Raw genomic sequence first — 57,671 nt, 5'->3', positions numbered from 1 at the left:
CGTCCGGGGTGCTGTTTGCCATTGAACGGCTGCGCTATGCCCAACCCGGTTTCTGGCTGGCCAAGGTGGCGGGGCGCGAAGCGCTGCGTCACGGGCGCTTGCTCAACGACTGACTGACTGTTTTTGTGAGAACCGACCGCATGTACAAACTTGAAGTCCAAGACCTGCATAAACGCTATGGCAGTCACGAAGTGCTCAAGGGCGTGTCCCTGAAAGCGGCAGCCGGCGATGTGATCAGCATCATCGGCTCCAGTGGCTCCGGCAAAAGTACTTTCCTGCGCTGCATCAACCTGCTCGAGCAGCCGCACGCGGGCAAGATCCTCCTCAACAACGAAGAGCTGAAGCTCGTCGCGAACAAGGACGGTGCGCTGAAAGCCGCTGATCCGAAACAGCTGCAACGCATGCGTTCGCGTCTGTCGATGGTGTTCCAGCATTTCAACCTGTGGTCGCACATGACCGCGCTGGAAAACATCATGGAAGCGCCGGTTCACGTCCTCGGTGTGTCCAAGGCTGAAGCCCGCGAGAAAGCCGAGCACTACCTGAACAAGGTTGGTGTGGCCCATCGTAAAGACGCATTCCCCGGGCACATGTCCGGCGGCGAGCAGCAGCGTGTAGCGATTGCTCGTGCGCTGGCGATGGAACCCGAGGTGATGCTGTTCGACGAACCGACATCGGCGCTCGACCCGGAACTGGTGGGCGACGTGCTGAAGGTGATGCAGGCGCTGGCCCAGGAAGGTCGTACCATGGTGGTGGTGACTCACGAAATGGGCTTTGCCCGTGAAGTGTCGAACCAGTTGGTGTTCCTGCACAAAGGCGTTGTTGAAGAAAGCGGTAACCCGCGCGAAGTGCTGGTCAATCCGCAATCTGAACGTTTGCAACAATTCCTCTCGGGCAGCCTCAAGTAATCGCTGCCGTTATGCACCAAATTAGGTCATGCTTCGCGACCCGGAGACTGGTCCGATCCCCCTGTGGGAGCGGGCTTGCTCGCGAATACGGTCGATCAGTCAACATCATTGCTGTCTGAACCACCGTATTCGCGAGCAAGCCCGCTCCCACAATGGATCTGCGACAGCTTCGATTACGGGCTAGCATTGGCCCATGCCTTCATCACTGTTCATCGCTTCGGATCACCCGCCCATGACTGCCCATCGAATTGGTTTCCTGATTTGGCCCAGCACTAAAGCTCTGACTTTGGCGCTGGCGGAGGAGGCCTTGCGTGTGGCGCAGCGCGTGCACCCGGACGTGGTCTACGAATTGTCGTTTCTGCAGGCCGAACCGCCGCTCGAAGGCGCCTGGCAATTGCCCGGCGAAGCCTGGGCCGGCAAGCTCGAAAACTTCCAGAAACTGTTCCTGCTCGCCGACGAGCCGCCGACCACGCTGGCGCCGGCACTCAGCAGCGCGCTCAAGCAACTGGTACGTGCCGGTTGCGTGATCGGCGGTTTGTCCGCTGGTGTCTACCCGCTCGCGCAACTTGGTTTGCTCGACGGTTATCGCGCGGCCGTGCACTGGCGCTGGCAGGATGATTTCGCCGAACGCTTCCCGAAAGTCATCGCCACCAGTCATCTGTTCGACTGGGATCGCGATCGCCTGACCGCGTGCGGTGGCATGTCGGTACTCGACTTGCTGTTGGCGGTACTGGCTCGCGATCACGGTGCCGAACTGGCCGGCGCCGTTTCGGAAGAACTGGTGGTCGAGCGCATCCGTGAAGGCGGCGAGCGTCAGCGTATTCCGTTGCAGAACCGCCTTGGCTCCAGTCATCCGAAGCTGACGCAAGCCGTGTTGCTGATGGAAGCCAACATCGAAGAGCCGCTGACCACCGACGAAATCGCCCAGCACGTGTGCGTGTCCCGTCGGCAGCTGGAGCGGATTTTCAAGCAATACCTCAACCGTGTGCCGAGCCAGTACTACCTGGAACTGCGCCTGAACAAGGCCCGGCAGATGTTGATGCAAACCAGCAAGTCGATCATCCAGATCGGCCTGTCCTGCGGTTTCTCTTCGGGGCCGCATTTCTCCAGTGCCTACCGCAACTTCTTCGGCGCCACGCCGCGGGAAGATCGCAACCAGCGGCGCAGCAGCAGTCCGTTCGAGTTGTCGTCGGTGCCGCCCGAGCGCGGTTAAGCGCCACGCTCGGTTTGTCATGTCACTCTTCCGGTTCCGAGCCTTCGATATCTGACATCTCCATTTCCTCACTTTCAGTGACGGCGTCGACCCCAAAGTCCACCCCGGTCTTATTGAAGTAATCCGTCAGGATCTTCAGGCTTTGCGCGTTGAACGGGTTGGCCCTGAAATTGATGCTCTGGGCAATGTCCACCGGTGCTTCAAGTACATCCATCGGCATCTCGATGATCGCGTTGTCGTTCAGGTCTGCCACATCGAGGCCATGTAACTGGAACAGGCCTTTGGGGAGTTGCGTGATGCCAGTGTGGTTGAGCATCAGCGTCGACAGCTCAGTCATCTGGCTGACGTCAGGCGTTGATCCCAAAGGGTTGTAGCCCAGATCGAGAATATCTAGTCTGACCAATTCGCTCAGTCCGGCGATGCTCTCAGGTGTCAGGCTGATATCGCATTCGGTCAGCACCAGTGATCGCAGATCACCCATTTTGAATATCGCTTCGGGAAGACTGCCGAGCGAACATTCACGGACAGTCAGCGCCTGCAAATCGGGAAAGTTTTCCAGGAAGCGACTGACGCCCGATGTCACGCCATCTTCACTGACTATCGAAAGCAGGGACACGTGACGGAAGTCTGCGCTCAGGGCAGGGAGTTCACCGACGATGGGCGTTGCGAGGTTGAGTTCATAGGTTGGTGCAAGCGCCGAATTAAAGCCGTCCAGTTCACTTTCCCTGCGCCAGCATTGCTCGATCAGTGCTTTGAATTCGTCGCGAACAGCGTGCTCCTCCGCCAGCTCAAAGTCGGTGAAGGGCGCGCCGGTCAGCAGGTTCACGGCCGGAATGTTACCGGTCCATGCCGCCAGATCCGTGCGCAGCGTGTCGTACTCGGTTTGCAGTCGAACCAGTTCAACCCGACCGGCAGCGAGATCCCCTGACAGGCTGTAGACAAAGTCACTGGCCAGCTCAATGTTCTGCAGCATCACGGGGTAAAGCGCTTGTGCCCGTTGCAGGTCGGCGGCCGGGGCGAGCACCCCCAGATCCTGGCTGGTTTGCTGAAAGTGCAGTTTGACTCGTTCGCGCGTTGCGGCATTCAGCGGATTGCTGGCGAAGTCGAAACCTTCCGTAGTACTGATCGGCAATTTGAAGAAATCCAGAGGGATTTCACTGATTTGATTGTTGTTGAAAATCGCGGTGCGCAAGGCCGGATGCTTCAGCACGCTCGGTGGCAGTTCGGTGATGCCTGTATCGGCGAGGTCGAGGTAGATCAGCTCTGGCAAGGCTGCAAAGTCGGGAGTATGTCCGAGCGGGTTAGAGAACAGATCCAGAGTCAACAGCTTGCTGTTCTGTGCCAGCGCGCGCGCGTTCTGTTCGGTCAGGCGAACCCCGCACTCGCTGAGAATCAGTTCGTTCAGGCGCGGCATGGCGCTGATCGCGTCCGGGAAATGTCCCAAGCGTACTTTGCGTAATTCCAGGCGTTCCAGTTGTGGGAAGTGTTCAAGAAACCGGCCCATGCCCGAGACGGCGTCGCTGCCCTCGATGGACAGGTGGCTGATGTGGCGGAAACTGGCCGTGATCTCTGGCAGGTCGCCAATCAACGGACGAGTGAAGCGCAGGACGCTTTCGCCGTCCGGCATCTGTTCGAGCGGCAGGGTCTGATCGCGCCAGCAAAGCTGCAATTGCACTTTGAATTGCAGGCGATTGTTTTTGGCTTCTCTCAGGGACGCCGGCGTAAGGCGGGCACCCGTTTGTGGATGGTATTGCGGGGTCTGGTCAATCCAGTCCCTGAGTGTTTTGTCCAGTCGCAGGAATTCTGCTTGGAGACGCGTCAGTTCATGGCGCGGGCCGTCGGGATGGTTTTGCAGGCGGCGTACAAAGCTTGCCAGTTCCTCATCGTTGAGTGACGGATTGAGTGCCCGTGCCCGCTGTTCGAGCGTCGGGGTGTCGGAGGGCATGAGGCGATAGCCGTCGCTGCCACCGGGCAGTCTCATCAAGCGCGGATCGTAGGCCGGTTTGAGCAGCGGATGCTCGGCCAGTATCTTGCGCAGTTCGTCACGCGGCAAGGCGTGTCGGCGTACGGTGTTTTTGAGTGTCGTTCCCTGGCCGATATGGATGTTCAGCCATTCCCGCGCGTCATCCGGCAGTGCTTGCAGGATCGATTGATAAAAGTCTTGCGCACCGGCCAAGGCTTGCTCCCGATCATCAAAGGCTTCGAATTGGCCGTCCTCTCTGAGCACCAGTATTTTGCGTGTGCCTGCCTCGGGTGAGCCGATGCTGTCGCGAAGCGTTCCATTGCTGGAATAGTCGCGAATTTCGATACGCAGATCCTTCGGCCAGCCCTTGATGTGTTCGAGCGAGTGCAGGGCCAGTCGCGTGGTGTCGGGGTTGCTGATCGAGTCCAGATGAAGGCCTTCGTACGCTCGATTGACGCGCACTGCCTGCAGGGCCCAACGGGCAAGGTTTTTCAGGCGTTGCGGTACGACTCCGGACTCAAGCTGTTGCAGCTCCGATCCACTGGCCGCGCGCAGCACTTCCTCTGCAGCACTGGTTGGCAGTCCGGGCGCAGTGTCGATGATTTTCTGCGTGTTGGCGTCGGGGCTTTTTTCCAGTGCCCGGTAGCGCTCGTCGAACAGTGTGGAGCGTAGTTGCCCGGCGATGCCGGCGAGTTTTTTTCTCAGGATTCGCGTGCGCACATCCAGTGCGGTGGGCGGTGCGCCGGTGTCTTCCTCCAGCAGGCGTTTACGCTCGCTTTCGTCGAGTTTTCCGAGAACGGTTTTGAGCAGGTCATTGTCCTCCAGTCGTTCCTGATCAAGGTTGATGGTCGGTGCTTCGCGACGCGGGGTCTGCCAGATGATGTTGCCCTGTTTATCGAGCAGACGCAGGGCCTTTTCCGGCCACAGACAGCGCTCGGTCAGCAGCCGCAGTTGTGTCGGATGATCAGCTTTCAGCCAGGCCTGCGGTTCAGTGCCGCTCATTTGTTCGATGAACGTTTTCAGTTGTTTGTCCACGGTGTAGCGCTTGAGTGTGTCGGCCAGCAACGGCGGCAGCGGCTCACGTTCGACGTGCATTTTGCGCAGGGCGTCTTCGTGGTAGCCGCTGATCTCCAGTGCTTGTTCAAGCTCCGTGGCGGACAGGTTTTCGACGCTATGCCCGATGCGTCGCAGCATCCGGTACTTGTCCCATCGCAAGGGCTGGTCAATGGCGGTCTGCCAGGTGCCGTCGTTGAAGTGTTGAGCCTCGGGCAAGTAGGCGTCGCCGCGAGTCGGGTGTTCGATGCTGTAGTGGCCGGGTTCTTCTTTTGGCTTGACGGCGTAGAGCTTGTCTTCAAGGGGCAGCAAGGTTTTGCCGTTCTGCTGGATCAAGCCTTCAAGGCTGCGCGGCGGATCTTTCGGCAGTGATGCTTTTTGCTCGTAAGGCGCGAGATCGAGCTTCCAGTAGAGGGTTTTGCCCGACGCGGTTTTCACCGGTTTGAAACGGTCGATGAAGGCCACCACGTGGTTGGGCAATACGTTGCGAAATTCACCGGCGACAATCGCGCCGCCGGCCGCAAAGGTGCCGAGTTGAACCACCGATTCGACGACTTCCATGAAGTGCAGAAACGCCTGTGTGGCGTGTCCCTCGGCCCAGTCGATGACGCCCTCGAACGTTTCGTTGAGCGTTTGATACGCCATGTACCCGAGCATCACCTCGCCCAGCAGCGGGACGAAAGGCGCGGCAATGAAAGCCGCAACGGTCAGCAGCGTGGTGGCGATTTGCGCGAACGTATCCCATAGCGCCCAGCGCGCTTGCTGATCGGCGACGGCAGTGGGGACGGCAAGGGTGCTGGCGTCATTGAGAATCTTGTTCATCGCCGTCAGAAACTGCTGCGCCCACAATTCTTCCTGAATGGTCGAGGTGGAAATATCGAGTTTCGGTTTTTCGATTGGCGTCGGGCGCCATACCGCTTGTGCATCGCCACGCTCGTGCGGATGGCGGCGCATTTCGACAAGGCGTGAATTAAGCGTGGCGAAGAAGCGACCGCGCTCCTTGTGCACGATGAAGCGGCTGAAGAATTGCTGATAGTCGGGCTGACGCAATTGCCGGGTCAGTTCCTGAACGAAGGCCAGGCTGGAGGCGTACTCCTTGACGGGGTGCAGTGGGTCATTCGGCACGTAGGCGACCAGTCGGGCAGGGCGCTCGCTGTTTTCCAGGTCGGTGGTGAACAGCAGAATGCCGCACAGTTTCGACGCCAGCATCGCCAGCTCGTAACAGCGCAATGCCTGACCATCGAGGCGCATGCCTTGCAGGCCGTCGACCAGTCCGGAGATCAAAATGAACAGATCTTCCCTGAGTTCGTTTTTCATCCGTGCGTATTGCAGCGCCGCCACCAGCGCGGCTTTTTGGCTGGCGTTTACCCTGTCTTTCAATGCGGCTGCCCGTTCGGGTGAGTGAACGCCGAGCTCGCTTTCCAGGTGAGCCTTGTATTGCTCACCCAGATCCAGCGTTCTGCACAACTTCACAAACGCGCTGATCGGCAGTTTGGGCTTGAGGGTATGGAACACTTCGAACTGCCCCTGCACAGACGGCTGCGTGATAAAGCACGAGTCGGCTTCGAATGCGTCTTCGAGGGTTTCGTCCTGGTCGAAGTTGTGCAGGGCGGCATCCAGCAGCGACACATCCCAGACACGCTTGCCACCAAATTTGACGCCGAACCATGGGTTCTCCGCCGGAATGTACAGGCGCAGGAAGGTGGCGGTGACGTTGAGCTCCAGGCCGAATCGTTCCTTGATGGCGGCGACGAGCAAGGGTTCGCAGAAGGTCTTGGCATCCTTGAGGTTGGCCAGCAGGTTTTCTACATGGTTTTGCGCTTTCCAGTGCCCGGCGTTGAGGGTTTGCAGTTGCTCGTGGTGCGCGCGCGAAGCGCTTTTGTACCAGTCGCGGATTTGCACGGGCGTGCGTTTGAGCGCTTCGCGCCGATGAGGCTTGGCCTGCGCCAGCCAGTCGGGCGTGTTGTGGTGCAGATGCAGGTAATGCGCGTCGTCGTGCAACGCGAGGGAAAGGTCAGTGCGCGCTGCCGTGCGTTCAGGGTTCTGCGGGTTCATGGCTCATCCATAAGCGTTTTCAGAGCGCACAGCAGAGCAGGAAAACTCAAGCGATGTGCACTACATAGTTACCGCACGGCACAAACCCGGATCAATTACGCTGATGCCCACCGCAGACCACGTCGGGCAGTTTAAACTGCGCCTTTGCGACCCTATATGTCGCATTGCCGTAAACCCGGGAAAATCCGGGGTTTGCGCTATAAGAAGTTGTCGCTTGGCGACAAGGCCGGGCTGAAAACTGTCCTTACAATCCCCCCATCGCTCGCCAGTTTCAGGCGGGTGTTTCTCATCAGGAGACTCCGATGTCCGTTGAGCACGCTGCGGTACAACGCGCCGATTTCGACCAGGTTATGGTTCCCAACTACGCGCCTGCCGCTTTCATTCCGGTGCGTGGCGCCGGTTCCCGCGTCTGGGATCAGGCCGGCCGCGAGCTGATCGACTTCGCCGGCGGGATTGCCGTTAACGTATTGGGCCACGCGCACCCGGCGCTGGTCGGTGCCTTGACCGAACAGGCGAACAAACTGTGGCACGTGTCCAACGTGTTCACCAACGAGCCGGCCCTGCGCCTGGCGCACAAGCTGATCGATGCCACATTCGCTGAGCGCGTGTTCTTCTGCAACTCCGGCGCCGAAGCCAACGAGGCCGCTTTCAAGCTGGCCCGTCGCGTTGCGTTTGACCGTTTCGGCAGCGAGAAATACGAAATCATTGCCGCGCTGAACAGCTTCCACGGCCGCACCCTGTTCACCGTCAACGTCGGTGGCCAGTCGAAGTACTCCGACGGTTTCGGCCCGAAAATCACCGGCATCACTCACGTGCCGTACAACGATCTGGCGGCACTGAAAGCTGCTGTTTCGGACAAGACCTGCGCGGTCGTTCTGGAACCGATCCAGGGCGAGGGCGGCGTACTGCCGGCCGAACTGGCCTACCTGCAAGGTGCCCGTGAACTGTGCGACGCGAACAACGCGCTGCTGGTTTTCGACGAAGTGCAGACCGGCATGGGCCGCAGCGGCAAGCTGTTCGCCTACCAGCATTACGGCGTGACCCCGGACATCCTCACCAGCGCGAAGAGCCTGGGCGGCGGTTTCCCGATCGCGGCGATGCTGACCACCGAAGCGCTGGCCAAACATCTGGTCGTCGGCACCCACGGCACCACTTACGGCGGCAACCCGCTGGCGTGTGCCGTCGCTGAAGCGGTGATCGACGTGATCAACACCCCTGAAGTGCTGAACGGCGTCAACGCCAAGCACGACCAGTTCAAGACCCGTCTTGAGCAGATCGGCGAGAAGTACGGCCTGTTCACTCAGGTGCGTGGCCTCGGCCTGTTGATCGGTTGCGTGCTGAGCGATGCCTGGAAAGGCAAGGCCAAAGACATCTTCAACGCCGCCGAGAAAGAAGGCTTGATGATTCTGCAGGCCGGTCCGGACGTGATCCGTTTCGCCCCGAGCCTGGTGGTTGAAGACGCGGACATTGAAGCCGGCCTGGACCGCTTCGAACGCGCTGCAGCGAAACTGACGCAAGCTTGATAGACCCTTCGGCGCCTGAGTCTCTCGGGCGTCGAACCCAATTTTTTTGTTTCGGGCCAGATTCATCTGAGAGTGGATTCTGTGGCGAGGGGATTTATCCCCGTTGGGTGGCGAAGCCGCCCCAGGCCCAGTCATTGCGCACTCGATTGCGCGGTGAAGGGCTTCAGGGGCGCTTCGCACCCCAACGGGGATAAATCCTCTCGCCACACAATGCGTTTCTCCAGTTTCCTCAGGGAAGCGGCCCGGGATTTTTTTCTGTGAATTTATAAGAGAAAGGAGTGACACCATGCTGGTGATGCGCCCTGCGCAAATGGCTGATCTGGGCGAGGTACAGCGTCTGGCTGCGGACAGCCCGATTGGTGTCACTTCCTTGCCGGATGACGTGGAACGTCTGAGCGACAAGATCGCCGCGAGCGAAGCTTCGTTCGCCGCCGAAGTGAGCTTCAACGGTGAAGAGAGTTACTTCTTCGTCCTTGAAGACAGCGCCACCGGCAAACTGGTCGGTTGCTCGGCCATCGTTGCTTCGGCCGGTTACTCCGAGCCGTTCTACAGCTTTCGCAACGAGACCTTCGTGCACGCTTCGCGCGAGCTGAAGATCCACAACAAGATCCACGTGCTCTCGCAGTGCCACGACCTGACCGGCAACAGCTTGCTGACCAGTTTCTACGTGCAGCGCGAGCTGGTGGGTTCGCCGTGGTCTGAACTCAACTCCCGTGGCCGTCTGCTGTTCGTCGCCAGCCACCCGGAACGGTTCGCCGATTCGGTGGTGACCGAGATCGTCGGTTACAGCGACGAAAACGGCGACTCGCCATTCTGGGACGCCATCGGTCGCAACTTCTTCGACCTGAACTACGCCGAGGCCGAGCGTCTGTGTGGCCTGAAAAGTCGTACTTTCCTCGCCGAGCTGATGCCGCATTACCCGATCTACGTGCCGCTGCTACCGGACTCCGCTCAGGAAGCGATGGGCCAGGTGCACCCGCGTGCGCAGATCACCTTCGACATCCTGATGCGCGAAGGCTTCGAGACCGATCACTACATCGACATCTTCGACGGTGGCCCGACCCTGCATGCGCGTGTTTCGGGGATCCGTTCGATCGCCCAGAGCCGTGTGGTGCCGGTGAAGATCGGCGAGCCGGTCAAAGGTGCCGGTCGCCAGTATCTGGTGGCCAATGCCCAGTTGCAGGATTACCGCGCGGTGTTGCTGGAGCTGGATTACGCACCGGGCAAACCGGTGACTCTGGATCTGGAAGCGGCCGAAGCCCTGGGCGTCGGTGAAGGTGCCAGCGTGCGCCTGGTGGCGGTTTAACGCCTTAGCGAGTTTCACGGGTGGCCACGGCGGCCCGTTTGAGGAGATAGCATGATTGTTCGTCCCGTACGCAGCAGCGATTTATCCGCTCTGATCGATCTGGCCCGCAGCACCGGCACCGGCCTGACCACATTGCCGGCCAACGAAGAGCGCCTGACTCACCGGGTGGGCTGGGCCGAGAAGACCTTTCGCGGTGAAGCCGGCCGTGGCGATGCGGACTACCTGTTCGTGCTCGAAGACGACAACGGTCGCGTGGTGGGGATTTCCGCCATCGCTGGCGCGGTCGGCATGCGTGAGCCCTGGTACAACTTCCGCGTCGGCCTGACCGTCAGTGCCTCGCAGGAACTGAACATCTATCGCGAGATTCCGACGCTGTTCCTCGCCAACGACCTGACCGGCAACTCCGAGCTGTGCTCGCTGTTCCTGCACGCCGATTACCGCAGCGGCCTGAACGGCCGCATGCTGTCGAAGGCGCGGATGCTGTTCATCGCTGAATTCCCCGAGCTGTTCGGCAACAAGATCATCGCCGAGATGCGCGGTGTGTCCGATGACGCCGGTCGTTCGCCGTTCTGGGAAAGCTTGGGCCGACACTTCTTCAAAATGGAATTCAGCCAGGCCGATTACCTGACCGGTGTCGGCAACAAGGCGTTCATCGCTGAACTGATGCCGAAATTCCCGTTGTACACCTGCTTCCTGTCGCCGGATGCGCGCAACGTCATCGGTCAGGTTCACCCGGACACCGAGCCGGCGCTGGCGATGCTCAAGGGCGAAGGTTTCAGCTATCAGGGTTACGTCGACATCTTCGACGCAGGACCTGCCATCGAATGCGAAACCAGCAAGATCCGCGCCGTGCGTGACAGCGAAGCGCTGGTGCTGGCCGTCGGCACGCCGGGCGACGATGCGACCCCGTTCATCATCCATAACCGCAAGCGCGAAGACTGCCGCATCACCGCTGCGCCGGCACGTCTGGCCGCAGGCACTCTGGTGGTCGATCCGCAGACCGCCAAACGTCTTCAACTCAACGCCGGCGATCAAGTGCGCGCCGTGGCGTTGTCTGCTGCCCGGGAGTCGAAATAATGAATTCGCTATACATCGCAGGTGAGTGGCTGGCCGGTCAGGGCGAGGCCTTTCAATCGCTGAACCCGGTGACCCAGCAAGTGCTGTGGTCGGGGGAGGGCGCTACCGCCGCTCAGGTCGAATCGGCCGTGCAGGCTGCGCGTCAGGCGTTCCCAGGCTGGGCTCGCCGTACTCTCGAAGATCGTATCAGCGTGCTTGAGGCGTTCGCCGCGGCGCTGAAAAACCATGCCGACGAACTGGCCCGCACCATCGGTGAGGAAACCGGCAAACCGCTGTGGGAAGCCGCGACCGAAGTCACCAGCATGGTCAACAAAATCGCGATTTCGGTGCAGAGCTACCGCGAGCGTACCGGCGAGAAGAGCGGCCCGCTGGGCGACGCCACCGCTGTGTTGCGCCACAAGCCCCACGGTGTGGTGGCGGTGTTCGGCCCTTACAACTTCCCCGGCCATTTGCCCAACGGCCACATCGTGCCGGCGCTGCTGGCCGGTAACAGCGTGTTGTTCAAGCCGAGCGAACTGACACCGAAAGTCGCCGAGCTGACGGTCAAGTGCTGGATCGAAGCCGGTCTGCCGGCCGGTGTCCTGAACCTGCTGCAAGGCGCGCGCGAAACCGGCATCGCGCTGGCGGCGAACCCGGGCATCGACGGTTTGTTCTTCACCGGTTCCAGCCGCACCGGCAATCATCTGCACCAGCAATTCGCCGGGCGCCCGGACAAGATCCTTGCGCTGGAAATGGGCGGCAACAACCCGCTGGTGGTCGATCAGGTCGCGGATCTGGATGCAGCGGTTTACACCATCATTCAGTCGGCATTCATTTCCGCTGGTCAGCGCTGCACCTGCGCCCGTCGTCTGTTGGTACCGCAAGGCGCGTGGGGCGACAACCTGCTCAAGCGTCTGGTTGAAGTCAGCTCGACCATTGAAGTCGGTGCGTTCGATCAGCAACCGGCACCGTTCATGGGTTCGGTGATCTCCCTTGGCGCGGCGAAAGCGCTGATGGATGCCCAGGCACATCTGCTGGCCAATGGCGCCGTGTCGTTGCTGGCGATGACTCAGCCGCAGGCGCAAGCCGCGCTGCTGACACCGGGCATTGTTGATGTGACGGCGGTGGCCGAGCGCTCCGACGAAGAACTGTTCGGCCCATTGCTACAAGTGATTCGTTACAGCGATTTTGAAGCGGCGATTGCCGAAGCCAACGATACCGCGTTTGGTCTGGCTGCTGGTTTGTTGTCGGATTCCGAAGCGCGTTACCAGCAGTTCTGGCTGGAAAGCCGCGCCGGTATCGTCAACTGGAATAAACAACTGACCGGCGCCGCAAGCAGCGCACCGTTCGGCGGCGTCGGCGCCTCGGGCAACCATCGCGCCAGTGCCTACTACGCAGCGGATTACTGCGCGTACCCGGTGGCGTCGCTGGAAACACCGAGCCTGGTGTTGCCTGCCGCTCTGACGCCTGGCGTGAAAATGGCGTGATGCCCCTTCGCGAGCAAGCTCGCTCCCACAAGGGCGATGAGATCCCTGTGGGAGCGAGCTTGCTCGCGAAGGCCGCGACTCGGTCTTATTGAATTGTTACCCGATGCCTATAACAACAGATTCTCGTGGAGCCTCGCTGATGAAATCCTATGAAGTCAATTTTGACGGTCTAGTGGGGCCGACCCATAACTACGGTGGTCTGTCCTACGGCAACGTTGCGTCCCAGAGCAACAGCCAGCAATCCTCGAATCCGAAGGAAGCGGCGCTGCAAGGTCTGGCGAAAATGAAAGCGCTGATGGACATGGGCTTTCAGCAAGGCGTGCTGGCGCCGCAGGAGCGTCCGGACGTGGCTGCCTTGCGCCGTCTGGGTTTCAGTGGCACCGACGCGCAAGTGATCGAGCGCGCCGCCAAAGAAGCCATGCCGCTGCTGGTCGCCAGTTGCTCGGCGTCGAGCATGTGGGTGGCCAACGCCGCCACGGTCAGCCCGAGCGCCGACACCGCCGACGGTCGCGTGCATTTCACCGCCGCCAACCTCAACTGCAAATACCATCGCAGCATCGAGCACCCGACCACCAGTCGCGTGCTGGGTGCGATGTTCGCCAATCAGCAGCACTTCGCACACCACGCCGCATTGCCGGCAGTGGCGCAGTTCGGCGACGAAGGCGCAGCGAACCACACGCGTTTCTGCCGTGAGTACGGCGAGGCGGGCGTCGAGTTCTTCGTGTTCGGTCGCAGTGCGTTCGACACCCGTTATCCGGCGCCGCAGAAATACCCGGCGCGTCAGACCCTTGAAGCCTCGCAAGCCGTCGCGCGTCTGCACGGTCTGCGTGACGAAGGCGTGGTTTACGCTCAGCAGAACCCGAACGTGATCGATCAGGGCGTGTTCCACAACGATGTGATCGCGGTCGGCAACGGCGAAGTGCTGTTCTATCACGAGGACGCGTTCCTCGAGACCGAGCAGATGCTCGCCGAGCTGCAAGGCAAGCTGGCCAAGGTCGGCGGCAAGTTCCAGTCGATCTGCGTGCCTCGTTCGTCGGTCACGGTTGACGACGCCGTGCGTTCGTACCTGTTCAACAGCCAGTTGCTGTCGCGCCCTGATGGCTCGATGCTGTTGATCGTGCCGCAAGAGTGCCAGGCCAACGAGCGCGTGTGGGCTTACCTGCAAAGCCTGACCAGTTCCGGCGGCCTGATTCGTGAGGTGAAGGTTTTCGATCTCAAGCAAAGCATGCAGAACGGTGGTGGCCCGGCGTGCCTGCGACTGCGCGTCGCGCTGAATGAAACCGAGCTGGCGGCGGTCAACCCAGGGGTTATCATGACGGCCCCGTTGTACGGTTCGTTGACCGCATGGGTTGAAAAGCACTACCGCGACCGCCTGAGCGAAAATGATCTGGCGGACCCGCAATTGTTGCTTGAATGCCGGACGGCACTGGATGAACTGACGCAAATCCTTAAACTGGGCGCGGTTTATCCATTCCAGATCAATTGATGGCCGGCGCGCTGCCTGATAGCGGCGCGCGGTTTGTCTCCCCCAAGAGAGTAAAAACATGAGCGATTCCCTGCAGCTGATCCTTGAAGACACCGACGGCACGCAACTGCAAACCTCGTGCACCCGCGTTGCGGTCATGTGGCAAGGCAAAGAGCTGTGGATCCAGCAGGACGGCCGCGGCCAACTGCTGATCGGCGTGGACGTTGAAGAAGGTGATGCGGAATACGCCAACCTGCTGCTGCGCCCATTGGCGACTAATCTGGTAAGTCTGCAACTGGAGATGGAACCGGCAGACATCGGCGACGATGAAGACCACGTGCACGGCCCGGATTGCAACCACGATCACTAAGGAAAACGCTCTATGCTCGCCCTCGGCAAACTGCTTGAACTGACCCTCGCCGGCCGTGAACCAGCGGAGAAGACTCAACTGACTGTCGAAGGCGTGCGCATGCGCTGGTTGAGCGAAGGTGCGCTGGAAGTGCGGCCACCCGAAGCGCGTGATAATGGCCTGGACCTGCTGTTGTCAGCGGGGATTCACGGCAACGAAACAGCGCCGATCGAGTTGCTCGACCGGTTGCTGCACGACATCGCACGCGGCGATCTGAAGCCGCGTGCACGCATTCTCTTTCTGTTCGGTAATCCCGAGGCGATTCGCAAAGGCGAGCGCTTCATCGAGCAGGACGTCAATCGACTGTTCAACGGTCGTCACGAACAAAGCAGTGGCAGCGAAGCGCTGCGCGCCTGTGAGCTGGAGCGTCTGGCAGCGAGTTTCTTCAGCCTGCCGGATCGCCAGCGTCTGCACTATGACTTGCACACGGCGATTCGCGGTTCGAAGATCGAGCAGTTCGCCCTTTATCCGTGGAAGGAAGGGCGTCAGCACTCGCGACTTGAACTGGCGCGACTGCGTGCGGCGGGCATGGAAGCGGTGTTGCTGCAGAACAAGCCGTCGATCGTGTTCAGCTCGTACACCTACGACAAGCTCGATGCGGAGTCCTTCACGCTGGAATTGGGCAAGGCGCGGCCATTCGGACAGAACGACGGGGTCAATGTGTCGCTGCTGGAAACCCGTCTGAAGCAGATCATTGAAGGCACTGAGCCGGAGATGGTCGAGCCGGAGCTTGACGGTCTGCAACTGTTCAGCGTCGCCCGGGAAATCATCAAGCACAGCGATGCGTTCCGCCTGAACCTGCCGCAGGACATTGAAAACTTTTCCGAGCTGGAACCGGGTTACGTGCTGGCCGAAGATCTGGCCAATACCCGCTGGATCATCGAAGAGCAGGGTGCGCGGATCATCTTCCCCAATCCCAAGGTCAAGAACGGCCTGCGCGCGGGCATTTTGATCGTACCGGCCACCGACGAAAACCTCGCCTGATTTCGCCTGAAGATCGTTCCCACGCAGAGCGTGGGAACGATCATCGCTGAAAAATTACACCGCTACCGCACGCGGCTCGGTGCGGCGCAATGCACGCACCTTCTGCAGCGTATCGGCGCAGGTCTTCGCCGCTTCCTGACCCTTGTGCACGAAGTGTTCGAAGAAGAACTTGTAGTGTTCTTCGCCGGCATGGAAGTGATGCGGCGTCAGCGACACCGAGAACACCGGCACTTCGGTTTCCAGTTGTACCTGCATCAGGCCACTGACCACCGACTGGGCAACGAACTCGTGACGGTAGATGCCGCCGTCCACCACCAGGGCTGCAGCAACGATGCCGGCATAACGACCGGTCTTGGCCAGCAGTTTGGCGTGCAGGGGCATTTCAAAGGCGCCGCCGACTTCGAAGAAATCGATGTCCGATTCCTGATAACCCTGTGCAAGCATTTCGGCGAGGAAGCCTTTACGGCTCTGGTCGACGATTTCCTTGTGCCAGCAGGCCTGGATGAACGCGACGCGCTCACCGTGAGTGTGTTTGGTTTTGCTGTCGATAGCGGTGGGTTGCATGTTCTGACTCCTGTTTGTGTGAAAAACAGGGCGTTATGAATCGAAGGGGATTCAAGGGTACGCACGCTCGCACGAATGCACTCGGACGGCCCTTTGGCGTCAATCCCGTTCTCTCTTCATCCGGACTATGACCGTCGGCCCCGGAATCACACCGGGTCTGCTGACCTTGCCGCCTACACTGCCTGAGCCGTGTTGGTCGCCAAGCGCTCGCGGGCTATGCGCATTGCGCGCAATTACCGCCGGTGGGGAATTGCACCCCGCCCTGAGAACGTTTTCGCCGCCCTTTCTCGGGCGGCGCAGCGTTTTTATCACAGATTGTGTGTCTGTGCATTGCGCCTTTCTGATGATTGCCATCGATTTTTTTGAACCCTTGAACGCAGTTTTCTTGCGCCAAGGCTTGATTAATCCGCCTCATGACCGCAGTAATTCACCTTCGTAAAGGGATTTCCCCTGCTGACTTTGAGGCCAGGCTCATGAGCGTTATCGATCTTCGCAGCGACACCGTCACCCAACCGACTCCTGCCATGCTCGAGGCGATGACCGCCGCCGACACTGGTGACGACGTGTACGGCGAAGATCCGACGGTCAATCGTCTGGAAGCCGAATTGGCAAAACGGCTGGGTTTCACCGCTGCGTTGTTCGTCCCGACCGGCACCATGAGCAACCTGCTCGGTTTGATGGCGCACTGCGAGCGCGGAGACGAGTACATCGTCGGCCAGCAGGCGCACACCTATAAGTACGAGGGCGGTGGCGCGGCAGTGCTCGGTTCGATCCAGCCGCAGCCGCTGGAAGTGCAGGCCGACGGTTCGCTGGATCTGGATCAGGTCGCGGCGGCGATCAAGCCTGACGACTTCCATTTCGCCCGCACTCGCTTGCTGGCGCTGGAAAACACTATGCAAGGCAAAGTCCTGCCGCTGGAGTATCTGGCCCGGGCGCGCCAATTCACTCAGGACAACGGCCTGCAACTGCATCTGGACGGCGCGCGTCTGTACAACGCGGCGGTCAAGCTCGGAGTTGATGCTCGCGAGATCACCCGGCATTTCGATTCCGTGTCGGTGTGCCTGTCCAAAGGTCTCGGCGCGCCGGTCGGTTCGGTGTTGTGTGGTTCTGAGCAACTGATCGGCAAGGCCCGGCGCCTGCGCAAAATGGTCGGCGGCGGCATGCGCCAGGCCGGTTTGCTGGCGGCGGCGGGGTTGTATGCGCTGGATCACAATGTGCAACGATTGGCCGATGACCACGCCAACGCGCAGTTTCTCGCCGAAGGCCTGCGCGGTGCCGGCTTCAGCGTTGAGCCGGTGCAGACCAACATGGTTTACGTGCAAATGGGCGAAAAGGCCGAGGCGCTCAAGGCGTTTGCCGCCGAGCGCGGGATCAAATTGAGCGCTGCCGCCCGTCTGCGCATGGTCACGCACATGGACGTCAATCGCTCGCAAATCGAGCAAGTGATCGCGACATTCGTCGAGTTTTCGCGCAAGTGACAGCGTTAGCCGTCCAATTGACCGTTTCTATCGTATAAACACGCTGTACCCCGCGCGCAGGGCCGATATAATGCGGCCCTTTGCCGTCGCTTCGTCTGTTGACGTTTCGAACAGGCCTTTGGCCGCAGCCTCCGTGGAAGAACCTAATGAAAAGCGCAGAAATCCGTGAAGCCTTCCTTCGCTTCTTCGAAGAGCAAGGCCACACCCGTGTAGCCTCCAGCTCTTTGATTCCGGGCAACGACCCAACCCTGCTGTTCACTAACGCGGGGATGAACCAGTTCAAGGACTGCTTCCTGGGCCAGGAAAAACGTGCGTACACCCGTGCGACCAGCAGCCAGAAATGCGTGCGCGCCGGTGGCAAGAACAGTGACCTGGAAAACGTCGGTTATACCGCTCGTCACCACACATTCTTCGAAATGCTTGGTAACTTCAGCTTCGGTGACTACTTCAAGCACGACGCGATTACCTTCGCCTGGACCTTCCTGACCGGCGTTCTGAAACTGCCGAAGGAAAAACTTTGGGTCACCGTCTACGCCTCCGACGACGAAGCGTATGACATCTGGACCAAAGAAATCGGCGTGCCGGTCGAGCGCATGATCCGTATCGGCGACAACAAAGGCGCGCCGTACGCGTCCGACAATTTCTGGACCATGGGCGACACCGGCCCGTGCGGCCCGTGCACCGAGATTTTCTACGATCACGGCGACCACATCTGGGGCGGCCCACCGGGCTCTCCGGAAGAAGATGGCGACCGTTACATCGAGATCTGGAACAACGTGTTCATGCAGTTCAATCGCACCGCCGATGGCGTGTTGCATCCGTTGCCAGCGCCGTCGGTCGACACCGGCATGGGCCTGGAGCGGATCAGTGCGGTGATGCAGCACGTCAATTCCAACTACGACATCGACCTGTTCAAGAACCTGTTGAAAGCTTCGGCCGAAGCCATCGGCTGCGAGAATGGCGATCAGTCGTCGCTCAAGGTTGTTTCCGACCACATTCGTTCGTGCGGTTTCCTGATCGCCGACGGCGTTCTGCCGTCCAACGAAGGTCGCGGTTATGTGCTGCGTCGGATCATCCGTCGTGCCTGCCGTCACGGTAACAAGCTGGGCGCCACCGGCAGCTTCTTCTACAAGATCGTTGCAGCGCTGGTCGCCGAGATGGGCGAAGCGTTCCCGGAACTGAAGAAGCAGCAGAGCAACATCGAGCGCGTGCTCAAGGCCGAAGAAGAACAGTTCTCCAAGACGCTGGAGCATGGCCTGAAGATTCTCGAGCAGGATCTGGCAGAACTCAAAGGCACCGTGGTGCCGGGTGACGTGGTGTTCAAGCTCTACGACACCTATGGTTTCCCGATGGACCTGACCGCAGACATCGCTCGCGAGCGCGGCCTGACCGTTGATGAAGTCGGCTTCGAGCGTGAAATGGAAGCTCAGCGTGTTCGTGCGCGTTCGGCCAGTTCGTTCGGTCTGGACTACAACACGTTGGTCAAGGTTGATGTGGCCACCGAGTTCACCGGTTACACCGACACCAGCGGTTCGGCAAAAATTGTCGCCATCTATAAAGATGGCCAGTCGGTCGACGTCTTGAATGAAGGCGAAGAGGCAGTGATCGTTCTGAACCAGACGCCGTTCTACGCTGAATCCGGTGGTCAGATCGGTGACTGCGGTTACCTTCAGGCAGGCAACGCGCGTTTCGACGTGCGTGACACCACCAAGACCGGCGGCGCATTCCTGCACCACGGCGTGCTGGATTCGGGCAGCCTGACCATCGGTGCGCCAGTGGAAACCCACGTCGATGCCGACGTGCGCCACGCCACTTCGCTGAACCACTCGGCAACGCACCTGCTGCACGCGGCACTGCGCCAGGTACTGGGCGAGCACGTTCAGCAGAAGGGTTCGTTGGTCGATAGCCAGCGTCTGCGTTTCGACTTCAGCCACTTTGAAGCGATCAAGCCTGAACAAATCAAAGCGCTGGAAGACATCGTCAACGCCGAGATTCGCAAGAACTCCGCCGTTGAAACCGAAGAAACCGACATCGAGACCGCCAAGCAGAAAGGCGCCATGGCGCTGTTCGGCGAGAAGTACGGCGACAACGTGCGCGTGTTGAGCATGGGCGGTGATTTCTCCGTCGAGTTGTGCGGTGGTATCCACGCCAACCGTACCGGCGACATCGGCCTGCTGAAAATCATCAGCGAAGGTGGTGTGGCTTCGGGCGTGCGTCGTATCGAAGCCGTCACTGGCGCTGCGGCGCTGGCGTATCTGAACGCTGCGGAAGAACAACTCAAGGAAGCGGCCAGCCTGGTCAAGGGCAGCCGCGACAACCTGATCGACAAGCTGTCGGCTGTGCTGGAGCGCAACCGTCTGCTGGAGAAGCAACTCGAGCAGTTGCAGGCCAAGGCTGCGGCCGCTGCCGGCGACGATCTGTCTGCCTCGGCGGTGGACGTCAAGGGCGTGAAGGTGCTGGCCGTGCGTCTGGATGGTCAGGATGGCAAGGCGCTGCTGGCGCTGGTCGATCAGCTGAAAAACAAACTCGGCCGCGCAGTGATCCTGCTCGGCAGTGTCCATGAGGAAAAGGTCGTTCTGGTTGCAGGCGTAACCAAAGACCTGACTGGCCAACTCAAAGCCGGTGATTTGATGAAACAGGCTGCTGCGGCAGTGGGCGGGAAGGGCGGTGGTCGTCCGGACATGGCGCAGGGCGGCGGTGTTGATGCCGGCGCACTGGATGGCGCACTGGCGCTGACCGTTCCATTCGTCGAGCAGGGTTTATAAGACGGCCCGACGGGCCTGCAGTCTAGTGGCGGGCCCGTCGGCTGTTCGAGTGATTATTGGGCGCCCTTCATGGGCAGAGGCGGCTTTGAAATGGCTTTGATCGTACAGAAATTTGGAGGCACCTCGGTCGGCACTGTCGAGAGAATCGAGCAGGTCGCCGACAAGGTTAAGAAATTCCGCGATGCCGGCGATGACCTGGTGGTTGTGCTGTCTGCAATGAGCGGCGAAACCAACCGTCTGATCGATCTGGCCAAGCAAATCAGTGGCGATACTCAGCCGGTTCCGCGTGAACTGGACGTAATCGTTTCGACTGGTGAGCAGGTGACGATTGCCCTGTTGGCCATGGCGCTGATCAAGCGCGGTGTGCCGGCGGTGTCGTACACCGGTAATCAGGTGCGGATCCTGACGGACAGTGCGCACAATAAAGCGCGTATCTTGCAGATTGATGACCAGAAGATTCGTGGTGATCTGAAAGCGGGTCGCGTGGTAGTTGTCGCCGGTTTCCAGGGCGTCGACGAGCACGGCAACATCACCACTCTTGGTCGCGGCGGTTCCGACACCACGGGTGTGGCACTGGCAGCAGCGCTGAAAGCCGATGAATGCCAGATCTACACGGACGTCGATGGTGTCTACACCACTGACCCGCGTGTGGTGCCGGTCGCTCAGCGTCTGGACAAGATCACCTTCGAAGAGATGCTGGAAATGGCCAGCCTCGGTTCCAAGGTGCTGCAGATCCGTGCGGTGGAATTCGCCGGCAAGTACAACGTTCCGCTGCGCGTACTGCACAGCTTCAAGGAGGGTCCGGGCACCCTCATTACTATTGATGAAGAGGAAACCATGGAACAGCCGATCATTTCCGGCATCGCTTTCAACCGCGATGAAGCCAAGCTGACCATCCGTGGCGTGCCAGACACCCCGGGCGTGGCGTTCAAGATTCTCGGCCCGATCAGTGCCGCGAACATCGAAGTCGACATGATCGTGCAGAACGTCGCGCACGATAACACCACCGACTTCACCTTCACCGTGCACCGCAACGACTACCAGGCCGCACAGACTGTGCTGGAAAACACCGCTCGCGAGATCGGTGCCCGTGAAGTGGTTGGCGACACCAAGATTGCCAAGGTCTCGATCGTCGGCGTCGGCATGCGTTCTCACGCAGGCGTGGCCAGCCGCATGTTCGAATCCCTGGCGAAGGAAAGCATCAACATCCAGATGATCTCGACTTCGGAAATCAAGGTTTCCGTCGTGATCGAAGAGAAGTACCTGGAATTGGCTGTGCGCGCGCTGCACACGGCTTTCGAACTGGATGCGCCTGCCCGTCAGGGTGAGTGATTCCGCTTCACTGAAGGGCGCGGTCTGACCGCGCCCTTTATTTTTTGAATGGCGCGAGCCCTGAACTGTTCTTTTGCTCGCGCTGGTCAATACTCAGGCATGTAGGGCTACGATCGCTCCGGTTGTAGGTCGGGTGCCTTTTTTTTGCAGACTGTTGTCCCTGAACTGAATTGCGTGAGGAGAAAGGTATGCTGATTCTGACTCGTCGGTGCGCAGAAAGCCTGATTATCGGTGATGGCGAAATCACCGTGACCGTGCTCGGCGTTAAAGGAAATCAAGTGCGCATCGGTGTGAACGCCCCGAAAGAGGTAGCCGTGCACCGTGAGGAAATTTACCTGCGTATTAAGAAAGAGAAGGACGAAGAACCAAGCCATTAATTTTTATCGATTTTTATGTTTGCAAACGGGGAAGAAGGTGGTTAATATACGCCCCGTGTTGCGGAGAGCTGGCCGAGTGGCCGAAGGCGCTCCCCTGCTAAGGGAGTACACCTCAAAAGGGTGTCGGGGGTTCGAATCCCCCGTTCTCCGCCATTATTTGCTTAGTACGTCGTAATCTGGCTTTTTCTGTAAGTTGTTGAATTTATTAGAAAAAGTGGTTGGAATAGAGATTAGACGGGCTATAATGCGGCGCAACAAATGCACTCGTAGCTCAGCTGGATAGAGTACTCGGCTACGAACCGAGCGGTCACAGGTTCGAATCCTGTCGAGTGCACCATTTAAGAGTTGTTTGCAGCAATGTAAGTAACTTGGCTTCAACCAGTTGTGGTCTGGTTTAAAAACACAAATTGCACTCGTAGCTCAGCTGGATAGAGTACTCGGCTACGAACCGAGCGGTCACAGGTTCGAATCCTGTCGAGTGCACCATTTAAAGAGTTGTTTGCAGCGATGCAAGTAACTTGGCTTCAACCAGTTGTGGTCTGGTTTAAAAACACAAATTGCACTCGTAGCTCAGCTGGATAGAGTACTCGGCTACGAACCGAGCGGTCACAGGTTCGAATCCTGTCGAGTGCACCATATACCAAAAAGCCCGCGTTTAACGCGGGCTTTTTGCTGTCCGGGATTTGCCTTTTCCTTTGACGCATCCCTTCTCGTCGAAATCCACTTGAGCACTTCGCCCTCGTTTGAGGTCGTATCGATAGCTCGTCGTTGACGTACGAATACTCACCTTGTCCGGTTTGCCAAGCGCGCTTTCGACGTCTTGCTGGCTCATGCCGGCGATCACTCGCTGATTGATGATTGCTGCGCGGCGTTGCCGGGCATCGATCAGGTTTCCGCATTTGTCTTCGGTGCGACCAATGACGCCCGGTTCTCGACCTTTGGTTTTCATACCGGATGTTTCCTCGTGATTGGCTTCCGGCATGATCGCCACGACCGAACCCGGCAGATAAGGATTGACTTCCTGCACGGAGCGTTGCTCGCCGCTTGCACAACTGAGGCTGGTGAAGGTGATGCTGCCGTCGTTGGCTTCGCAGCGATAAAGTTGGGTGGCGGCCCCGGCAGGTGGCAGGCAAAGCAGACTGGTGAGCAGAAAACAGGATGTTTTCGATGGCATTCGACGTCCTCCTTGACGATCTATGCTCAAGGGTAGTCGCCACGAAATTCGACGTCGGTGTGTTTTCTTTTCAGGATGAGTCGTCGCATTTGCAGGGATCAGGATGGCGCTCAGGTTTGTCTCGCAAGCGCTTGTTTCAGCCACGATTTTTTAACGTTTTAAACCGTCAGGCGGTGTATCATTGCGCCCGTCAGCCCCGCCGGGGCTTATGGAAAACCTCCATGGACTTACCCAGTAGTTACTCAGTACCCCGTTTTACCAATCATGAATTGACTGATTGATCCTTCCGGCGTGCCCCGCTGCTGGGAGTGGAGTTCGCCTATGTCTGAAATCGAAGTAAAGAAAACACAGGAAAGCCTGCAGGATCGCCTGGCTCAGGTGGTTGAGCTGCTGCAGCGCCAAAAGGTCGTTGAAGACCTGACTCACCGCCAGGAAGGCCCGCATCATGACCGGGTCGAAAACCTGGTCCACCGGCAAAACCTCGTCGAGCTGCAGCGCAAACTCGATGATCTGCACTCCGCCGACGTTGCCTATATCCTTGAAGCCTTGCCGCTCGACGACCGTCTGACGCTCTGGCAACTGGTCAAGGCTGATCGCGACGGCGACATCCTTCTCGAAGTATCCGATTCGGTTCGTGAAACGTTGATCGCCGACATGGACGATCACGAACTCCTGGCAGCCGCCAAGGACATGGATGCCGACGAACTTGCTGACCTGGCTTCCGAGCTGCCGCGAGACGTCGTCCACGAGCTGATGGAAACGCTGGACCAGCAACAGCGCGAGCGTGTGCGTTCGGCCCTGTCTTACGACGAGGAGCAAGTCGGTGCGCTGATGGACTTCGAGATGGTGACGATCCGTGAGGATGTCAGTCTTGAAGTGGTCCTGCGTTACCTGCGCCGTCTCAAAGAGCTGCCAGGTCATACCGACAAACTGTTCGTGGTCGATTACGACGGCGTACTCAAGGGCGTGCTGCCGATCAAGCGTCTGCTGGTCAATGATCCGGACAAACAGGTTGCCGAGGTCATGGCTAGCGATCCGGTAAGTTTCCACCCGGACGAAGACGCCTACGATGCCGCTCAGGCGTTCGAACGTTACGACTTGATCTCCGCCCCGGTGGTCGACAAGAACGGCAAGCTGATCGGCCGTCTGACCATCGACGAGATGGTCGACCTGATTCGTGAGGAAAGCGAAAGCGAAGTACTCAACATGGCCGGTCTTCGTGAAGAGGAAGACATCTTCGCCTCAGTCTGGAAATCGCTGCGCAACCGTTGGGCGTGGCTGGCGATCAACCTGATTACTGCATTTGTCGCCTCGCGTGTGATAGGCCTGTTTGAGGGATCGATCGAGAAGCTGGTAGCGCTGGCGGCGTTGATGCCGATTGTGGCGGGGATCGGTGGTAACTCCGGTAATCAGACGATCACCATGATCGTGCGTGCGATGGCTCTCGACCAGGTCAGCACCGGTAACACCTCGCGTCTGATGCGCAAGGAGCTGGCGGTAGCGCTAATCAATGGTGTGGTCTGGGGCGGGGTGATCGGCGTGGTCGCCTATCTGCTTTACGGCAGCTGGTCGTTGGGGGTGGTGATGACAGCGGCAATGACGCTGAACCTGTTGCTGGCGGCGCTGATGGGGGTGTTGATCCCGATGACGCTGGCGAAAATGGGGCGCGACCCGGCGATGGGCGCCAGCGTGATGATCACCGCGATGACCGACAGCGGTGGCTTCTTCATCTTCCTGGGGTTGGCGACGATCTTCCTGCTCTAACCGGCTGCAAACAAAGGCCCGCCAACATGGCGGGCTTTTTCATGGCTGCCGAAACTCGAATCCCGGGCAAAAAAAAGCCAGCAATCATGCTGGCTTGAGATGTTCGCTGTGGCTCAGGACGCGTCTGCGGCCATTTCAGCATCGTGGGCGATCAAGGACACCAACGCGTTCTGCTGACGGTGAGACAGCTGACGGAAGCGTTGCAACAACTCACGTTCGTGCAGCGACAGCTCCGGGCTGTCCAGGCGCATGCTCAGCTCTTCGCCCAGTGCACCTTCCTGAATAAGACTCTGCTCAAGGCGCGCAATGATCTCGGAGTTCATGCTGCGATGATGATTGCGAGCCACCTCGGCAATGCGTTCACGCATTCCGTCTGGCAGACGTACGACGAACTTGTCAGCCGTACGGCTGGAATAAATTGCCTGTTTCAATGGGCGCATATATTTAACCGGTTAGTTCAGGGGAGCGGTTCTCGGGATTGGCCGCAGGATGTGTGGTAGGACAAGCATCCGCGCCAAATGGTTCAACCTGAATTGTTAAGAGGCCCGCATCATGCCTCAAAATTGCCAGATCATTGGCGTCAATTCTGTGACAAATATTGAGCTGGGTAAAGGCGTAATGCCAGCACCAATTATCAGAAATGCGGACTGGTTTGAAAACTTCGCCTCGACCCGCGTCTCTGTCCGCTTCCTGCTGCACATCAGTTGATGTCGTGAGACCTCAGAACGTGCATGCTATGCGGCTTTCCTATCCTTGTTCCTTACCTGTACAGGATAGTGGCAATTTGCCGATTTACTAGGGGCAGACACGTGCTGGAGGGCGTTTTCAGGATGGATGGCAAGCTTATTTATCTGATGGGGCCATCCGGTTCAGGCAAGGACAGCCTGATCGATGCTGCGCGTGAGCAATTGCGAACCATGAACTGTGAAATCATCCGTCGAGTGATCACGCGTTCCGCCGAGTCGGTGGGCGAAGATGCCATTGGTGTGACGTCTGAAGAGTTCGAGCGACGCCGGCATGGCGGCGATTTTGCCTTGGCCTGGCAGGCCAATGGCCTCTCCTACGGCATTCCGAGAGAAATGGACGAATGGTTGCGCGCCGGACGGCATGTACTGGTAAATGGGTCGCGTGCCAACCTGCGCCAGGCGCTGGAACGCTATCCGACATTGCTGCCGGTTCTGTTGACGGTCAAGGATGAAGTACTACGTGAGCGCCTGCTCCGCCGGGGTCGAGAGACGCCTGAGCAAATAGACGCCAGACTCGCGCGCAATGCGCTTTTCAAGGATCGCCGGTCAAGTGATCTACCCGTGCACCTGATCGACAATTCCGGCGCCCTCGCGGACGCAGTCAATCAGTTGCTGTCGTTGATCCGCCTTAACGCAGCACCGGATCAAACTTGATCTTGCGTCCGGCCACCAGCGCCAGCACAAACAACACCGCAAACACGCCACAGCCAATCAGGGGCAGGGTGATTTCGGTTTCCTCGAACAGCGAAAAATGCACGACGCCACTCAATAAGGCGAGGATCAGAAACCCTGCGGCTGATCTGGACATGCTGTACTCCTGAAGATATTTCAAAAAACCAGACGTTCGCTGGTCTGGGTTGGCAACGATTGTTCAGGCTCGCTGACAGCCCTTGGGGTAAAACTGCGCTGATCGCTCAACACCGCAAGCTGCGGTTGCCTCTGCACTTGCAGGTAATGCGGCATGCGCTGGGCTACCGTCTCTTTGCTTTCGGGGGCAAAGTGAAAACCCACCACAACCGCCAATGCGATTGCGTTTGCAAGCAAGAGGGTGCTGTTCATGAGACGGTGCTCCGATTGTTCTTCTATGGAACAGACATAGCACCCGCCGTGCCAACAGTCTAACCGCTGTTATGTCCTTTAAAAACAAGCATTTAAGAGGGTTTTTCCGAGGCTGTGGATTGCAATCTGCAATGATGGCTTTTTGGGGGAGTGCAAAATGCACGGTAAATCTTCCCGCAGCATTGCAGGGCGCCTGCCTACACTTAAAAAGCCCTACGGACGACATGACAAATCAGGGTCTGGCCGTTAACATGCACGCCGTCCGTCGCGCCGCGTGTGCTCTTGACCTCTTAGTGTCTCAGTAGCTCAATTGGATAGAGCATCCCCCTCCTAAGGGGAAGGTTGGCAGTTCGAACCTGCCCTGGGACACCACCTATTCAAAAGCCCCATCAGAACAACTCTGATGGGGCTTTTTATTTGCAGCGGGCAGGGCTGGCTAGAGGCTGTTGTCCGCTTCCACTTTCTCCATCGAGGTGCTCACCTCGGTCAGATGCCGGCGACCGTTCACTTCATAACTATGTCCGCTTTCGGCTTCCGGTTTGCGTATCGCCAGTTGCGCGAATAGCCCGCTGCTTTTGCTGTAGCTCCCAAACCAGTCAACCAGTGTGCCGATGTAACAGTCACTGCCGATTATCACGGGGAGATCTGCAACCATCTCGATGGTGTAGTGCCCCGGGCCATAGGTGTAGTAATCGTATTCACCTGCGCCGATCGGCGGGACAGGGCAGAGAGGTTCTTTTCGAGCGTGGGTGTGACCGACACCGGTCTGATTCACTTCAACCAGGGCCTTGTTCAGCGCCAGTCGCAGATCAGGTTCCAGTTCGAATGGGGTGACGCCGTCGTCCTTGTGCTGAGTGCCGGGCACCTCCAGGTCATACCGATAGCGGACGGTCACAACGGGAACGCTGCTGTTGATCTTGAGCGGGTTGAGCAACTGCAATCGGTCAATGCCGAAGGCACTATTTCGATAGGCTGCGTAGATTCTGCCGCGAATGTTTATCCAGTCGTTGGCCTGGTTGGCGCCGCGGTCGTTGGTATAAAAAAGCGAACTTTCGCTGCTGTCCGGGTCGGGTACAGCGCTTCTTCTGATGAATCGGTTTGCAGTTCGGCGGAAGGTTTCCGTGTAGGTGAACAGTCCTGTGCCGCCGGTATAGGTAGAAACAATCAGATCACGCTGCCCGTCACCGTCCAGATCCATGAGTGTGTATGAGCTCGGGCCGAAATCCGCGGCGCCGGTAATCCCGGACGCGGTCAGTGCACGCCATTCATCGGGGGTGACCTCTGTGGGTTGGGCCTTGGGGAAAAAGGTCTGATCATCTTCACCGGACTCGTCCGAGAAAGTAGTGCTGCCAGTCTTCACCGACAGTGATTCAAGCGCTCGCTCCAGCGCGAACTCCGGGTTCTCCTTGGCCATCGCCTGAATGCGTTGCTGCAGATCCACCATTGCCTGTTGATCAACATCGTCAGGTTGGTAAGCGGCAGCTTCGACCCATTGCGCATTCAATACTTGCAAGCGTTCAAGATAGCGTTGCTGCAGGCAATCAACGTCGTTGGTGCATTGATTGCGCACTTTCAACCATTGGCGTTGAGCTGTCTTCACGTCGGTTCGGGACGGATCGGTAACTTTCATCAAGTCTCGATAAAGCGTGCCCATCCGCGAGTCCAGCTCATACAGATTCTTGCTTGCGCAAATCGCACTTTCGACAGCGTTCGAAGCCTTTGTACAGTCCATTCCATTCGCCTGTGCCTGCTGAAGAAACAGCAGCGCACAGGCCGACACGATGTAGCGTCCTTTGATGTACACGATGCAAACCTTGAAGTGGTAAGAAAACGGCAGGCGCGCAGAGTAATCGCAGCACGAGGAATCTTGAAGCGTGCGCTTCAGAGATCACCACTTCTGGCCGATAACCCAAACGGTTACTGCGGGCTTGCGCGAAAATCGCTTGATAGCATTTGGCCGGCAGCTATCATCTGCGCGCCTGAATCTGCCCTCGGTTCATCCTCTTCAATTGCCTGGAAATCTTCGATGCTGTCGTATCACCAAAAGAGTTTTCTGATCGTCGATGATTTCTCGGATTTCCGCAGTTCCGTGCGCTCAATGCTGCGGGAGCTTGGGGTCAAGGACGTGGACACCGCCGACACCGGTGAGCAGGCGCTGAAGATGTGCGCGCAGAAGTCCTACGATTTCATCCTGCAGGATTTTCACCTCGGCGACGGCAAGAAGAACGGCCAGCAGGTGCTCGAAGACCTGATGCTGGAAAAGCTCATCAGTCATGAAGCGGTGTTCGTCATGGTCACCGCCGAGACCAGTCAGGCGATGGTGCTCAGTGCCCTGGAACACGAGCCGGACGCTTATCTGACCAAGCCGTTCAACCGTTCCGGCCTGGCCCAGCGCCTGGAGCGTCTGGAGCAGCGCAAGACGTTGCTCAAACCGATTCTGCAAGCGCTCGACCGTGGCAAACCGGTCGAGGTGCTCAACGCCTGTATCGCCCTGTGCAAACAAGACATCCGTTATTCGCCGCTGTGCCTGCGTTACCGCGCCGACGCCCTGCGCGACATGAACCAGAACGAAGCGCTGGAGCGACTCTACGACAGCATAATTGCCGACCGACCGTTGCCGTGGGCGTTTGCCGGGCTGGGCAAATTGCTGTTCAAACGCGGGCAAGTGGCGCAGGCCAAAGGCGTCTACGAAAAAGCTTTGAAAGTGTTCCCGATGATGCCGGCGCTGTACGACGGCATGGCGGATGTGCTGGTTGCCGAAGGCGACACCAAAGGCGCGCAGCAGGTGCTGGAGGAGGCGATTCGGCTGTCGCCGCTGGCGGTGCGTCGGCAGGCGTTGCTCGGCAAACTGGCGATGGCCAACGAAGATTTCGACACCGCCTCGCGGGCTTATCGCCAAGCGGTGGCGCAGGGCGCGCAGTCGCGTTTCAAGGATCCGGAAAGCAACCTGGGCCTGGCCCATGCGCTGATCAGTAAAGGCAGCGAGCGCGGTCTCGACACGCGCACGCGCCTTGAGATCAACACGACGCTCAGCGCCGTGGCCAAGGAGAACCCGACCGACCCGGGCCTGCAGATCCGTGCGCGTTTGATGAAAGCCACCAGCCTATTGCTCAACGACGCAGAAACCGCCGACAAGCTCACCGAGCAAGCGTTGATGCGCCTCGACGGCATGGAGCAATTCATGAGCCCGGAGGCGGCGTTGCTGGTGGCCAAGCAATTGCAAATGCTCGGTCAGGCCGAGGCGGGCACCTCGATGCTCAAGAGCTGCGCGGAAATTTACGGCGACGACCCGGCGGTGATGAAAGACATTGCCAAGCTCACCGATGACCCGACTATCCTCAGTTCCAGCAACGCTGCCGCCGACCTCAACCGGCAGGGCGTGCGCGTGTACAAGACCGGCAACCTGGTGGAGGCCCGCGAGGTCTTCCGCAAGGCGCTGAAGATGCAACCGAAGAACATCAGTATTGCGCTGAACATGGCTCAGTCGCTGCTGCACGGCACCGACACCAGTGTGCCGTCGGCGGAGCTGGAAGAATGTCGGGCCTGCCTGAAAATGGTCGGCCTGATGCCCGACACCGACGCGCGTTACTCGCGTTATCAGAAGCTGAAAAGCAAGGCGTTTGGCGAATGAACGACGATAAGCAGGCACTGGATTTTTCCACGGTGATCGCCTCCACCGTTCACGACATGAAGAACTCGCTGGCGATGCTGACGCAGGCCCACAGCCAATGGCTGGCACGCCTGCCCGAAGCACAGCGCGGCGGCGCGGAGCAGGGCGTGATCGACTTCGAGTTCGCCCACCTCAACGGCATGCTGGTGCAGTTGCTCGGCTTATATAAGCTCGGCGTCAACCAGATGCCGCTGCAACCGGCCTATCACGAACTGGATGATTTCATCGAAGCGCAACTGGCAGCGCACCAGGAAGTGTTTGCCAGTCGCGGGATCATCGCGACGTATGAAGTCGATCCGCTGAGCCCGTTGGGTTTCTTTGATCGCGAGCTGATTGCCTCGGTGCTGGGTAATTGCATCAACAATGCGATTCGCTACGCCCGCGAGTCGCTGCTGATCACCGTCAGCGACGAGGCCGGGCAACTGGTGCTGAGCATCAACGACGACGGCGACGGATATCCGGCCGAGATGCTCGAGCGTCAGGCCGATTACGTGCAAGGCATCAATCACAGCAGCGGCAGCACCGGGCTTGGCTTGTATTTCGCCAATCGAATTGCCGCTCTGCATCAGCGCAACGGCGTTGAAGGACGCACTGAGATTCGTAATGGCGGCCCGCTGGGTGGCGGGGTGTTCAGCCTTTATTTGCCGTGACCGGCCTTTTTGTTTGACGCTGCTTGATATTCCGAACAGCCGAAGCCTATTTTGTACGGGTCGCCGTTCGCGGCTCGCACAATAACAAGGATTGCGTCATGACAACCGATGGCCAGCGTTCACTCGCGCAGCGATTGACGGGCATTGATGAGATTGAATGTGTTACGCCGGATTTGAATGGCGTACCCCGGGGCAAAGTGATGACCGCCGAGGGTTTCCTCGAAGGGCGGCGATTGCAGATGGCGCGGGGTGTGCTGCTGCAATGCATCATGGGGGGATACCCGGCGGCGCGGTTTTACGGCAGCGATGACGGCGACCTGGCGCTGGTGGCCGAGCCGAGCATGATTCACCCTTTGCCGTGGAGCGATGAGCCGCGTGCCCTGGCCATTTGCGATGCCGATGAGTTGAGCGGTGAAAGCTCCAATCTGTCGACCCGTGGCCAACTGAAGAAAGTCATTGCTCGTTACGCCGCGCGCGGTCTGGCGCCGGTGGTGGCGACCGAGCTGGAATTCTTTGTCTTCGCGCCGAATACCGATCCGACCCAGCCGTTCCGCCCGCCCGTGGGCTTCGACGGTCGTCGCGAGGATGGTCAGTCGGCGTTCAGCGTCAGTTCCAACAATGGCCTGCGGCCCTTCTTCAGCGAAGTCTATAAATGCATGGCGGCGCTCGGTCTGCCGCGCGATACCTTCATGCACGAAATGGGCGTCAGCCAGTTCGAGATCAACCTGTTGCACGGTGATCCGCTGTTGCTCGCCGACCAGACGTTCCTGTTCAAACATTTGCTCAAGGAAGTCGCGCTCAAGCATGGCCTGACCGTGGTGTGCATGGCCAAGCCGCTGGCGCATACGCCGGGCAGCTCAATGCATATCCACCAGAGCCTCGTCGACATCGCCACGGGCAAGAACGTCTTCAGTGATGACAGCGGTCAGCCGACCGCGATGTTCCGCCACTTCATTGGTGGTCAGCAGGCGGGCATGGCTGACTTCACTGCACTGTTTGCACCCAACGTGAACTCTTACCAGCGCCTGTGCCATCCGTACGCGTCGCCGAACAATGCCTGCTGGTCGCATGACAATCGCGCCGCCGGCTTGCGGATTCCCGCCAGTTCACCGGTCGCCCGTCGGGTGGAAAACCGTTTGCCTGGTGCCGATGCCAACCCTTACCTGGCGATTGCCGCCAGTCTGGCCGCCGGTTTGCATGGCATCGAGCACGAACTGGAGCCGACCGAGGCGATCCAGGGCGAGTTCGAGGTGCCGGACAATCTTGCGTTGCCGTGTACCTTGCATGCCGCACTCGAACGTCTGAAACGTAGCCAATTGGCAAGGGAACTGTTCGGCGAGGAGTTCATCGAAGGCTACATCGCTTCGAAGACCATGGAGTTGACCAGTTTCTTTGATGAAATCACTCCCTGGGAACGGCGTGTTCTAGCAGCCCAGGCCTGACGAATTGTCGCCATCGGGCTATCGTTTGATAGCCCGATACTTACTGCAAGGAGCCGCTCGGAACGCCGATGCGCCAAATCTGGAAATCCTTTCGAGCGCTGTATTTCGCCTCGCTGATGATGTTGATCGGCTCGGGCCTTCTATCTACTTATCTGGCATTGCGTCTGGCTGCCGACCATGTCGACGGGCTGTGGGTCGGTGCGCTGATGGCGGCCAACTATTTCGGTCTGGTTCTGGGCGGCAAGATCGGTCACCGGTTGATCGCCCGGGTCGGGCATATTCGTGCGTATTCGGCGTGTGCCGGGATCGTCGGCGCGGCGGTGCTCGGGCATGGTCTGGTGGACTGGCTGCCGGCCTGGCTGGTGCTGCGGACTATCGTCGGTCTGGGCATGATGTGCCAGTACATGGTGATCGAGAGCTGGCTCAACGAGCAGGCCGATGCCAATCAGCGCGGGCTGGTCTTTAGCGGTTACATGATCGCCTCGTACCTGGGGCTGGTGTTGGGTCAGTTGATTCTGGTCATGCACCCGGGACTGGGGCTTGAGCTGCTGATGCTGGTCGCCCTGTGCTTCGCCTTGTGTCTGGTGCCCGTGGCACTGACCCGACGCATTCACCCGGCACCGCTGCATCCTGCGCCGATGGAGCCTCGGTTCTTTATCAAGCGTGTGCCGCAGTCGCTGAGCACGGTGCTCGGTGCCGGTTTGATCATTGGCTCGTTCTACGGTCTGGCGCCGTTGTATGCCTCGCAGCAAGGGCTGTCGACCGAACAGGTCGGTCTGTTCATGGGTAGCTGCATCTTCGCCGGACTGTTGGTGCAGTGGCCGTTGGGCTGGTTGTCCGACCGTTACGACCGGGCATTGCTGATTCGCTGTTTTGCCGGGTTTCTCGCGGTGGCGGCGTTGCCCTTGGCGATACTGCCGCAGGTGCCGCTGGAAGTACTATTTGTAGTGGGCTTCCTGTGCTCGCTGGTGCAATTCTGCCTGTATCCGCTGGCCGTAGCGTTCTCCAATGACCACGTCGAGGGCGATCGTCGAGTGTCGCTGACGGCGATGCTGCTGGTGACCTACGGGGTGGGCGCGAGTATCGGGCCGTTGCTGGCGGGTGTGCTGATGAAGTTGTTCGGCAGCCAGAGCCTTTACGCGTTCTTCAGTTTCTTTGCGCTGGTGCTGGTGTGGCGGATCCGCCCGAAAGCCGTGACCAATCTGCATCAGGTCGACGATGCGCCGCTGCATCACGTGGCCATGCCGGACAGCATGTCCAGTTCACCGTTGGTGGCTGCGCTCGATCCGCGGGTGGATGAACAGGTGGTGCAGGAGCAGATGCAGAACACGGTTACGCCTGAACCTGATCCGCAACCTGATCCGGAGCCGCAAGTGCAGCCTGAGCCACCGGCAGAGGCTGAGCCGGATGATGGCAGTGACAAGCCGACGCCGGACATCAGTGGCGCTCGACCTTAACAGGTGCCGATGGAGTTTCCCTGTGGCGAGGGGATTTATCCCCGTTGGGACACGAAGTGGCCCCAGTCTTGGCTACCGGATTTTACTGATACACCGCATTTAATGGTTTTGAGGGCGCTTCGCGCCCTATCGGGGATAAATCCCCTCGCCACAGGTATTCATTACAAAATCGGGTATTCGGGTTTGAAATAAAAAAGGGCAGTCCCGCCAAGGACTGCCCTTTCTTTTTTGCGTTCGACTCAGAGGTCGTCTTTGTCGAAACGCCGTGCTTCACGCTGTAACTGATAAACGAAACGCTCGACGTTGCGCGCGGCCGGGCCGCTGATGTTGTGGAAGCGCAGGCCGGCGAAGGTGATGTTGAGTTTTTCTTCGAAGTGCAGATAGCGCAGTTCGACTGACACAGGTTGATTGCCGAACAGCGGCGGGGCGATCAGGCGATCGTAGACCTGGCCCAGTTGCAGGCGGTCAGTGATGTCGCCTTCGAAGCGCAGTTTGCAGCCGGTGGCAGAAATATCCAGCAGCTTGCCGTCGATCGGTGCCTTGAGCTTTTCGCCACCGAGCACGACGCTGACCAGATCGGTCAGTTTCAGTGCGGCGCGAAAGGCGTTGCGGCGCTGGTGGTAAACCACTTCGGTGGGCAGGTCGCCGACGTAAAAGCGGTCGCCGTCGGCGTCCTTGATGGTCAGTGTGCCGGTGCATTCCCAAGCGATACGCACGCCGTCATGGAAGCCCTCGACCTTGAACGGTTCGCCCGCTTCGAGGAAGCGTTCGCCGTCACGCGGGATCATTTCGTCAAATTTCAGCGTGGCAGACTCGCGGTCGACTTCGATCAGATAACTCTGAAAGCGCTGACTGCGTTCATGGAAGGTGATGATCAGCGGATCATGGCTTTCTTGCAGCTGGCGCAGGTTGCTGGAGATCTCCAGGGGCGTGGTGAGCACCTTTGGGGGCTGCGGAGCGTCATCATGGGACACGGTTAATCAATCTCCAGACAAAATTCGACTATGACTAGCCAGCATTTTGCCAGCATGTATCACGTGTTGATAGGGCGCAAGCATGGAAGAACGCATCACGCCTGGCTGAGCGCGCGTGGTTTCTGCAGTTTGGAGAAGGTGCCGCTGGCATCGTACAGCGCTGGCGGCTCACCACCGTTGAGGATCTTCAACTGATTGGAGGTGGCAGCTTGCTGCATGATGATTGACTGGCCATTTTTGACGTTGGCCGCCTGGCATTGCGCGATGAGGTCGGTGAGGAAGTCGCTCTGGCTGAGCAACTGCTCGCCGACGCTCGACTGGCTGGCCAGTTGTTCCAGCCCCTGACGATTGGTCGGCAGGTTGAGGCTGGTGAGGATTTCGCTGCGCTTGCGGCCACGCTGTTCAAGTTGAACGATCAACGCCTGTTTGCGCGCCAGAATGTCTTCCAGCAAAGGCATGTCGCGACCGTGCAATGCGAGGGACTCGGATTGCAATAACTCCAGCAAATCTTGAGCTGGAGCAAAGTCGTCGATGATCAGTTGCAATAAATTAGTGTCGTGCATGGCTGGCCTTGGGTTTTAAGCGTCCAAAAGCCTCGCGCTGGCCAAGGCCTAGCGCTGGGCTTCGAAGTTGAGCAGTTTGCTGGCTACACGGTTGCTGTCGACTTTATAGCTGCCATCGGCAATCGCGGCTTTCAACTCGGCCACGCGGGCTTTGTCGACAGCAGGCTGATCGCGCAGCTTGTCAGTGACCTTCTGCAACTGTTGAGCCTCATTGCTGAGGTGTACCGATTCCCCGCTTTTTGCGGTACTGGCCTGTTCGGCCGGGGTATTCAGCGCTGTGGAAGTGCCGGTTTCGGCGGTTTCCTTGGGCGCGCTGGTACGTGTACTACCGGTAAGTGACGAGGAGCTGTTCAAACGGCTGAAATCGATGACCATGATAAAAACCTCTGGGAATTTGGACGCTTGCCATGTTTTCGGCCATCCCCTGAAAAACTTTAGGCTCATTTAGCAATGAGCCTGCATGCGTCGGCGCGTGTCCTGCTGCGGCACAGTTTAGGGAACAGCTCAGGTTGGCGCCAGTTTTCTGATGGGTCGATTACATGGCCACTTCCACTTGGCCGGGCGCGGTGACTTGCGCCTTGATGACCCGTTGGGAGTTGAGGTTTTTCACGCGAATCTGTTCTTTCAAGCCGCCATTGGCCAGGGCCTCGCCCGGCATGCGCACGGCCAGTGTGCCGCTGCGGGCGGTGATGACCACCTGATCGCCCTTGCGAATGACTTCGGCCTGTTCCAGATGAACCAGCGTAATGACCTGATCGGCGACCGTTGGTCGGGTTAATTTCTGCCCGATCGCTTCGTCTACCGAGGTCAGGAAACCCTGGTTGATCGTGCTGACGTCGCGCTCGCGCAAGGTCACGTCTTGCGGCTCGATAATCCCGGCGCGTTTGAGCGGCCGGGTGGTCGTGACAATCTCGCGAAACAGGCGGACTTGAGCGGGTACAAACACTGTCCAGGGCGATGCGCCTTCACAGCGAACCTTGACCGTGACCCGGCCCAACGGGCGTGCCGGACTCTCCAGTGTCGCTGTCAATTCCTTGTCGCACGTAGGCATGCGCATGCGTGGGTCGAGCTGGTTTACTTCGATTTCGTAGCGGCCTTCCGTTTGACTGGTTGCCAGATAGTCTTCTACGGTGAACTCAAGAAAGCCCTGAGTGACGCCGATAAGCATGTCAGGCAAGGTAACCGCATCAGCAATGGCAGGGCTGCCAGCGAAAAAGAAGCAAACGGCGGACACCGCGCAAAGCCCTCTGCGAAGGGGAGATGTCAGGCGTCGGAAAAATGTCGTTTGAGCGTTCATACGAGTTAAAAAGCAAGCGCCGTGCCGTTTAGCAATGAATGTGCGTCGCAACAACACTTGGCGTTGGTGTAGGAGTCTGGGCATGGCTGGTGTAATGGATTCGGTAAACCAGCGCACGCAACTGGTGGGGCAGAATCGCCTGGAGCTGTTGTTGTTCCGTCTCGACGGTCAGCAGCTCTACGGAATCAACGTGTTCAAGGTGCGGGAAGTGCTGCAATGCCCGTCGCTGACGTTGATGCCCAAGTCCAGTCCTGTCGTGTGCGGGGTGGCGAATATTCGGGGGGCGACCATTCCGATCCTTGATCTGGCAATGGCAACCGGCTCGGGTGCGTTGAAAGACAAGAACAGTCCGTTCGTGATCATCACGGAGTACAACACCAAGACCCAGGGTTTCCTGGTCCGCTCGGTGGAGCGCATCGTCAACATGAACTGGGAGGAGATTCATCCGCCGCCCAAGGGCACGGGACGCGATCATTACCTGACCGCTGTGACTCGGGTGGACAATCAGTTAGTCGAAATCATCGACGTCGAGAAAGTGCTGGCGGAAGTTGCGCCGACACCTGAAGCGATTTCGGTGGGTGTGGTCGATGTCGAGACCCAGAGCAAGGCGTTGTCGCTGCGGGTGCTGACGGTCGATGACTCGTCGGTGGCACGCAAGCAAGTCACGCGTTGCCTGCAGACGGTCGGCGTCGAAGTGGTGGCGCTGAACGACGGCAAGCAGGCGCTGGATTACCTGCGCAAGCTGGTCGACGAGGGCAAAAAGCCGGAAGAAGAGTTCCTGATGATGATCTCCGACATCGAGATGCCGGAGATGGACGGGTACACCCTGACGGCGGAGATCCGCAGCGACCCGCGCATGCAAAAGCTTCATATCATCCTGCATACTTCGTTGTCCGGGGTATTCAATCAGGCGATGGTCAAGAAAGTCGGTGCCGATGACTTCCTGGCCAAATTCCGTCCTGATGACCTGGCATCCCGGGTAGTCGACCGGATCAAAGCAGCAGATATCAGCTAGGGGCCTTCTGCCCCTGGCGGTCAACACGATTTAAGAGGCGGCATCATTGTCTACGGGTAATTTGGATTTCGAACAGTTCCGGGTCTTCCTGGAAAAAGCCTGTGGCATTTTGCTCGGTGAAAACAAGCAGTACCTGGTCTCGAGCCGTCTCAACAAACTGATGGAGCAGCAAGGCATCAAATCCCTGGGTGAGCTGGTCCAGCGCATCCAGACCCAGCCGCGCAGCGGTTTGCGCGAGCAGGTGGTCGATGCCATGACGACCAACGAAACCCTGTGGTTTCGTGACACCTATCCGTTTGAAGTCTTGAAGAACAAGGTGCTGCCTGAAGCGATCAAGGCCAGTCCCAACCAGCGTCTGCGGATCTGGTCGGCGGCCTGCTCGTCGGGTCAGGAACCGTATTCGCTGTCGATGTCGATCGACGAGTTCGAGCGCAGCAACCTTGGTCAGTTGAAGATGGGCGTGCAGATCGTTGCCACCGACCTGTCCGGAAGCATGCTGACCAACTGCAAGACCGGCGAGTACGACAGCCTGGCGATCGGTCGCGGGCTGTCCGCTGATCGTCTGCAGCGTTACTTCGATCCGAAAGGGCCGGGGCGCTGGGTAATCAAGGCGCCGATCAAGAACCGGGTGGAATTCCGCTCGTTCAACTTGCTCGACAGCTACGCCAGCCTGGGCAAGTTCGACATCGTGTTCTGCCGCAACGTGTTGATCTACTTCTCCGCCGAGGTGAAGAAAGACATCCTGTTGCGCATTCACAGCACGCTGAAGCCGGGCGGTTATCTGTTCCTTGGCGCCTCTGAAGCTCTGAACGGTTTACCGGATCATTACCAGATGGTTCAGTGCAGCCCCGGGATCATTTACCAGGCGAAGTGATTGCATCGGCAATACAAAAAACGGCAGGCCCGCAAAGGTCTGCCGTTTTTTTTTGTGTCCGCAGAATTTCTCCCTGATACCGCAAAACCCCTACAAAGGGATGGTGTGGATGAGGGGGTGGCAAGCGGCAGAAAAGCGGCATCCGGCGGAAACCCGTTGCCGCTTTTCTGGCATTGCCGCCTTGCCGATCCCCCGCAAAGCCCCGGTTTACGGGGTTTTTTCGCATTGGCACGCGGTTTGCTAAAGCTCAGTTACGAAAAACCGGTCACCCGAAGGTTCCCGACATGAGCATCAGCTTCGATAAAGCGCTCGGCATTCACGAAAAGGCTCTTGGCTTCCGCGCTCAGCGTGCCGAAGTCCTGGCCAACAACATCGCCAACGCCGATACCCCGAACTACAAGGCGCGGGATCTGGACTTCTCCAAAGTGCTCGAAGCACAGACCCAGAAGAACGCCAACGGCACCATCGCGTTGAACATGACCAACAGCCGTCACATCGAGGCCGAAGGTCTGGGCAACGGCGACGAGTCGCTGATGTACCGCACGCCGATGCAGCCTTCGATCGACCAGAACACGGTGGACGCTCAGCTTGAGCAGTCGAACTACGCGGAAAACGCGGTCGGCTTCCAGGCCAGCTTCACCTTGCTCAACAGCAAATTCAAAGGGCTGGTGTCAGCCCTGCGCGGAGAATAATCCATGTCCCTGTCCAGCGTTTTCAACATTGCCGGCAGCGGCATGAGCGCCCAAACCACGCGTCTGAACACCGTGGCTTCGAACATCGCCAACGCCGAAACCGTTTCGTCGAGCATCGACCAGACCTACCGTGCCCGTCACCCGGTGTTCGCCACCATGTTCCAGGGCGGTCAGAACAGCGGCAGCAATTCGTTGTTCCAGAGCCAGGACGCCGCCGGTCAAGGCGTGCAGGTGCTCGGAGTGGTCGAAGACCAGAGCAACCTCGAAGCGCGCTACGAGCCGAACCATCCGGCTGCCGACGCCAAGGGCTACGTCTACTACCCGAACGTCAACGTGGTGGAAGAAATGGCTGACATGATTTCCGCGAGCCGTTCGTTCCAGACCAACGCCGAAATGATGAACACCGCCAAAACCATGATGCAGAAGGTACTGACCCTCGGTCAGTAATAAGGGGCGACTGCCATGAGCGTTTCCGATTCCACCAGCGGCGTAAACATCAAAGACGTACTGGCCAACTCTTCGAAGACCACCGGGACGACAACGGGTGGTCTGGCGGCGGCCACCAACAGCACGACGGGCAAACAGGCCCTGGGCAAAGATGCGTTCCTGCAACTGTTGGTCACCCAGCTGAAAAACCAGAACCCGCTCGATCCACAGGACAACAGCGAGTTCGTTGCGCAACTGGCGCAGTTCAGCAGCCTGGAAGGCATTACCACGCTGAACGACACCGTCAGTGGCATTGCCGGCAACTACAACTCTTCGCAGGCACTGCAGGCGTCGTCGCTGGTGGGCCGTTCGGTCATCGCCCAGACCGACAAGGCTGTGGTCGACACCAGCAAGAGCCTTAACGGCACTGTGGTGGTTCCGTCCTCCGGTGCCGTCTCGGTCACGATCAAAGACGCCGAAGGCAAGGTCGTGCGCACCATCGACATGGGCACCCAGAATGCCGGCAACGCCAGTTTCATCTGGGACGGCAAGGACGCGTCCGGTGCGGTCGCGGCAGCGGGTACTTATTCGTTCACGGCCAGCGCCACGTACGACGGCAAGGCCACTTCGCTGATCACGTATCTGCCGGCCACCGTCAACAGCGTGACCATCAGCCAGACTGGCGGTGAGTTGATGCTGAACCTGGCGGGCCTGGGCAGCGTTGCGCTGTCCAAAGTACAAACCATTGGTATATAGAGCCGACTAACCGGCACAAAGGAGTGGAATATGTCTTTCAATATCGGCCTTAGCGGTCTCTATGCAGCCAACAAGCAACTGGACGTGACCGGCAACAACATCGCCAACGTGGCTACCACCGGTTTCAAATCGTCCCGTGCAGAATTCGAAGACGTGTACTCGGCCACGCGCCTGGGTACCGGCAGCAAGACCGTCGGTAACGGCGTGCGTCTGGCCAACGTTTCCCAGCAGTTCGGCCAGGGTGACGTGAACAACACCGGCAACGTGTTGGACATGGGTATCCAGGGCAACGGTTTCTTCATCCTCAGCGACAACGGTTCCCTGAGCTACACCCGTGCCGGTGCGTTCAAGACTGACGCTGAAAACTATGTGGTCGACAACAACGGCAACCGTCTGCAAGGTTATGGCGTCGATGCCAACGGCAAGATCATGACCGGCGTACTGACCGATCTGAAGATCGACACCTCGGCCCTCAAGCCGAACGCGACGACCAAGATCGACCAGACCATGAACGTCAACTCGCAGGATACGACGCCGACCGTCACCACGTTCAGCCCGACTGATCTGAACAGCTACAACAAGCTGATTTCCACGCCGGTCTACGATACCCAGGGTAACGAGCACCGCATGGATCAGTACTACGTGAAAACGGGTACCAACGCCTGGCGCGTCTACACCTACATGGATGGTCGTACACCATCGGATCCGGCGAACAACACTCTGACGCCGATGACCCACGACATCACCTTCAACTCCGACGGCACCATGGCCACGCTGACCGCAGGTGCTGGCTGGACGAAAACCGGCAACACCCTGACCATGACCGGCTGGATTCCGGGGGCCGTGACCAACGCCACGACCACACCTGTGACCTGGGCCCCGAACGGCTCCAAGGCCAACCCGGCCGGCATCGCACTCAACATGGCGTCGACCACGTCCTATAACGCGGTCACTGCGCGTACTGCGCAGTACCAGGATGGTTACGCGACCGGCCAGATCTCCAGTCTGACCATCGATTCGACTGGCGTCATGACCGCCAACTTCAGCAACCAGCAGACCAAGGCGATTGGTCAGGTTGCTGTGGCCAGCTTCGCTAACGAGCAGGGTCTGCAGCCGATTGGCGGCACTCGCTGGAAGGAAACGTTCGCTTCGGGCGTGGCCGGTGTTGATGCGCCGAAGACCGGTACGTTGGGTTCGATCGTGTCGAACTCGCTGGAAGAGTCGAACGTTAACCTGACCAACGAGCTGGTGGATCTGATCAAGGCGCAGAGCAACTATCAGGCGAACGCCAAGACCATTTCGACGCAGAGCACCATCATGCAGACCATCATTCAGATGACCTGATGTGATGTGAGTTGTACGCAATTGAAAACCGACGCCATGGCGTCGGTTTTTTTTTGCCCCGTGCTTATTCAAAATTTCAATACGCCACCGTTCGTCGGCTTATTGGTTTGAAACTTGCACCCCGGCGGCATAAGGAATTTTCGCGTCAAAACTTCATATGACCCGCTTCATTGAGCCAGAACATCATTCGGCGACAGGGAAATCAGGAAGCTTTCGCACAGCGTTTTACAGTAGTTTCCAACACACACAAGGAAGATGTAATGGCTGTAATTTATGGTTCTGATGGTGCAGATACTTTGATGGGTACTGCAGGAGACGATCAGATACGGGGCCTTGCCGGTGACGACATCATTAATGGTGGCGATGGCAACGATGTACTGATCGGCGGCGCTGGCGCCGATCAATTGATTGGCGGTGCCGGCATCGATACGGCCAGTTATGAAGATGACAACTCGGGCGTGGGTGTCACCGTCAACCTGAAGACCGGTGTCAACACCGGTCTGGCCAAGGGCGATACATACGTCGGAATCGAAGCGTTTCGGGGCACGGTCTACAGCGATAACTTTGTCGGTAACGCCGACGCCAACAACTTTGATGGTGCCGGTGGCTACGACACCCTGAGCTACGCCACGTCCGAGCAAGCGGTGAATATCACCGTGAACGGCACATCCGGCAGCGGTCTGGGCGGAGATGCCCAGGGCGATTTGTTCAGCAACATTGAAGTCATCACCGGCTCTGCCAACGCCGATGTGTTTACCGTGAACTCCGGTAGCGTGACGCTCTACGGCGGCGCCGGTAACGATGTTTACATCCTCAACGGTAAAGATTCGATGAGTATCGGTGAGCTGGCCGGCGGCGGTGACGACGAGATTCGTACCAGCCAGAACAGTATGGGCATGACCAGCGAAATCGAGCGCCTGACGTTTACCGGCACCGGAAACTTCACCGGCCGCGGCAGCACCAACGACAACATCATTACCGGCGGCGCCGGCAACGATCTGCTTATCGGCGGTGCGGGTGCCGATCAGTTGATCGGTGGAGCAGGCATCGACACGGCCAGTTATGAGGATATCGTTTCGGGGGTCGGTGTGACGGTCAATCTCAAGACCGGCGTGCATACCGGTTTTGCCGCTGGCGACACGTTCAGCAGCATTGAGGTGATTCGGGGTTCCAGCTACGCCGACAACTTTGTCAGCGATGCCGGGGCGACCACTTTTGATGGCGGCAATGGCAACGATACGCTGAGTTTTGCCGGTTCGGCCCAGGCAATCAATCTGACGGTTGCGAGCGGTGCCGGCACAGGTGTTGGTGGCGATGCCCAGGGTGATGCCTTCAGCAACATAGAAGCGTTCTACGGCTCGGCCCACGATGACGTGTTCACCGTGACTGCCGGCAGCACAACCTTTTACGGGGGGGCCGGTAACGATGTCTACGTTATCAATGGTTCGGGTACTGCAGGGGTTGTCGAGCTGGCCGGAGGCGGTGATGACGAGATTCGCACCAGCCTGTCCAGTATGACCATGGGGAACGAGGTCGAGCGCCTGACTTATACCGGCACCGGCACCTTCACCGGTCGTGGCAGCGCCGGAGACAACATCATTACCGGTGGGGCGGGCAACGACCTGCTGATCGGAGGAGCGGGTGCCGACCAGTTGATCGGCGGCGCCGGTATCGACACGGCCAGTTATGAGGACAGCACTGCTGCCGGCGTCACCGTCAATCTGAAAACCGGGGTCAACACGGGCTTCGCGGCGGGTGATACCTTCTCGGGAATCGAGATCATTCTGGGTAGTAAAAACAGCGACACGTTTGTCAGCGGTGTGGAAGCCAACATCTTCGATGGCGGTGCCTTGGGGGGTGTCGACACCGTTGATTATTCAACGTCGGCACAAGCCGTCAACATCACCCTCACCTCGCTCGGCGCGGGCAGCGGAAAGGGTGGCGATGCCCAGGGCGATACCTTCACCAATATCGAGAAAGTTGTCGGGTCGGCACTGGGCGATGTGTTCACCACCGGTGATGCAACCTTCACGTTGGAGGGTGGAGCGGGTAACGATCTGTACGTTATCAACGGCCCTGCCTATCAAACGATTGTCGAAGTGGCGGGGGGAGGCGACGATGAAGTTCGCACCTCGCTGGCCAACATGACGCTGAGTGCCGAAGTCGAGCGCCTGACCTACACCGGTACTACAAATTTCACCGGTACCGGAAATGCCGGCAACAACATTATTACCGGCGGCATCGGTAACGATCTGTTGATGGGAGGGGCCGGTGCGGACAAGTTCATCGGTGGCGCTGGCAGCGATATCGTCAGTTATGACGACTCCTCGGTCGGCGTGACGATCAACCTTAAAACCGGCGTTCACAGCGGCATTGCCGCAGGCGATACGTTTGACGGTATCGAGGTGATCCGCGGCTCTAAATACAGCGACACGTTTGTGGCCGGCGCTGCTGCCGACAAGTTTGAAGGCGGCAGTCTCACGGCCGATAACATCGACGTTGTGGATTATTCGCAGTCTGCTGCCGGGATCAATCTGACGCTGTCATCCAGTGCCGGCACCGGCACCGGTGGCGATGCCGAAGGGGATTCGTTTTCCGGCATCGAGAAGATCGTCGGTTCGGCCTACGACGATGTGTTCAACTCAACCACGACAGGCTCTTTCACCTTGCAGGGTGGTGCGGGTAATGACGTCTACATCATCAATGGCAATGCATCGGCGGTCATCGTTGAAGCGGTCGGTGGTGGTGACGACGAAGTGCGAACCAGCCAGAGTGGCATGGGGCTGGCCGACAACGTGGAGCGCTTGACCTATACCGGTACGGGTAACTTCAACGGTCGCGGCAACGCGCTGGACAACATCATCACCAGCGGTGCGGGCAACGATTACCTGTCGGGCGGCGGTGGCGCCGACACATTTATCGGGGGAGCAGGCACCGATACCGTCGGTTATGACGAAAGTAACGCGGCGATCACCTTCAACTTCAAAACCGGTGTGCATACCGGCATCGCTGCGGGCGACACCTTCGTCGATATCGAGGTGATTCGCGGCACGCAATATGCCGATACGTTCATCGCCGGCGCGGGTGCGGAAAAATTTGACGGTGGTGCAGGCACCACCATCGACGTGCTGGATTATTCGCAATCCGGCCAGGGCGTGAATCTGACACTGGGCGCGTCCGGTGCGGGATCGGGTGTTGGTGTTGGCGGCGATGCCGAGGGCGACAGCTTTGTAAGTATCGAAAAAATCATTGGCTCGGCTTTCAACGATGTCTTTACCGCCACAACCAACTCGACCGGTTTTACCGTGCAGGGCGGCAGCGGCGATGATGTGTACATTCTCAATAATGCGACTTACGGCGCTATCGTCGAATTGGCCGAGGGCGGCAATGATGAAGTGCGCACCAGTCAGTCGTACTACTTCCTGAATGCCGGCATCGAGCGGTTGACCTACATCGGCGCCACCCCGTTTGTGGGTAAGGGCAATGCGCTGGATAACGTCATCACAGGCGGTTCGGGTGGCGACATTCTGTCCGGTGGTGATGGCGCCGACACCTTTATCGGTGGCGATGGCATCGATACCGTCAGCTACGATGATGCCGGAGTGGGTGGGGTAGTGATCAACCTCAAGACCGGACAGCACACCTCGATTGCCAGGGGCGATACCTTCCAGAGCATCGAGAAGTTCGTCGGGTCGAGATCGGATGACACTTTCATCGGCAACGATCAGGCCAACAATTTTGATGGCGGCAACGGCCTCGATACCGTCAGTTTCGCGTTTGAAAGCTCAGCCATCACGCTGGATCTCACCAAGCCGCTGACGGGCACTGCGGCCGGCGACACCTACACCAACATCGAAAACTGGGAAGGCACTGCATTCAACGATACGTTGATCGGCGGAGCAGGTACCGAGACGTTTATCGGTGGCAAAGGGGCCGACTACATCGATGGCGGTGCCGGCACTTCCGATGCAGCCTGGTACACGGGCAGTTCAGCGGCCGTACAGGTCGACCTGCTGGCCAACACCGCGAACGGCGGCGACGCAACCGGTGATGTTCTGGTCAATATCGAAGGGCTGCATGGCTCGGCGTTCAACGACACGCTGACCGGCAACGCCACCTGGAACCAGATCTATGGTGGTGAAGGCAACGATCTGGTTTATGGCGGCGATGGTGACGACGCGATTTATGGCGGCAAGTACGAGCCCTACGCCATCAATGGTCCTGATCGCAGCGGTGCTGCCGAGGCCGACCAGTTGTTTGGTGGTAACGGCAATGACAGCATGATCAGCGCCAACAACGATATCGGCAGTGTTCTGCACGGGGATGCCGGTAACGACTACATCAAGGTTTATGCGGGTACTGCCTACGGTGACGACGGCAATGATTCGCTGGATGGCATGGGCCCTGAATATCAGCTGTTTGGTGGCGCCGGTGCTGACACCTTGTACATGGAGGGCGGTGGTTATGCCTATGGCGGCGAGGGCGGTGATACGTACAGGGTTAATGCCTCGACCACGGTCTTGATCAAGGATGATGGTCTTTATGGCAACGACAAAGTCGAGCTGATGAATATCAAGTCGCATGCGGATGTGCTCATCAAGACAGATGGCACCAATGCCTACATCTTCAATGCTGTGGAGTGGAATGCCGGCAAGCAGAATAACGCGGTCATCCTCGCTGACTGGTATAAAGGCTCCAACACCATCGATACCTTCGTGACCAGCAATGGCGACACCTTCACCATTCCGGTGGTAGGGCAGGCAATGGCTGAGTCGTTCATGGTCTGACGACGCAGCGTAGAAACAACAAACGGCGAAACCTGCGATACAGGTTTCGCCTTTTTTTTTCAGACAAACGAAAACCCCCGACAAACCAGAGGTCTGTCGGGGGTTTCTTGATCAAGCGTCTTGCGACGCTTGAGTCAGCTCAGCTTATTGGCAAGCTTCGCAATCCGGCTCGTCGATCGCACAAGCCTTTGGCACTGGCGCCGGGCCGGCAGGGGCTGCCAGAACCGAATCGTCGCCGTGGTTGCCGCCGCTGGAAACAGCGTTCAGCTTGCCGGTGTTGATGGTCGACTTCTCGGTGCTGGTCGCGGCCAGGGCACGGAGGTAGTAAGTGGTTTTCAGACCACGGTACCAGGCCATGCGGTAGGTCACGTCCAGCTTCTTGCCCGATGCGCCAGCGATGTACAGGTTCAGCGACTGGGCCTGGTCGATCCACTTCTGACGACGGCTGGCGGCGTCAACGATCCACTTGGTGTCCACTTCGAACGCGGTCGCGTAGAGCTCTTTGAGTTCTTGCGGGATGCGCTCGATCTGCTGAACCGAACCGTCGTAGTACTTCAGGTCGTTGATCATGACCGAGTCCCACAGACCGCGAGCCTTGAGGTCGCGAACCAGGTACGGGTTGATCACGGTGAATTCGCCCGACAGGTTCGATTTCACATACAGGTTCTGGTAGGTCGGTTCGATCGACTGCGATACGCCGGTGATGTTGGCGATGGTCGCGGTCGGTGCGATGGCCATGATGTTCGAGTTACGGATGCCTTTCTGAACACGGGCGCGAACCGGTGCCCAGTCCAGGGACTCGGTCAGGTCGACGTCGATGTACTTCTGGCCGCGCGCTTCGATCAGGATCTGTTGCGAATCCAGTGGCAGGATGCCTTTGGACCACAGCGAACCCTGGAACGTCTCGTACGAGCCGCGCTCGTCAGCCAGGTCGCAGGAAGCCTGGATCGCGTAGTAGCTGACCGCTTCCATCGACTTGTCGGCGAACTCGACGGCAGCGTCGGAACCGTAAGGGATGTGCTGCAGGTACAGCGCGTCCTGGAAGCCCATGATGCCCAGACCGACCGGACGGTGCTTGAAGTTGGAGTTCTTCGCTTGCGGCACCGAGTAGTAGTTGATGTCGATCACGTTGTCGAGCATGCGCACGGCCGTGTTCACGGTGCGTTGCAGCTTGGCGGTGTCCAGCTTGCCGTCGACGATGTGGTTCGGCAGGTTGATCGAGCCCAGGTTGCAAACGGCGATCTCGTCCTTGTTGGTGTTCAAGGTGATCTCGGTGCACAGGTTCGAGCTGTGAACCACGCCGACGTGCTGCTGCGGGCTGCGCAGGTTGCACGGGTCTTTGAAGGTCAGCCATGGGTGGCCGGTTTCAAACAGCATGGACAGCATTTTGCGCCACAGGTCTTTGGCCTGGATGGTCTTGAACAGCTTGACCTTGCCCGGGTACTCGGTCAGGGCTTCGTAGTACTCGTAACGCTCTTCGAAAGCCTTGCCGGTCAGGTCGTGCAGGTCCGGCACTTCGGACGGCGAGAACAGGGTCCACTTGCCGTCATCGAAGACACGCTTCATGAACAGGTCAGGGATCCAGTTGGCGGTGTTCATGTCGTGGGTACGACGACGATCATCACCGGTGTTCTTGCGCAGCTCGATGAACTCTTCGATGTCCATGTGCCAGGTTTCCAGGTAGGCACATACAGCGCCTTTGCGCTTGCCACCCTGGTTAACGGCGACGGCGGTGTCGTTCACGACTTTCAGGAACGGAACCACGCCTTGCGACTTGCCGTTGGTGCCCTTGATGTACGAACCCAGTGCACGAACCGGCGTCCAGTCGTTGCCCAGGCCACCAGCGAATTTCGACAGCATGGCGTTGTCGTGGATCGCGTGATAGATGCCCGACAGGTCATCCGGCACGGTGGTCAGGTAGCAGCTCGACAGCTGTGGACGCAGGGTACCGGCGTTGAACAGGGTCGGGGTCGAGGACATGTAGTCGAAGGACGACAGCAGGTTGTAGAACTCGATCGCACGGTCTTCTTTCTGCTTCTCTTCGATCGCCAGGCCCATGGCCACGCGCATGAAGAAGATCTGCGGCAGCTCGAAACGCACGCCATCCTTGTGGATGAAGTAACGGTCGTACAGGGTTTGCAGGCCCAGGTAGGTGAATTGCTGGTCGCGCTCGTGGTTGATCGCCTTGCCCAGTTTTTCCAGGTCAAAGTCGGCCAGCACAGGGTTCAGCAGTTCGAACTCGATACCTTTGGCGATGTAGGCCGGCAGCGCCTTGGCGTACAGGTCGGCCATTTCGTGGTGAGTGGCGCTTTCGGCCACCTGGAGGAAACCCAGGCCTTCGGCGCGCAGGGTGTCCATCAGCAGGCGGGCGGTGACGAACGAGTAGTTCGGCTCGCGCTCAACCAAAGTACGGGCAGTCATCACCAGCGCAGTGTTGACGTCGGTCAGGGCCACGCCGTCGTACAGGTTTTTCAGGGTTTCGCGCTGGATCAGGTCGCCGTCGACTTCTTCCAGACCTTCGCAGGCCTCGGTGACGATGGTGTTCAGGCGGCCCATGTCGAGCGGTGCCAGGCTACCGTCGGCGCGGGTGATACGGATCGACGGGTGAGCGTTGACGGCTTCTTCAGCCGGGGCGTGGGCAGCGCGTTCTTTCGAACGACCGTCACGGTAGATCACGTAGTCGCGAGCGACTTTCTGCTCGCCGGCACGCATCAGGGCCAGTTCGACCTGGTCCTGGATTTCTTCGATGTGGATGGTGCCGCCCGATGGCATGCGACGCTTGAAGGTCGCGGTGACTTGTTCGGTCAGGCGGGCAACGGTGTCGTGGATTCGCGACGAAGCGGCAGCGGTGCCGCCCTCAACTGCGAGAAACGCTTTGGTGATAGCGACGGTGATCTTGTCATCGGTGTAAGGAACGACAGTGCCATTACGCTTGATCACACGCAGTTGACCAGGCGCGGTGGCTGCCAGATCCGAAGTCGAATCGGCGGCCTGCGGCAAGGTGCCCTGCGGGTTCTCGCGAGTTGTGTCGGTTTGCATGGGTGTCTCCACGTTCTCTATGTTTGTTTGGGCACCATCACGGTGCCCACCGTTCCGTCCTGAAGCACTACAACCGGCATGTGCCGGGCATAACGACTTCGGGACAGTTCAGGAAGGGGCCTTGTGGGCGCCGCTTCCATGCCGAAGTCTTCGGTTCGCGCGATACGCGTCAAACCGCATTCCTTTCGGGGAGCAGTTTCAGACTGCAACACCCGTACCGTTATCGTCGTGGTCGACTGAAAAACGGTAGCCATCCGCAGGCGCGGTTTGGGCTTGTGAAAATACGTTTGGTTCAACCCGACAATGGCAATAAAAAGCCTTGAATTCACTGTCCGGTTTGTGTTTGGTTTTTTGTCTTAACCCCTACATGTAGGGTTTTTTTTAGCGCGGGGTACAAGATAATGCGTTTTGGGGGGCTATTGCAATGTATAGCCTGTGGATAAGCCTGTGCGTAAATTGTGTGCGAAACGGCGAATTCGCGTGTAGGCCGCGAACCTGCTGAGCTAGACCGTTTGTCACTGTTTTTTCACCTGGAAAAACGCTTCAGCGGATTTTTAAGGGCGCGAACCCTATCACAAAAAACCGCCTTGTCCGAACGCATTTACCGACTTGTGTTCTGGCTGTACGCCGTTTATACAATCGGCCCGTGCACAAGCATTCTTATCCTCCCGAAAGATGACAAAAAGACCGGAGGATTGAAGAAATGTCGGGGCAGGCCAATGCCTTCCTTATATCAATAAAAACAGCAAGCAGAGGTCACCGGTGGAGCAACAAGCCTTTCAGGTTTTGATCGTCGAGGATGATCTGCGTCTGGCCGAACTCACGCGCGACTACCTGCAAGCCAATGGATTGCGCGTGGACATCGAAGGCAACGGCGCGCTGGCGGCGGCGCGAATCATCAAGGAGCAACCGGATCTGGTGATCCTCGACCTGATGTTGCCCGGCGAGGATGGCCTGAGCATCTGCAGTAAGGTGCGCAGTCAATTCGACGGGCCGATCCTGATGCTTACCGCGCGCACCGACGACGCCGACCAGATTCAAGGCCTTGATCTGGGCGCCGACGATTACGTGTGCAAACCGGTGCGTCCGCGCTTGTTGCTGGCGCGGATTCAGGCCTTGCTGCGGCGCAGTGACAGCGCCGAGCCAGTCGCTGAAAAAAACCGTCGCTTGCAGTTCGGCCCGCTGGTGGTGGACAGCGCCCTGCGCGAAGCCTGGCTCAGCGATAGCGGCATCGAACTGACCAGCGCCGAATTTGATCTGCTTTGGCTGTTGGTCGCCAATGCCGGGCGGATCCTGTCCCGGGAAGAAATCTTCACCGCGCTGCGCGGCATCGGCTACGACGGTCAGGATCGCTCGATCGATGTGCGCATCTCGCGCATCCGCCCGAAAATCGGCGACGACCCTGATCACCCGCGCCTGATCAAGACCATCCGTAGCAAAGGCTACCTGTTCGTCCCTGAAGCCTGCGCAGACTTGTCGCTGTGAATTCGATCTTCCTGCGCATTTATGGCGGCATGTGCGCAGCGATCATTCTGGTGGCGGTGCTCGGCGTGCTCGCGCTGAACCTGCTCAATCAGGTGCGCAGCGAGCAGTACCGCGAGCGCCTGGCCCATGGCACGTTCTCGCTGATGGCCGACAACCTGCAGCCGATGAACCAGACCGAGCGTCACCGCGCGTTGCTGGTCTGGGAGCGTCTGCTCGGGATTCCGCTGGCGCTGAAGACGTTTACCGAGACCGGTCTCGACCTGTCCCAGCGCACGCGCGTGCAGCGCGGGCAGGCACTGGTCGAGCAGACCGGGCCGCACGCGGCGAAGGTCTATCGACTGGTCAGCGATAAAGAACAGCTGGTATTGACCGGCGAAGTGCAACAGATCAGCGAGCAACTGGCCCGCGCGACTATTTATCTGTTGGCCGATGAACTGGTGCGCGTACCGGTCGGCGAGCAGCCAAAACGTCTGGCGCAGATAAAGCAGGAAAAAGGCTTTGGTTTCGATTTGCGGCTGGTCACGGTCAACGATGCCGACATGGACGAAGACCAGAGTCGGCGTGTGTCCGAGGGCGACACGGTGATGGCGCTGGGCAAGGGCGGCGATTCGATCCGCGTGTTCGCCGGCATGGTCGGCACACCGTGGGTACTGGAAATCGGCCCGCTGTATCAGATGAATCCGTACCCGCCGGAGTGGCTGGTGTTGATCGCCGCGCTCGGCCTCAGCCTGATTGGCCTGATCGTTTATTTGCTGGTGCGCCAACTCGAACGGCGTTTGCGTGGCCTCGAAGCGGCAGCCACGCGCATCGCCAAGGGCAGTCTGGAAACCCGCGTGCCGGCACGCGGCGCGGACTCGGTCGGGCGACTGGCGGCGGCGTTCAATGGCATGGCTGAGCACCTGCAACAGTTGCTGGCGATCCAGCGCGAACTGGTGCGTGCGGTCTCTCACGAATTGCGCACGCCGGTGGCGCGTTTGCGTTTTGGTCTGGAAATGATCGGCTCGGCGACCACCCCGCAAGCGCTGGAAAAGTACCGCGAAGGCATGGATCACGACATTGAAGACCTCGATAAGCTGGTCGACGAAATGCTCACCTATGCGCGGCTGGAGCAGGGCTCACCGGCGCTGACGTTCCAGCGCATCGACCTCGATGCCTTGGTCAATCAGGTCATCGCCGAACTGGCGCCGTTGCGCGCCGAGGTTACGGTGCAACGCGGCTTGTGCCTGTCGGCGGCGGACAACGACGACGCGTGGGTCGAGGCCGAGCCGCGCTACCTGCACCGGGCGCTGCAGAATCTGGTGAGCAACGCCATGCGTCACGCGGCGTCGAAGGTCACGGTGAGTTATCAGGTCGGGCAAATGCGTTGCCGGGTGGACGTCGAGGATGACGGGCCGGGGGTGCCGGAAGGGGCGTGGGAGCGGATCTTCACGCCGTTCCTGCGACTGGACGACAGTCGCACCCGGGCATCCGGCGGGCATGGTTTGGGCTTGTCGATTGTGCGGCGAATCATTCACTGGCATGACGGCCGGGCGTTGATTGGCAAGAGCAAGAGTCTGGGCGGCGCTTGCTTCAGCCTGAGCTGGCCGAGGAATCAGGAACGACGCTGAAATCTGTGCCGGCGGGGATACCGTCTTCGGGAGCAAGCCCCCTCCCACAATGAACGTGCACATCTGTTAAATATGTACAAGTTGTGAGAGGGGGCTTGCTCCTGAAGAGGCCTGGCCTGTTACCGAAAATTCTCAGGCCTTGATGCTGACCAGACTCAACAGCTGACCATCCTGCACGCCGAACTGCGCCTGCAGCTCAGTTCCGTTGCGCCACTCGCTGGAAAGGTCAGTCAGCAATCGCAACCGCACTTCACCCGCCTCCGTCCACTCCAGCACCTCGGCGTGCTCGAAGTAAAAGCGCTTCTGCACAATCGGGTACAGCGCCTTGAACAAACTCTCTTTCACTGAAAACGTCAGCGTCACCAGCAATGCCAACTGATCCCGTGAGCCGGCGGCCATGCGTTGCAGTTCCGGCGGTGTCAGGATTTCTCCGGCCAGACGTTCGGCACGCTCGGCGTTGAGCAGGTTTTCCAGATCCATGCCCAGGCCGCGCCAGTGCTGTTTGTTGGCAACAATCGCTGCGGCCCGGCCGGTGCTGTGGGTGATCGAGCCGCAGATGTGCGCTGGCCACACCGGTGCGCGGTCTTCGCCAATCGCGGGCACTACGTTCGAGCCTTCCAGTTGCTGCAACGCCGCCCGCGCGCAGATCCGCCCGGCGAGAAACTCGGCCTGCCGCTTGGCCACCGAGCGCTGAATGCTCGGCGGCGGCTCGATGACGCTGCGCCGGAAGTCATCGCCAAGCAATTGCGACGGATCGAAATGAGTGCTGAGCAATACGGCGTCGGGCAACACCGTCGGCAACGGCCAGTGGGCGTCGAGCGGCGTGCAGCAGACGGGAAGGGCGGGGGCTGGATTCATGGCGGGCATTTTGCCGGGTTGTCTTCAGGCTGAATAGTGTCGACATGATCGTTCCCACGCAGAGCGTGGGAACGATCAGATAGGGGGGTTAGCTGAAGATCTTCTGGAAGAACGCTTTCATGTCTGCCCAGGATTTTTCATCTGCGGCCTTGTTGTAGCCGATATCCGGGCCACCGTGATCGCCATGGCTCAGGCGATCTGCGTCGGGATTGCTGAAACCGTGCTTGGCACCGTCGAGGCTGACGAATTGATAGTCAGCGCCGGCCTTGTCCATTTCGGCCTTGAATGCAGCGACGTTGTCCGGGGTGACCATGCTGTCCAGGGCGCCGTGCTCGACGAGGACTTTCGCCTTCACGCTACCCGGTGTAGCCGGAGTTTTGGTCGCCAGTGCACCGTGGAAACTAACCACGCCGGCCAGCGGCTCACCCTGACGCGCCGCATTCAGCACCACGCCACCGCCGAAGCAGTAACCAATGGCGGCGATTTTATCCTTGTCGGTCTGCGGTTGTTGCTTCAACAAATTCAGCCCGGCTTCGAAACGTTTGCCGGACGCCGCCGCATCCTGGGTCGCCGCGCTCATGAATGCCATCGCATCTTTCGGGTGCTCTGTGTTCTTGCCTTCGCCGTACATATCAATCGCCAGTGCGCTGTAACCGAGTTCGGCGAGATCGCGGGCACGGCGCTTGGCGTAATCGTTCAGGCCCCACCATTCGTGCACGACAACGATGCCCGGACGCTTGCCTTTGATTGCGTCGTCGTAAGCGTAATAACCGATCAGCTTCGTGCCATCGGCGCTCTGGTAGGGGATTTCTTCGGTCTTGATCGCTGCCTGAGTCAGGCTGCTGACCATCAGCAAAGTAAGGGCAATGAGTAAGCGCATCATCGGGTGTCCTTTTCGAAAGTGATCAAAACAGCCTAGTCGATCTGGTTCAGCGCAGGTTCAGAGAGTGTTCAGGGGCGGTACAGGGGAGGGTCAGTAACCTTGCGCCATACCCAAACAGCACTGTGAAAGAGGAAATTCCATGACTCGTTTTAATAAACTGCTGCTGGCATTGACCGTAATGAGCGCCAGTGTCGCGGCCCAGGCCGACACCCCTTCAAACTTCGCCGGCCTGACCTTCGGCCAGACCAGTGACAAGATCGACAAGTCCCGTGCGCTGAACAACAACCTTGATCACCCGAACGCCACTGGCGCGATCGACGGCAACAACACGTATGGCGTGCGCCTCGGTCAGCAGAACTCGCAGGGCCGCTACTACGCGACTTACGACAACGTGTCGGGTTCGCACAATGGCATTAAACTGCGTCAGGAAAACCTGCTGGGCAGCTACGATCTGTTCTATCCGGTGGGCGGCAGCACCAAGCTGTTCGGTGGCGCCACGGCCGGTCTGACCAAACTGACTCAGGATTCGCCGGGTTACAGCCGTGACAGCGACATCGGTTACGCGGTGGGCGGGCAGTTCGGTGTGTTGCAGCAAGTCTCGCAAAACACCTCGGTTGAACTCGGTTACCGTTACCTGATGAGCAACGCCAGCACCGAGATGAAAGAGAGCGGTGGCAGCAAGCAAGGTTCACTGGACTTGAACAGCAGCGCCCAGACTTACCTGTCGGCCAACTACGCTTTCTAAGGAGCGACAGCGAAATCAATGTGGGAGCGGGTTTGCTCGCGAAGGCGCCGGATCAGTCGACATCTGCATTGACTGATCCACCGCTTTCGCGAGCAAGCCCGCTCCCACAGGTGTGCTACTGGAGATTCTGATTTACCCGGGAGAGTGATATGAAACTGTTGGTCGTCGAAGATGAAGCGCTGTTGCGCCATCACCTGCAAACCCGTCTGACGGAAAGCGGTCACGTTGTCGAGTCCGTGGCCAATGCCGAGGAGGCGTTGTACCAGACCGGACAGTTCAACTTTGACCTGGCGGTGATCGATCTCGGTCTGCCGGGCATGGGTGGCCTCGACCTGATCCGGCAGTTGCGTTCGGGAGGCAAGACCTTCCCGATCCTGATCCTCACCGCGCGTGGCAACTGGCAGGACAAGGTTGAAGGCCTTGCCGCCGGTGCCGACGATTACGTGGTCAAACCGTTTCAGTTCGAAGAACTCGATGCGCGGTTGAATGCCTTGCTGCGCCGCTCCAGCGGTTTCACCCAGTCGACCATTGTTGCCGGCCCGTTGCTGCTTGACCTCAATCGCAAGCAGGCAACCCTTGATGAACAACCGCTGGCGCTGACCGCCTACGAGTACCGCATCCTCGAATACCTCATGCGCCACCACCAGCAAGTGGTGCCCAAGGATCGGCTGATGGAGCAGCTCTATCCGGACGACGACGAGCGTGATCCGAACGTGATCGAAGTGCTGGTCGGTCGCTTGCGCCGCAAGCTCGAAGGCCCGGCCGGGTTCAAGCCGATCGACACCGTGCGTGGCCTCGGCTACCTGTTCAATGAGCGCTGCACTTGATTCGTTCCCTTCGCGTTCGCTTGATGCTCGCCGCCACCACGTTGGCGGTGTTGTTCATGCTCGCCTTGCTCCCGGCGATGCAAGGCGCGTTCAGTCTGGCCTTGCAGGACTCGATCGAGCAGCGCCTGGCCTCGGACGTCACCACGCTGATCTCCGCCGCACGCATTGAAAACGGCAAGCTGGTCATGCCGACGCAACTGCCCGACGAGCGATTCAACCTCGCCGACTTCCGTCTGCTCGGTTACATCTACGACCGCGAAGGGCATCTGGTCTGGCGTTCGAAAGCGACGCAGGAAGAGCAGATCAACTACAAACCGCGTTACGACGGGCTGGGCAACGAGTTCGCGCGGATTCGCGAGGCCAACGGTCAGGAGTTCTTCGTCTATGACGTCGAGGTCAAACTGCTCGGCGGTAAAAGTGCGGCGTTCAGCATCGTCGCCCTGCAACCGGTGCGCGAGTACGAAACCACCCTCGAAGGCCTGCGCGAAAATCTCTATCTGGGCTTCGGCGCCGCGTTACTCGTATTGCTCGCGCTGTTGTGGATCGGTCTGACCTGGGGCTTGAAAGCCTTGCGCCGGCTCAGTCAGGAACTCGATGAAATCGAGGGGGGCACCCGTGAAAGCCTCACCGAACAACACCCGCGTGAACTGCTGCGGCTGACCGGCTCGCTCAACCGTTTGCTGCTCAGCGAGCGTCAGCAGCGTAGCCGCTACCGCGATTCTCTCGATGACCTGGCGCACAGTTTGAAAACGCCGCTGGCGGTGTTGCAAGGGGTGAGTGAGGACATGGCGCAACGACCGGAAGACCGCGATCAGGCGTGGGTGTTGCAAAGTCAGATCGAGCGCATGAGCCAGCAGATCAGCTATCAACTGCAGCGGGCCAGTCTGCGTAAAAGCGGACTGGTGCGGCATCAGGTGCGCTTGCAGCCGGTGCTCAAGAGTCTGTGCGATACGCTGGACAAGGTTTATCGCGACAAGCATGTGCGGGTGGCGTTTGATCTGCCGGAGCATTGTTATGTGCCGATCGAGCAGGGCGCCTTGTTGGAGATGATGGGGAATTTGCTCGAGAACGCTTATCGGCTGTGTCTGGGCGAGGTGCGTATCAGCGTGCGCGAGAGTCTGGCCGGGATTGAGTTGTGTGTTGAGGATGATGGGCCGGGAGTGCCAGCGGATCAGCGGGCGCGGATTCTTGAGCGCGGCGAGCGGCTGGATCGGCAGCATCCGGGGCAGGGGATCGGGTTGGCGGTGGTCAAGGATATTATCGAGAGTTACAACGCGAAGTTGATGCTGGGGGATTCGCCGATGGGCGGGGCGGCGTTCCGGATTCATTTTTCTGCGGTTTGAGTTGGGTTTTGGGTGTATATCCGTTTTTTTGGTGATGGCGGCTTAGGGTTTCGCCCTTACGGCGAGTCACCTTTTCCAAACGCCGAAAAGGTAACCCAAAAGGCTTTACCCTGACGTACGGCCCTCGCTAAGGCTCGGGTTCCTTCGCTCCGGGATCGATCCGGGCGCATCGCCTACGGTTTGCTTCGCTGCACCTCCTCTCGATGCATGCGGCTGCGCCGCACGGTCGCTGCGCTCCCACCCCCGGATCAATCCCTCC

46 protein-coding genes, 5 tRNA genes and 1 riboswitch (1 of these 52 running past the window's edge) are annotated in these 57,671 nt (G+C 59.0%); of the genes, 37 read left to right on the top strand and 14 right to left on the bottom strand.

What is annotated here, in order from left to right; translation table 11 throughout:
• The 3 genes from F2P67_RS07415 to argR all read left to right on the top strand — a co-directional run.
• Positions 1-113: the end of a M14 family metallopeptidase gene (locus F2P67_RS07415; protein ID WP_166218999.1), read on the top strand. It extends 1,000 nt beyond the left edge of the window; the window shows 113 of its 1,113 coding nt (coding positions 1,001-1,113); its start codon lies beyond the left edge, outside the window; it ends in the stop codon at positions 111-113.
• A 27-nt stretch (positions 114-140) separates the two neighbouring features.
• Positions 141-905 carry an ABC transporter ATP-binding protein gene (locus F2P67_RS07410; protein ID WP_003227281.1) on the top strand — a complete coding sequence of 255 codons (765 nt, stop codon included), beginning with the start codon at positions 141-143 and terminating at the stop codon, positions 903-905.
• Between the two features lie 232 nt (positions 906-1,137).
• Entirely contained in the window at positions 1,138-2,118 is a 981-nt protein-coding gene (argR, locus tag F2P67_RS07405) for a transcriptional regulator ArgR (protein ID WP_166218997.1), read from the top strand.
• A 22-nt stretch (positions 2,119-2,140) separates the two neighbouring features.
• Here argR and F2P67_RS07400 read toward each other — a convergent pair whose 3' ends face one another.
• Positions 2,141-7,189, bottom strand: a complete 5,049-nt coding sequence (locus F2P67_RS07400; RefSeq protein ID WP_246226474.1) for a dermonecrotic toxin domain-containing protein — start codon at positions 7,187-7,189, stop codon at positions 2,141-2,143.
• Between the two features lie 302 nt (positions 7,190-7,491).
• On the opposite strand from F2P67_RS07400, the gene F2P67_RS07395 reads away from it, so the two are divergent.
• The 7 genes from F2P67_RS07395 (at position 7,492) to astE (ending at position 15,419) form a co-directional block, all read left to right on the top strand.
• Positions 7,492-8,712 carry an aspartate aminotransferase family protein gene (locus F2P67_RS07395; RefSeq protein WP_166218995.1) on the top strand — a complete coding sequence of 407 codons (1,221 nt, stop codon included), beginning with the start codon at positions 7,492-7,494 and terminating at the stop codon, positions 8,710-8,712.
• A 286-nt stretch (positions 8,713-8,998) separates the two neighbouring features.
• Positions 8,999-10,018: an arginine/ornithine succinyltransferase subunit alpha gene (aruF, locus tag F2P67_RS07390; protein WP_016983955.1), complete on the top strand. Its 1,020-nt coding sequence runs from the start codon at positions 8,999-9,001 to the stop codon at positions 10,016-10,018.
• A 51-nt stretch (positions 10,019-10,069) separates the two neighbouring features.
• Positions 10,070-11,095: an arginine N-succinyltransferase gene (gene astA, locus F2P67_RS07385; RefSeq protein WP_166218993.1), complete on the top strand. Its 1,026-nt coding sequence runs from the start codon at positions 10,070-10,072 to the stop codon at positions 11,093-11,095.
• A complete protein-coding gene (astD, locus tag F2P67_RS07380; RefSeq protein WP_166219246.1) occupies positions 11,092-12,561 on the top strand; it encodes a succinylglutamate-semialdehyde dehydrogenase in 1,470 nt (489 codons plus the stop codon). The genes astA and astD overlap by 4 nt, the downstream gene beginning before the upstream one ends.
• A 139-nt stretch (positions 12,562-12,700) precedes the next feature.
• Complete coding sequence (gene astB / locus F2P67_RS07375; protein WP_166218991.1) at positions 12,701-14,047, top strand: N-succinylarginine dihydrolase; 1,347 nt, start codon at positions 12,701-12,703, stop codon at positions 14,045-14,047.
• Positions 14,048-14,105: 58 nt separating this feature from the next.
• Positions 14,106-14,396 (top strand): topoisomerase II, encoded by a 291-nt coding sequence (locus F2P67_RS07370; protein ID WP_166218989.1) that lies wholly within the window; start codon positions 14,106-14,108, stop codon positions 14,394-14,396.
• A 12-nt stretch (positions 14,397-14,408) separates the two neighbouring features.
• Positions 14,409-15,419, top strand: coding sequence for a succinylglutamate desuccinylase (gene astE / locus F2P67_RS07365; protein WP_166218987.1), 1,011 nt, complete (start codon positions 14,409-14,411; stop codon positions 15,417-15,419).
• Positions 15,420-15,473: 54 nt separating this feature from the next.
• On the opposite strand, the gene F2P67_RS07360 is transcribed toward astE, so the two are convergent.
• Positions 15,474-15,983, bottom strand: coding sequence for a 6,7-dimethyl-8-ribityllumazine synthase (locus F2P67_RS07360; protein ID WP_166218985.1), 510 nt, complete (start codon positions 15,981-15,983; stop codon positions 15,474-15,476).
• 103 nt (positions 15,984-16,086) lie between these two features.
• A riboswitch (FMN riboswitch) is annotated at positions 16,087-16,257 on the bottom strand.
• Positions 16,258-16,456: 199 nt separating this feature from the next.
• On the opposite strand from F2P67_RS07360, the gene ltaE reads away from it, so the two are divergent.
• From ltaE to F2P67_RS07320, 8 genes are all read left to right on the top strand, one after another.
• Complete coding sequence (gene ltaE / locus F2P67_RS07355) at positions 16,457-17,461, top strand: low-specificity L-threonine aldolase (RefSeq protein WP_166218983.1); 1,005 nt, start codon at positions 16,457-16,459, stop codon at positions 17,459-17,461.
• Positions 17,462-17,607: 146 nt separating this feature from the next.
• Positions 17,608-20,226 (top strand): alanine--tRNA ligase, encoded by a 2,619-nt coding sequence (gene alaS, locus F2P67_RS07350; protein ID WP_166218981.1) that lies wholly within the window; start codon positions 17,608-17,610, stop codon positions 20,224-20,226.
• Positions 20,227-20,316: 90 nt separating this feature from the next.
• Entirely contained in the window at positions 20,317-21,558 is a 1,242-nt protein-coding gene (locus tag F2P67_RS07345; protein ID WP_007919332.1) for an aspartate kinase, read from the top strand.
• Positions 21,559-21,746: 188 nt separating this feature from the next.
• The gene (gene csrA, locus F2P67_RS07340) at positions 21,747-21,935 is read left to right on the top strand and encodes a carbon storage regulator CsrA (protein WP_002554426.1); all 189 of its coding nucleotides are present in this window, start codon (positions 21,747-21,749) and stop codon (positions 21,933-21,935) included.
• A 62-nt stretch (positions 21,936-21,997) separates the two neighbouring features.
• Positions 21,998-22,088, top strand: a tRNA-Ser gene (locus tag F2P67_RS07335).
• A 107-nt stretch (positions 22,089-22,195) separates the two neighbouring features.
• Positions 22,196-22,272: transfer RNA gene (locus F2P67_RS07330), tRNA-Arg, on the top strand.
• A gap of 72 nt (positions 22,273-22,344) precedes the next feature.
• Positions 22,345-22,421, top strand: a tRNA-Arg gene (locus F2P67_RS07325).
• Positions 22,422-22,494: 73 nt separating this feature from the next.
• Positions 22,495-22,571: transfer RNA gene (locus tag F2P67_RS07320), tRNA-Arg, on the top strand.
• Positions 22,572-22,590: 19 nt separating this feature from the next.
• Here F2P67_RS07320 and F2P67_RS07315 read toward each other — a convergent pair.
• Entirely contained in the window at positions 22,591-23,109 is a 519-nt protein-coding gene (locus F2P67_RS07315) for a DUF4124 domain-containing protein (protein WP_166219244.1), read from the bottom strand.
• Positions 23,110-23,430: 321 nt separating this feature from the next.
• On the opposite strand from F2P67_RS07315, the gene mgtE reads away from it, so the two are divergent.
• Positions 23,431-24,873 carry a magnesium transporter gene (gene mgtE, locus F2P67_RS07310; RefSeq protein WP_166218979.1) on the top strand — a complete coding sequence of 481 codons (1,443 nt, stop codon included), beginning with the start codon at positions 23,431-23,433 and terminating at the stop codon, positions 24,871-24,873.
• Positions 24,874-24,986: 113 nt separating this feature from the next.
• Here mgtE and F2P67_RS07305 read toward each other — a convergent pair whose 3' ends face one another.
• Positions 24,987-25,313, bottom strand: a complete 327-nt coding sequence (locus F2P67_RS07305; protein ID WP_003178899.1) for an Arc family DNA-binding protein — start codon at positions 25,311-25,313, stop codon at positions 24,987-24,989.
• Between the two features lie 390 nt (positions 25,314-25,703).
• Between F2P67_RS07305 and phnN the strand changes: the two genes are divergently transcribed.
• The gene (phnN, locus tag F2P67_RS07300) at positions 25,704-26,273 is read left to right on the top strand and encodes a phosphonate metabolism protein/1,5-bisphosphokinase (PRPP-forming) PhnN (RefSeq protein ID WP_166218977.1); all 570 of its coding nucleotides are present in this window, start codon (positions 25,704-25,706) and stop codon (positions 26,271-26,273) included.
• Here phnN and F2P67_RS07295 read toward each other — a convergent pair.
• Both F2P67_RS07295 and F2P67_RS07290 read right to left on the bottom strand, forming a co-directional pair.
• Positions 26,248-26,427 (bottom strand): PA3371 family protein, encoded by a 180-nt coding sequence (locus F2P67_RS07295; protein ID WP_166218975.1) that lies wholly within the window; start codon positions 26,425-26,427, stop codon positions 26,248-26,250. The two genes, phnN and F2P67_RS07295, sit on opposite strands and share 26 nt — an antisense overlap.
• Before the next feature lie 20 nt (positions 26,428-26,447).
• Positions 26,448-26,678 carry a hypothetical protein gene (locus tag F2P67_RS07290; RefSeq protein WP_166218973.1) on the bottom strand — a complete coding sequence of 77 codons (231 nt, stop codon included), beginning with the start codon at positions 26,676-26,678 and terminating at the stop codon, positions 26,448-26,450.
• A gap of 295 nt (positions 26,679-26,973) precedes the next feature.
• On the opposite strand from F2P67_RS07290, the gene F2P67_RS07285 reads away from it, so the two are divergent.
• A tRNA-Arg gene (locus tag F2P67_RS07285) sits at positions 26,974-27,050 on the top strand.
• A 64-nt stretch (positions 27,051-27,114) separates the two neighbouring features.
• Here F2P67_RS07285 and F2P67_RS07280 read toward each other — a convergent pair.
• Complete coding sequence (locus tag F2P67_RS07280; protein WP_166218971.1) at positions 27,115-28,482, bottom strand: lysozyme inhibitor LprI family protein; 1,368 nt, start codon at positions 28,480-28,482, stop codon at positions 27,115-27,117.
• 222 nt (positions 28,483-28,704) lie between these two features.
• Between F2P67_RS07280 and F2P67_RS07275 the strand changes: the two genes are divergently transcribed.
• The 4 genes from F2P67_RS07275 to F2P67_RS07260 all read left to right on the top strand — a co-directional run bounded on the left by F2P67_RS07275 (position 28,705) and on the right by F2P67_RS07260 (position 33,897).
• Entirely contained in the window at positions 28,705-30,309 is a 1,605-nt protein-coding gene (locus F2P67_RS07275; protein ID WP_166218969.1) for a tetratricopeptide repeat-containing response regulator, read from the top strand.
• On the top strand, positions 30,306-30,998 hold the full coding sequence (locus F2P67_RS07270) for a sensor histidine kinase (protein WP_166218967.1): 693 nt from the start codon (positions 30,306-30,308) through the stop codon (positions 30,996-30,998). Before F2P67_RS07275 ends, F2P67_RS07270 begins: the two co-directional genes overlap by 4 nt.
• A 200-nt stretch (positions 30,999-31,198) precedes the next feature.
• Positions 31,199-32,440, top strand: coding sequence for a glutamine synthetase family protein (locus tag F2P67_RS07265; RefSeq protein WP_178120913.1), 1,242 nt, complete (start codon positions 31,199-31,201; stop codon positions 32,438-32,440).
• 68 nt (positions 32,441-32,508) lie between these two features.
• Positions 32,509-33,897: an MFS transporter gene (locus tag F2P67_RS07260; protein WP_166218963.1), complete on the top strand. Its 1,389-nt coding sequence runs from the start codon at positions 32,509-32,511 to the stop codon at positions 33,895-33,897.
• A gap of 239 nt (positions 33,898-34,136) precedes the next feature.
• Here F2P67_RS07260 and F2P67_RS07255 read toward each other — a convergent pair whose 3' ends face one another.
• The 4 genes from F2P67_RS07255 to flgA form a co-directional block, all read right to left on the bottom strand.
• On the bottom strand, positions 34,137-34,871 hold the full coding sequence (locus F2P67_RS07255) for a flagellar regulator YcgR PilZN domain-containing protein (protein ID WP_166218961.1): 735 nt from the start codon (positions 34,869-34,871) through the stop codon (positions 34,137-34,139).
• Between the two features lie 95 nt (positions 34,872-34,966).
• A complete protein-coding gene (locus tag F2P67_RS07250; protein ID WP_166218959.1) occupies positions 34,967-35,434 on the bottom strand; it encodes a flagella synthesis protein FlgN in 468 nt (155 codons plus the stop codon).
• A 48-nt stretch (positions 35,435-35,482) separates the two neighbouring features.
• Positions 35,483-35,809, bottom strand: a complete 327-nt coding sequence (flgM, locus tag F2P67_RS07245; protein WP_166218957.1) for a flagellar biosynthesis anti-sigma factor FlgM — start codon at positions 35,807-35,809, stop codon at positions 35,483-35,485.
• A 160-nt stretch (positions 35,810-35,969) separates the two neighbouring features.
• A complete protein-coding gene (gene flgA / locus F2P67_RS07240) occupies positions 35,970-36,731 on the bottom strand; it encodes a flagellar basal body P-ring formation chaperone FlgA (RefSeq protein WP_166219242.1) in 762 nt (253 codons plus the stop codon).
• A gap of 82 nt (positions 36,732-36,813) precedes the next feature.
• Between flgA and F2P67_RS07235 the strand changes: the two genes are divergently transcribed.
• The 7 genes from F2P67_RS07235 (at position 36,814) to F2P67_RS07205 (ending at position 46,625) form a co-directional block, all read left to right on the top strand.
• Positions 36,814-37,746, top strand: coding sequence for a chemotaxis protein CheV (locus F2P67_RS07235; protein WP_041074300.1), 933 nt, complete (start codon positions 36,814-36,816; stop codon positions 37,744-37,746).
• A gap of 46 nt (positions 37,747-37,792) precedes the next feature.
• Positions 37,793-38,620 (top strand): protein-glutamate O-methyltransferase CheR, encoded by an 828-nt coding sequence (gene cheR, locus F2P67_RS07230; RefSeq protein ID WP_007963053.1) that lies wholly within the window; start codon positions 37,793-37,795, stop codon positions 38,618-38,620.
• Positions 38,621-38,904: 284 nt separating this feature from the next.
• A complete protein-coding gene (gene flgB, locus F2P67_RS07225; RefSeq protein WP_007917581.1) occupies positions 38,905-39,312 on the top strand; it encodes a flagellar basal body rod protein FlgB in 408 nt (135 codons plus the stop codon).
• 3 nt (positions 39,313-39,315) lie between these two features.
• The gene (gene flgC / locus F2P67_RS07220) at positions 39,316-39,759 is read left to right on the top strand and encodes a flagellar basal body rod protein FlgC (protein ID WP_003227217.1); all 444 of its coding nucleotides are present in this window, start codon (positions 39,316-39,318) and stop codon (positions 39,757-39,759) included.
• 15 nt (positions 39,760-39,774) lie between these two features.
• The gene (gene flgD / locus F2P67_RS07215) at positions 39,775-40,494 is read left to right on the top strand and encodes a flagellar hook assembly protein FlgD (RefSeq protein WP_166218955.1); all 720 of its coding nucleotides are present in this window, start codon (positions 39,775-39,777) and stop codon (positions 40,492-40,494) included.
• Between the two features lie 30 nt (positions 40,495-40,524).
• Entirely contained in the window at positions 40,525-41,838 is a 1,314-nt protein-coding gene (gene flgE, locus F2P67_RS07210) for a flagellar hook protein FlgE (protein ID WP_166218953.1), read from the top strand.
• Positions 41,839-42,098: 260 nt separating this feature from the next.
• Complete coding sequence (locus tag F2P67_RS07205; protein ID WP_166218951.1) at positions 42,099-46,625, top strand: beta strand repeat-containing protein; 4,527 nt, start codon at positions 42,099-42,101, stop codon at positions 46,623-46,625.
• A gap of 144 nt (positions 46,626-46,769) precedes the next feature.
• Here the strand turns inward: F2P67_RS07205 and F2P67_RS07200 are convergent, their stop codons facing one another.
• Positions 46,770-49,664, bottom strand: a complete 2,895-nt coding sequence (locus F2P67_RS07200; RefSeq protein WP_166218949.1) for a ribonucleoside-diphosphate reductase subunit alpha — start codon at positions 49,662-49,664, stop codon at positions 46,770-46,772.
• Positions 49,665-50,426: 762 nt separating this feature from the next.
• On the opposite strand from F2P67_RS07200, the gene F2P67_RS07195 reads away from it, so the two are divergent.
• Both F2P67_RS07195 and F2P67_RS07190 read left to right on the top strand, forming a co-directional pair.
• Positions 50,427-51,149: a response regulator gene (locus F2P67_RS07195; protein WP_166218947.1), complete on the top strand. Its 723-nt coding sequence runs from the start codon at positions 50,427-50,429 to the stop codon at positions 51,147-51,149.
• Positions 51,146-52,756 (top strand): ATP-binding protein, encoded by a 1,611-nt coding sequence (locus tag F2P67_RS07190; protein WP_166218945.1) that lies wholly within the window; start codon positions 51,146-51,148, stop codon positions 52,754-52,756. The genes F2P67_RS07195 and F2P67_RS07190 overlap by 4 nt, the downstream gene beginning before the upstream one ends.
• Positions 52,757-52,888: 132 nt before the next feature.
• On the opposite strand, the gene F2P67_RS07185 is transcribed toward F2P67_RS07190, so the two are convergent.
• Both F2P67_RS07185 and F2P67_RS07180 read right to left on the bottom strand, forming a co-directional pair.
• A complete protein-coding gene (locus F2P67_RS07185; RefSeq protein ID WP_166218943.1) occupies positions 52,889-53,614 on the bottom strand; it encodes a 4'-phosphopantetheinyl transferase family protein in 726 nt (241 codons plus the stop codon).
• A gap of 88 nt (positions 53,615-53,702) precedes the next feature.
• A complete protein-coding gene (locus F2P67_RS07180; protein WP_166219240.1) occupies positions 53,703-54,494 on the bottom strand; it encodes a dienelactone hydrolase family protein in 792 nt (263 codons plus the stop codon).
• 142 nt (positions 54,495-54,636) lie between these two features.
• Here F2P67_RS07180 and F2P67_RS07175 point away from each other — a divergent pair, with 142 nt between their 5' ends.
• The 3 genes from F2P67_RS07175 (at position 54,637) to F2P67_RS07165 (ending at position 57,412) form a co-directional block, all read left to right on the top strand.
• The gene (locus tag F2P67_RS07175; protein WP_166218941.1) at positions 54,637-55,242 is read left to right on the top strand and encodes a porin family protein; all 606 of its coding nucleotides are present in this window, start codon (positions 54,637-54,639) and stop codon (positions 55,240-55,242) included.
• Between the two features lie 149 nt (positions 55,243-55,391).
• A complete protein-coding gene (locus F2P67_RS07170) occupies positions 55,392-56,069 on the top strand; it encodes a response regulator transcription factor (protein WP_008079190.1) in 678 nt (225 codons plus the stop codon).
• Entirely contained in the window at positions 56,066-57,412 is a 1,347-nt protein-coding gene (locus tag F2P67_RS07165; protein WP_166218939.1) for an ATP-binding protein, read from the top strand. Before F2P67_RS07170 ends, F2P67_RS07165 begins: the two co-directional genes overlap by 4 nt.
• Positions 57,413-57,671: the final 259 nt, after the last annotated feature.

The organism is Pseudomonas atagonensis (assembly GCF_011369485.1).
GTDB classification, from domain to species: domain Bacteria; phylum Pseudomonadota; class Gammaproteobacteria; order Pseudomonadales; family Pseudomonadaceae; genus Aquipseudomonas; species Aquipseudomonas atagonensis.
The sequence above is the reverse complement of the archived record's forward strand: the minus strand, read 5'-3'. Positions and strand labels throughout refer to the sequence as shown.

Excerpts from the sequence above, each read along its gene's own strand:
- F2P67_RS07410 (WP_003227281.1), top strand. The coding sequence starts at position 141 with ATGTACAAACTTGAAGTCCAAGACCTGCATAAACGCTATGGCAGTCAC.
- argR (WP_166218997.1), top strand. The coding sequence starts at position 1,138 with ATGACTGCCCATCGAATTGGTTTCCTGATTTGGCCCAGCACTAAAGCT.
- F2P67_RS07400 (WP_246226474.1), bottom strand. The coding sequence starts at position 7,189 with ATGAACCCGCAGAACCCTGAACGCACGGCAGCGCGCACTGACCTTTCC.
- F2P67_RS07395 (WP_166218995.1), top strand. The coding sequence starts at position 7,492 with ATGTCCGTTGAGCACGCTGCGGTACAACGCGCCGATTTCGACCAGGTT.
- aruF (WP_016983955.1), top strand. The coding sequence starts at position 8,999 with ATGCTGGTGATGCGCCCTGCGCAAATGGCTGATCTGGGCGAGGTACAG.
- astA (WP_166218993.1), top strand. The coding sequence starts at position 10,070 with ATGATTGTTCGTCCCGTACGCAGCAGCGATTTATCCGCTCTGATCGAT.
- astB (WP_166218991.1), top strand. The coding sequence starts at position 12,701 with ATGAAATCCTATGAAGTCAATTTTGACGGTCTAGTGGGGCCGACCCAT.
- F2P67_RS07370 (WP_166218989.1), top strand. The coding sequence starts at position 14,106 with ATGAGCGATTCCCTGCAGCTGATCCTTGAAGACACCGACGGCACGCAA.
- astE (WP_166218987.1), top strand. The coding sequence starts at position 14,409 with ATGCTCGCCCTCGGCAAACTGCTTGAACTGACCCTCGCCGGCCGTGAA.
- F2P67_RS07360 (WP_166218985.1), bottom strand. The coding sequence starts at position 15,983 with ATGCAACCCACCGCTATCGACAGCAAAACCAAACACACTCACGGTGAG.
- ltaE (WP_166218983.1), top strand. The coding sequence starts at position 16,457 with ATGAGCGTTATCGATCTTCGCAGCGACACCGTCACCCAACCGACTCCT.
- alaS (WP_166218981.1), top strand. The coding sequence starts at position 17,608 with ATGAAAAGCGCAGAAATCCGTGAAGCCTTCCTTCGCTTCTTCGAAGAG.
- F2P67_RS07345 (WP_007919332.1), top strand. The coding sequence starts at position 20,317 with ATGGCTTTGATCGTACAGAAATTTGGAGGCACCTCGGTCGGCACTGTC.
- csrA (WP_002554426.1), top strand. The coding sequence starts at position 21,747 with ATGCTGATTCTGACTCGTCGGTGCGCAGAAAGCCTGATTATCGGTGAT.
- F2P67_RS07315 (WP_166219244.1), bottom strand. The coding sequence starts at position 23,109 with ATGCCATCGAAAACATCCTGTTTTCTGCTCACCAGTCTGCTTTGCCTG.
- mgtE (WP_166218979.1), top strand. The coding sequence starts at position 23,431 with ATGTCTGAAATCGAAGTAAAGAAAACACAGGAAAGCCTGCAGGATCGC.
- F2P67_RS07305 (WP_003178899.1), bottom strand. The coding sequence starts at position 25,313 with ATGCGCCCATTGAAACAGGCAATTTATTCCAGCCGTACGGCTGACAAG.
- phnN (WP_166218977.1), top strand. The coding sequence starts at position 25,704 with ATGGATGGCAAGCTTATTTATCTGATGGGGCCATCCGGTTCAGGCAAG.
- F2P67_RS07295 (WP_166218975.1), bottom strand. The coding sequence starts at position 26,427 with ATGTCCAGATCAGCCGCAGGGTTTCTGATCCTCGCCTTATTGAGTGGC.
- F2P67_RS07290 (WP_166218973.1), bottom strand. The coding sequence starts at position 26,678 with ATGAACAGCACCCTCTTGCTTGCAAACGCAATCGCATTGGCGGTTGTG.
- F2P67_RS07275 (WP_166218969.1), top strand. The coding sequence starts at position 28,705 with ATGCTGTCGTATCACCAAAAGAGTTTTCTGATCGTCGATGATTTCTCG.
- F2P67_RS07270 (WP_166218967.1), top strand. The coding sequence starts at position 30,306 with ATGAACGACGATAAGCAGGCACTGGATTTTTCCACGGTGATCGCCTCC.
- F2P67_RS07265 (WP_178120913.1), top strand. The coding sequence starts at position 31,199 with ATGACCGCCGAGGGTTTCCTCGAAGGGCGGCGATTGCAGATGGCGCGG.
- F2P67_RS07260 (WP_166218963.1), top strand. The coding sequence starts at position 32,509 with ATGCGCCAAATCTGGAAATCCTTTCGAGCGCTGTATTTCGCCTCGCTG.
- F2P67_RS07250 (WP_166218959.1), bottom strand. The coding sequence starts at position 35,434 with ATGCACGACACTAATTTATTGCAACTGATCATCGACGACTTTGCTCCA.
- flgM (WP_166218957.1), bottom strand. The coding sequence starts at position 35,809 with ATGGTCATCGATTTCAGCCGTTTGAACAGCTCCTCGTCACTTACCGGT.
- flgA (WP_166219242.1), bottom strand. The coding sequence starts at position 36,731 with ATGAACGCTCAAACGACATTTTTCCGACGCCTGACATCTCCCCTTCGC.
- F2P67_RS07235 (WP_041074300.1), top strand. The coding sequence starts at position 36,814 with ATGGCTGGTGTAATGGATTCGGTAAACCAGCGCACGCAACTGGTGGGG.
- flgB (WP_007917581.1), top strand. The coding sequence starts at position 38,905 with ATGAGCATCAGCTTCGATAAAGCGCTCGGCATTCACGAAAAGGCTCTT.
- flgC (WP_003227217.1), top strand. The coding sequence starts at position 39,316 with ATGTCCCTGTCCAGCGTTTTCAACATTGCCGGCAGCGGCATGAGCGCC.
- flgD (WP_166218955.1), top strand. The coding sequence starts at position 39,775 with ATGAGCGTTTCCGATTCCACCAGCGGCGTAAACATCAAAGACGTACTG.
- flgE (WP_166218953.1), top strand. The coding sequence starts at position 40,525 with ATGTCTTTCAATATCGGCCTTAGCGGTCTCTATGCAGCCAACAAGCAA.
- F2P67_RS07205 (WP_166218951.1), top strand. The coding sequence starts at position 42,099 with ATGGCTGTAATTTATGGTTCTGATGGTGCAGATACTTTGATGGGTACT.
- F2P67_RS07200 (WP_166218949.1), bottom strand. The coding sequence starts at position 49,664 with ATGCAAACCGACACAACTCGCGAGAACCCGCAGGGCACCTTGCCGCAG.
- F2P67_RS07185 (WP_166218943.1), bottom strand. The coding sequence starts at position 53,614 with ATGAATCCAGCCCCCGCCCTTCCCGTCTGCTGCACGCCGCTCGACGCC.
- F2P67_RS07180 (WP_166219240.1), bottom strand. The coding sequence starts at position 54,494 with ATGCGCTTACTCATTGCCCTTACTTTGCTGATGGTCAGCAGCCTGACT.
- F2P67_RS07175 (WP_166218941.1), top strand. The coding sequence starts at position 54,637 with ATGACTCGTTTTAATAAACTGCTGCTGGCATTGACCGTAATGAGCGCC.
- F2P67_RS07170 (WP_008079190.1), top strand. The coding sequence starts at position 55,392 with ATGAAACTGTTGGTCGTCGAAGATGAAGCGCTGTTGCGCCATCACCTG.